This is a genomic window from Bacillus sp. CFBP9009, from assembly GCF_036541465.1.
Classification (GTDB): Bacteria; Bacillota; Bacilli; order Bacillales; family DSM-1321; genus Peribacillus.
In genome coordinates this window covers 692,056-749,726 of the sequence record NZ_JAZHFU010000003.1, presented here as the reverse complement: position 1 = coordinate 749,726, position 57,671 = coordinate 692,056, and the positions used below count along the sequence as shown (strand labels likewise).

The following is a 57,671-nucleotide window of genomic DNA, read 5'->3' as shown; positions in this document are numbered from 1 at the left end:
CCGCAGGAGTCTCGAACACCCGATCCAATCAACTTAGTTTTAAAATTTAGATAGAAACCCTTTTGTCGATAAAAGGAGGTTCGGAAGACTTAGTTATCCTTCATGTTTTTTACTTTTTTATGGGTGAAACTTCATTGGATTGAAGAAATTTGCGACACTCCTGCCGAATAACTGGCTAGCCGAGAACCCACAGTCGCTTGCTTTGATGAGGCTTTGCATACAGTCGGCGGAAAGGGCACGGTAAATTAAGCATCCAACATCGTTCGTTACTCATTGCCCCCAAGCATCTATGAAATATCGCTTGGGTGCTTTTAATATTTACTTGTTTATCACCAAAGTATCCATTCAAATTAACATTTGGTATATGACGAATTTCTCAAAAGGATTAGATTCAGTCAAGCCAGGTAACATCACTTCGTTTTTCAACTCGAAGGCGGTTTGATTTTCGAGGAAAAAAATATAATCCTGTGAAGCATAATATAATATCAGTTCGATTTGGCGCGTTTGTTTTTCAAAGGAAAGCAAAATGTTATTGATGATTTTCATGAAAATCTGAACCGAGAACGGATTAAAGAAATAAAAACGATTGTCTTTCGTATCAATATCATATTCTTCTGCCAAGCAACAGTGGAATTCTATATCGTTATTGTCGTTTTTCCTTTTCTTCATGTAGCCATTCAGATTCTCGATCGCTTCTTTATAGAAATTTTCATTCATCTCCACGCCAACTACAGATGATTGATATAAGTGATGGATCAAAAAATTCAAGCGTCCTTTACCGCATCCAAAATCCACAATGCGGTCATTTCTTTTCAGTGGATAATCTTTGAATAAATGTTCTAATGCGCTGTATGGCGTAGGTTCGTATCGATGATAATGCAAAGAATCATTGAAATTTTTTTGTTCACCTTCCGTCCTGATGTTCAGCATTTCATCATAATTCGTTACTTCCATTGTGATTTGCACCTGCTTCATGTTTTTTAAATAAAGGGCTTCCTAATTAAAAACCCCGGATAAGGTTGATCTTATCCAGGGTAAGGTTTTGTTATATGAATGTCCAGACAATTAATTGGATTTTGCTTTCGTTACATAATCATTAAAATCAGAGATGCTTGGGTTGGCTATATAATGACCGCCTTCCACTTGGATTGTCTGACCTGTAATGAATTTGGACTCGTCAGATGCAAGGAATAGTACGGTATAACCGATATCATCCGCTTCACCATGATATGGCAATGCATTGAATTTGGCAAAAATATCGAGTACGGCCTGAGGCATATTATTTTTCGCTGCAGGAGTTAAAATAAGACCTGGTGCCACTCCATTACAACGAATTTGATCTTTACCATACTGTGCAGCGATATAACGAGTCAAATTCACTACCCCCGCTTTGGACGCACCATATGCGGATCGTAAAGAGTCACCTGTAAACCCAGCCATTGAGGCCGTATTGATAATCGAACCTCCTCCCGCTTTAATCATGTGAGGAATCGCAAACCTGCTTCCCAATAGCACACTTTTTAAATTCACGTCCATAAGTCGGTCCCATTCTTCCAAATCTAAGTTCACGACATCCAGATCTTTATGCAGGTTAGTTAAACCCACATTATTAACAAGTACCGTAACGGTTCCATATTGTTCAATGGTAAAGTCAACTGCTGCCTGGATGGAATCTGCTTGTCCGGCATCCAAGAATACTCCAGCCGCTTCCCCACCTTGTTTTTTAATGTTTTCGGCCGCTTCTTTTGCTCCTGCTTCGTTAAAATCAGCAATCACGACTTTTGCGCCTTCTTTAGCCATTAGTGTGGATATGGATAACCCTATACCTGAAGCTCCACCTGTCACTAATGCTACTTTACCTTGTACTCTTCCCATAATAATCCACCTGCTCTTCAAAATATGAATATTTTTTCATGACTAACAGTACAAGAATAAAACATATATAAAGTTGTTACAAATAATTATACTCAAAGTTCATTTTCGTAAAAATGCAGATTATTAGAATGGCGTAAACCTATGAAAAAGTTTAATTTACCAAATTTAAAACAGAAAAAAGCTGAAGCATCAAAAAGAGCTTCAGCTTTTTTCATTTTTCTACTTTATCATCCCATATGATCCAATCATGAACCTCTAGAATTTCCAGGAATTTCATCAACCTCGGTAAGGCTGGTTCTGCTTCCTCACCAAAATGTTCACTCATCGCTTCAGAAATCTGATTTACATTCCTTTGGAACTCCATCTGTTTAATGGCATATGCTCCAAACTTATCAAGCTTGATTTTACGGACTGATGGCTGTTTAAAGAAACGAATGGTAATTCGTTCCACAAAATTGGTCCTTTGAATGACCAAAAAAGTTGCTTCCGAAGATTCTTGTACCATAGTGACGCGTCTTTCCAAAAGGGGAACCATGGTTAACAGGTTCCTCTTTTTTGATTGGCGTTTACGAAGCATCTTCTTTTTTCCCTTTGCTGGATACGAACCAAAGCAATCCAGCTAGAGCAAGGAATAATAAGAATGGTAGCAAATTGCTGGCTAATTTAGCCACAGCCGGAACTTGGACACCAGCTGCGATCAATATGGCAATAAGTACACCAATCAATGATTCACCCGCTATTAAACCAGAGGCAAATAATACACCTCTATCAACCCGTGCTTTAAGTGCTTCTTTTGTTTTCGAGAAAAATTCAACGAAGAAACGAATAAATCCACCGATCATGATTGGGGCACTAGTATGAACCGGCAAATAAATGCCGACAGCAACAACAAGTGAATTTAGACCGAAAAATTCTAATGTGATCGAAATAGCCGCACCGATAAAGATGAGTGTCCAAGGTAAATCTCCTCCAAGAACACCTTCAGCAAGTATTTTCATTAGTGCCGCTTTAGGTGCAGGCAGTTCTGCAGATCCCATCGTATATGCGTTATCCATTAGAACCAGGATAAAACCAATGACAGAAGCGGACGCAACAACACCGATCATCATGGCAACTTGTTGTTTCCATGGTGTTCCGCCGACGATATATCCTGTTTTTAGATCTTGAGAAACATCACCAGAAACCGCAAGTGCTGTACAAATGATCGCAGCGACGGTTAAAGCGGCTACCATTCCAGTCGTACCAGTAAAACCAGTTGCTTTATAGACAATCGCTACAATCAATAGAGTAGCTATCGTCATTCCAGAAACAGGAGAAGAAGAACTTCCGACGATTCCAACAACCCTTGAAGCCACTGTCACGAATAAAAATCCAAAAATCGCGATTGCTATCGCACCGATGATTCCTACATCTGTTATAGGTGTGAATGCGATGATTAAAATTACGATGATCGTTCCCAACCAAACGTATTTAGCCGGTATGTCTTGTTCTGTACGGATAGAACCCGATTTTAGTTGTCCTTTATTGGCTTTTACGCCTTTAAGAGTATCAATAACTGAACTGAAAAGTATTGGTAATGTTTTGATTAAAGTGATCAATCCGCCAGTTGCAACGGCACCAGCACCAATATAGCGTATATAATTATCCCAAATTCCCCATGCATCCAATTCACCGATCGGTACATCAGAAGGGAAAATGGCTGTTCCATTGTTTCCGCCAAAAAAGCTGATGGCCGGTATTAGAACAACCCAAGCTAATAAACCCCCACCTAGCATTTGTCCTGCAACACGCGGTCCAATAATATAACCTACTCCCAAAAGGGAAGGAAAGGCATCAAGACCAACCACTGCATTTTTAAAATTCGTGATTCCTGTTTCAACCTCTGTCTTGAAAAGCTTAAACCCATCACCAAGCCCTTTAACAACACCGCCGATAACCAAACCGGCTCCGATTAGCTTAGCGCTTGTACCACCCTTTTCTCCTGACTTCAGGACCTCGGCACATGCCGTACCTTCAGGATAAGGTAATGTTTCATGTTCCCTTACAATCAAAAGCTGGCGAAGGGGAACCATCATGAAGACCCCTAAAAATCCCCCAGTTAATACAACGAAAATGATGAATGCTTGACTCACGTCCATATCCCACATGAATAATGCCGGAATGGTAAATACAGCACCGGCACCAATAGCCTCACCTGCCGTGGTCATCGTTTGCACAATATTGTTTTCTAATATTGAATCCCTGCGAAAAACCCCTCTTAATATGGCCATTGAAATTACCGCCGCGGGTATTGAAGCAGAGACAGTTAAACCAATAAGTAGGCCTAAGTATGCATTTGCCGCCCCGAATACGATTGCAAGAATGATCCCTAGAATGATTGCAGTTGCAGTCAATTCCGGTAGAGATTTAGATGCAGAGACGTACGGGACGAATTTACTCTCTTTTGAATTGTTCGACAATTTAGCCACTTCCTATGTTAAACTTTAAAATCACAGAGAACATTATATCACTGTAATTTAAATTCATGCAATGGGAAAATTACGCTTATCAAATGTTTGATTATATCAAAAATTCAGTTTAGTAGATTCGGTTTTAAAATATATAAAAATAATATTGATATAATAAACACAGCTAATACGTTTCACGAAGTCACTGCCTATCATTCATTCAATGACAGTATCATCAATACTCCTTATTAGCTCCATAGGCATATAACCTACTGGGTTATTGCACATTAAAATGAGATCTAACATATCCTGAAAAATCAAGTCTTAAAAAAGGAATGATAAATTCATGGTCTCCTATATGGACTATACTTCACCATCCACACAATACTTTTTCGATATTAATAAAAGCAATTTAATGAAAAAAGACAATCAAAACTATATAAATGTATTAGGTATCAAACAATTGAACACACTCGAAAATGTTTCATTATTAGATATTTACCTTAGTACAGACAATGTCGTAGAACCGCATTATCACCAAAATGCAGCAGAGCTCGTGTATTGCATTTCTGGAGCGGCAACCGTTTCATTACTGAATCCTTTTACAAAGCAAATACAAAATTATCCCATTAAACCCGGTCAAGTAGCCAACGTCCCACAAGGTTGGTGGCATTATGAAGTGGCTAATACGGATAATACTCATTTGCTCGCCATTTTTAATGCACCAACACCTGAGGTGATCCTCGGTTCGGATATCTTGAAATTGACGCCTGCAAATATTATGGCACATACTTATTGCATGGATGAAAACCAATGGAAAAAAGCAATTGCACCGGTTCAGCCCTCAACATTCATCGGTCCGCCAGTCAACTGCCATCGAGCCGATGAAGAGATGCAGCAATATCCTCAATATATTAATCACTATGATAACCAAATATATACTGCCCCGGCATACAACTATCATTACCAGCCCAATCCCCCATATTATTATTAAAGATAACGTTGGGAAGCAGAATCAAGGCCTATACCCCCTTCATGGATGACGTCTAAGGGAGAACCTCATTACATAAGGGTTCTCCATTGCTTTTAATTACATGACCCGTTTAAAAAGTCGTATTCTTTTACTGCAAAACTTACATTATGGTGAATGTGGTTTATGGGTATTATCAATCCTATACACACTTAGATACAATTGGTCATTATACATTTTATATATATATTCTACCGAGTTTCTTCTTATAATTAATATTAGAAATTCTCAAATTGCTCCCCCTAATACAGCAACAGATTATTCACTTCAATTTTGCGGTTGGCTCAGAACTACTCCTATCTTTAAAAGAACCACCCCCTATCAAAGTGCTCATTCTAGTTCTATAAAATTTAATCATCTGTGGTTTAATAGTGCATCAAAGGTTCTATCCAAAAGGCTTATTGAAATTTTATCAATGCAAATAAATAAAAACATTTTCTTGGATAAATATGAGAAATCACCTTACAATTGAAAAAGCCTATAAATAATTGAGATTTTAATGTTGGATGATTTATTTGATAAGAATGAAACTAAGAGGAATAAAATCTTTAAATTACAGAAAGCAATTATATTAATTACTAAGTAATATGGAGAGTGTGATACTTGGAATCTATTTTTGAAGAATTCGAAGATATGGATTTTGATGAATATAAACTAAATAAATTAACAGAAGGAGATATCCTTGATGCTGAAACAAATTTAAACATTAATCTCCCAAAAGAATATATTGAACAATTAAAAATCCAAAATGGGGGATTTTTAAAATACAACGCATTACCAGTGAGTTTTAAAAATTCCTACGCTGATGATCATATTGCTGTAGACTTTCTGTTTGGAATTAAAGAGAATGACGGAATTTACAAATCCAAAATACCTTCTTAATGAATGGGGAATTAAAGAAAAAGATTTTGTAACAATCTCCGGAGATGGACACATGTGGCTTGTATTAGATTATAGAAAAAATAAAGATGAACCACAAATAACTTTTATAGACACTGAAGAGAACAGAACTTCTGTTATCTTTAAGACTTTTAAAGAAATGATTGAAAATTTATATGAACCGCCAACAGAAGATTTGTCCGAATACATTGGTGGATATGAGTATCCGTTAAACGTGCAAAAGAGTTGTGTAAAAGTATAGAAACTGAGGACATTTTAGATGGTATAAGCATATGGGTATGTAGTTATAAAGATTTGACAGAACTCGCATCTACACTGATTATGTTCCTTGAAACTAACTCAGATATATATATTCAAGAAAGCGCATCTCAAAATTTAGTTGAATTAATTACCGATGAGCTTGTAACTGATGAAATCATAATAAAAAAACCGTTATATATTTTAGGATCTGTAGAAGATAGTGAAATAAATAGTGATATAAAGTATTCACACAAGTTATTACTTGACTTTATAAACAGAAGCTAACTCAGTTACTTCGAATATGCAGGACTCTTCAGCTGAAAACGTTTCAAAAGCACTAGCAAAAAGAGCATGAACCAATAAATGTGGTCATTTTGTGGTCATTTAACTAAAAAAGCAATGGAGAACCCCATTACATAAGGGTTCTCCATTACTTTTAATTACATGATCCGCTTAAAAACCGAATTCTTTTAACCTCGTAACATCTCATAATAGATTTATTTTTTTTTAGCTTCTGTAATAATATTTTTCATTAATGATACAACAGATTGATTTTTAGCTAATCTTGGGCTCTGGCCAGACCATAGGGACATGAAATCTTGATTATTTTGTCCACTGCACGTTTTTCTAATTACTTGAGTTAATAGATTTTGAACAGGAAAATCGGGTACAACCAATTCATGCTCCAGCATATCTTCAATAAATTTGTTTTTAATACCTCTAGCCCATTTACCAGAAAAGGCACGAGTAAAGGTTGTCTGGTCTTCATCAGCATTCAAAATGGCTTCTTTATGTACCTTATGTGCTCCACTTTCGATACATGTCAAGAAAGCTGTACCCATTTGTACACCTTGTGCTCCTAAGCAGAGTGAAGCCTTTAATCCTCTTCCATCCATAATTCCTCCTGCAGCAATAACAGGTATGCTTACATTGTCAACAACCTGCGGAATTAGGGACATTAAACCTACTAGGCTCTCATGATGACCATCAATAAAGTTCCCGCGGTGCCCGCCAGCTTCACTGCCCTGCACAACAACCATATCCATTCCTGCTTTTTCATTTTCAACGGCTTCCCTAACCGTTGTGGCTGTTCCTATAAGAGTGATGTTATGTTGTTTTAACTCATCCATCACTTCCTGTGGAGGAATACCAAATGTAAAGGAACAAATAGATACATTCTCTTCAATGACAACCTTAACTTGTTCAATAAAGCTTTCAAAAATTGTTTTATATTCAGGAATGTCAAAGCTGTCTGTTGGTTCTAAATTTAATTGCTTACGAATTGTGTGTAAAAGCTGGTTAGCTGATTGGACTGCGTCAGGGTTTACGTTAAATTCGTTTGGCACGAATAGATTGATGCCAAAAGGGTTTGACGTTAACTGCTTGATTTCTCTAATCTGCTCTCTTGATTGTATTGGTGTCTGATAGCCTGCTCCAATCATTCCAAGTCCCCCAGCATTAGATACCTCGGCTACTAAATTCGAAGTGGTAATCCCTCCAGCCATAGGTGCTTGTATAATAGGGTTCTTAATCTTCAAATGCTTCATCATTTCATTATTTAACATCAATTACTCCCCCAATTTTGTATTTTAATCCTATTTAATTCTCTTCTGTTTGTTTGTATTGAATGGTTGAATGTCTTATGTTAGGGTTGTTCTCAAAATGAATCCCACTTAAAAGCAAAATTGCCCCCAAAAAGACAACACATGCTGCGCCAATAAAAGCAGCATTAAAATCATGTGTAAATGATGATAAGACTCCAGCTAGGCTTGGTCCTATCAACTGTCCAATAGCATAAATAGCAGAAAGAATGCCAATAGTCCGACTGCTATCAGATGGATTCATTTCCCGTCCCAATGTTGTAGCCAGGGTGGTGATACCCATAAACGTGGCTCCAAATAATAAAGCACTTATGACAAAACTAGTTTTTGACATCCAAAAAGCTGGCATCGCAATACCGAAGGATTGCAGAGCCATTGCAAGCACTAAAGATTTAATGAATCCCCATTTTTTAGCTAGTAAAGACCAGATGAGACAGGATGGAATCGCAGCCAATCCCACCATCATCCAAACTAAGGTGGCACCATTATGAAAGTATGAGGTCTTTTCAGCGATGGATACGATAAACGTTCCGGTAACAATGTAACCCAATCCTTCTAAACCGTACGCAATAATCAACCATATAATCCATTTAGCGGGGGGCACTTTTACAATAATATCTTGTTTATTTTTCTTCTCGACAACGTTAGGGGTTTCATCGAGCCAGATCCATACAAAGATAGCAAGAATTCCACACACAACAGCTAGTCCTATCCATGTTCCTTCCCACCGAAATAAATGGTCTAAACTCGGAATCATTAGACTGGATAAAAAGATTCCCGAACCTACTCCTCCATAAAAAATCCCCGACCAACTGGTTTTTCTTATAGTTGCAAGTTTATCTAACACGATACCGGAGGCTAAGACCAATACAAACGCACTGGCAAACCCTGATAGAAAGCGAAGTCCATTCCAAAGTAAATTAGAGTATGAGAGACCCATTAGGGCCGTGGTTAAGATACTGATGATTAGACTTATTCTTAACAAAATGGTTCTATACTTCTTAAAAGGAATGGCACCTGCTAAAATTGCTCCAAGCAAATATCCTGCGTAATTACTGGATGCTATATAACCAGCAGCAGTATTTGATACAGAAAGTTCTTTTTGCATAAGGGGAAGAATGGGAGTATATGCAAATCTTCCAATCCCCATAGCAATGATTAAAGAAAATATTCCCCCTATTAAAAAAAGACAAGTTTGATTCTTCAAAGATTCTCCTCCAATGAAATTGTATACTGTAAGCATACCTTTATAGCTATAATGAACCTGTTAGAAACTGTGCTTCCCCTCGTCCAAAACTCCAGTCAGCATCGCTGTTTTCTGTTATAGAAACCATCAAGTCCTGTGGAGAAATCCCACAGTCCGATTCAAGCTTACTAGCAAGAAGTGAGTATAAGGTTTCTTTCTGTTTTACAGTTCTTTTTTTACTTACAATACTAATAATTACTAGGTCTCTGCTTCTTTTAAACCCCAGTCCGGTATCCTCGATCATTAGCTCAAGCGGCGGGTGCTGATGAACTATTTGATAACGATCACTTTCAGGCACTTGGAAAGCTTCCACCATCGCATGGTGAGCCGAATCCAATAATTTTTTTAAAGTTTCTTCGTTTCTTCCTTCTACTAAATCAAAACGTAATAATGGCATTTTGTATCTCCCCTCAAAATAAATAATGGTTTTAGAGTGTCCAATTAAAATGTAGGATATTATAAGCATATCTTCTTTTTGCCATATGGTATAATACATAAAATCGATATTTGGTATCACTCATACTGATGGCCAAAAGATATATCAACTAAGGAGAGATTATTTTGGATTTGCACTCATTAAAAATTTTCCACAGTGTTGCTAAGATGGGAAGTATTTCTCAAGCAGCAAGAGAACTTCAATATGCACAGTCAAATATCACGATGAAAATACAGCAGTTGGAATCAGATCTTCAAACAACTCTTTTTTATAGACATAATCGTGGCACTGCATTAACTGACAAAGGAACCATATTGCTAACATATACAGAAAAAATATTCGATCTTATAGAAGAAACCAAAAATATGATGAATGATGATCAAACACCTAGAGGTCCGTTAATTATTGGTTCAATGGAAACAACCGCAGCAGTTCGCTTACCAGTCTTGTTTTCAAAGTATCATAAAGACTTTCCAGAGGTTGATTTAACTTTAAAAACAGGCTCTACTGATCAAAATATTCAAGCAGTTCTTCAAAATGAACTTGATGGTGCATTTGTGGCTGGACCCATTAATCACCCTGATCTCATTCAAAAAGAAGTATTCGAAGAGGAACTAATGCTCATTACAGATACAGTTCATCCTCCTATATTTTCTATCAAAGATATTCAAACAAGGACGCTGCTTGTATTTCATACAGGATGTGCTTATCGGCAAAAGCTTGAACAATGGCTACAACAAGAGAAGATGATACCCAATAAGATAATGGAATTTGGCACTATAGATGGGATCATCGGTTGTGTAGCAGCTGGTCTAGGTATAAGTATGCTTCCACTAAGTGTTGTTTCAAAACAGGAACAAGACGGAATCATTCGACAACACTCAATTCCGAATGGAAAAGTTAGGACAGTTTTCATTTATCGAAAAGATAAGTATGTACCTGCATCCTTAGTAAAATTTATAAATATGTTGAGTGAAGAGGAGGAACTAATTAATAAAATAGAGGGGTAACCTAGATTATATTTTCGATAAGGAAGAATAAAATAATTTCGTTTAATGTTTCATTGAGGTGTTGAAAGTTGAACATTAATATCAAAGTTTACTTACATTCGAAGGGAACAAAGTTTTTACAAAGTGGCAGCTTACCTGTTCCTAATTCAGATTTTAAAAAGGATCCAGATTGTACAGCTGCTATTGCGGCATACGAGTGGATTCAGCAGATTAAAAACCACTACGCGAGACCTAAGTCCCAACCAGCTTCAAACATGTTTCTACAAGTAGGGGGCTGAAAGTTTAGTTCACGGGATCAAGTCCCACGCACCCGTACGTCCTATCCTGGCTACTGATATAACGGTTCTATTTAAAAAAGGTCAACCAGTAAAAACTGGCTAACCTTATATTACGAACTCACCCGTTAGTTTAATAAACTGTAAATTTCCCCATAAAAAAACTGCATCTCATTTGTTAGATGGTGGTATGCTCTGTGGAAAATTAAATAAATTTTTGGGATCATATTTCGCCTTTACTTTTTGAAGCCTTGCAAAGTTTGAGCCGTAATATGCTTTTCCGAAATTCTCAATGTTTTGGTCTGGAACATTAACATATGAACCTGTTACATATGGCTTTATCAGCTTACGTACCCTTTCAACTGATGCAAGATTCATAGCTTCTTGTGAATTATTTTCCCAACTAGCAGTCCATTCCACATAAAACAATGGATTACGCCAAAAGAAGGCTGTTTTGTCGCTAGGTACTCTGCTTAAAGCACCACCCCAATTTATAAAAAAGAAATTGGATTCTGTCCCAGTGGCTTCCTCCAAAAATTTTCTCATGATTGAAATTGGTTTTTCCGGCCAAAGATTAAGTCCCCAAGCGGAGGAGAATTTAACATTCTGATCAGATCTACCAGGAATTGGTTCGTCAGGGTCTAAGAAATCTATAGCGTCTGGATAGGATAATGTTTCTATAACTATTTGCGTTGGGGTTCCAGAATTTATTAATGGTTTCAATAATTTAATAAGCTCAGTTTTTGAACCCTGGAAAATTCCCTCGGCATGACACAAACCATTTACTTTGCTGTAAATCTCAAGTATGCACCCTAATCGTTCGTCTACAAACGGCGCCCATTTTTGCCAAGCTTTAAATACTGTTTCCAATTGTTCCCACGGCCAAATGATATTGAAGACGGTTGCAGTTTTAGGGGCAGGACGAACTTTAAATGTGTATTCGGTATTATATCCAAAATTACCTCCTCCTCCGCCTCTGGAAGCCCAAAATAAATCCTTGTTTTCGTCCTTATTTGCTAGAATAATCCTGCCTTTGGCATCCACTGTTTTCAGTGCGAGGAGGTTATCACTTATAAGACCAATCGATCGTGAGAGCACTCCAAATCCACCGCCCATCGTAATTCCTCCGATGCCAACGGTTGGACTGTCTCCAAACGGAGCCATAAACCCTTTTCGAGCTAATCCCTTTACAAGCGGGCCTACGTGAATTCCTGTTTGAACGGTTGCAATTGCCTTTTTTTTATTTAAGTGCACTTTTTGCATGTCACTGACATCAATAACAATTCCTCCCTTTACTACTGAGAGGTTCTTATCAAGAGCATGACGGCCACTTCTAACACGCACGGGAACATTATTCTTACGTGCCCATTTAATGGCATTACTTACATCAAGGGTATTTTGTGCAAAAACAAAGACAAGAGGAAAAGTATCAACATAAGGGTTCCAATTCTTAATGGCTTCTTTATAGCCAGGGTCTCCTTTGAAGATTACACGTCCTGTTAACTCTCTAGATCCCATGCATTCCACTCCCATTAAATACTTTTATAGATCATTAATTGTATGAACTGAGAGTTATTACTATGAAGAAAATTTAGAGAATTGGAATTTCCTTTTTCCACTAACCTGCCCCGTTAGTTCATCAAGGAAATCAACAACATCCTTAACAGAGCCTCTTAATAAAAAGAGCAGGCATTAGCCCACTCTTAAATTTCTTTAATGACTGTTTTACCCAGCTTGTTCTCAGACGATTTCATAATTTACGACATACAAATGCAATTAAAATGTTGGAGATCGGAGAAAATCCTATAGTGATATCAGAAGATTAGGACATTCAAAAGTTTCTATAACCATAGATAAAATATAATCATGTTACTCAGAATATACAGGACTCCTCTGCAGAAAACTTTTCAAACGATTTGTTTTAAAGATTATGGACCCATTAATGTGGTCATTTTACTAAAAAAGCAATGGAGAACCCGAATACATAAGGGTTCTCCATTGCTTTTTAATTACATGATCCGCTTGAACATTTTCTCCATTTCATAAATGGAATAAGAGATGATGATCGGTCTTCCATGAGGGCATGTGAAGGGATCTGTTGTCCGCCTTAGTTCATCCAATAGTGCTTGGATTTCATCATTCCGCAGATGACGGTTTGCCTTTATGGAGGCTTTACAGCTCATCATGATAGCTGCTTCTTCGCGCAATTTTTTGATGTCGACCTTTTTCATCGATAGCAATTGTTCGATCATTTCTTCAAGGATTTCCTGTTCAATTCCTTTAGGGAACCATTGTGGATGCGATCGGACAATATAGGCGTTATAGCCAAACTCCTCTAAATAGACGCCGACTTTTTCCAATTCATGCCGATATTCATTTATCCGGATACATTGGTCTGTTGAAAATTCAAGGGTAATGGGTACAAGCATATCCTGTAGCTCGTTTTCAACACGTCCGACCTTTTCTTTAAAATATTCGTATTTGATCCGTTCCTGGGCAGCATGCTGGTCTATGATATATAAACCTTTTTCGTTTTGGGCGAAAATATATGTTCCATGCATTTGCCCAATCGGGTACATGGGAGGGATGCGGCTGTCCGGTTCATTCGCCTCGATTTCTTCCTCTTGTTCGACAGTGTAGGTTGTATACTTTTCAGCTGAATCGAAATATGGTTTGCTTTCATCATCTTGTAAGACCGGTATATAGGCATCTTCCATTTGCTGCTGTTCATTGCTATAGAATATTTCCTTTATTGGTTCAAGTTTGAAATCTTCATTATGATCCACATAACTCTTTTGTTCCTGCTTTTCCCGAATCAAGGTATCCTTCAAGAGTGAAGCTTCTTTCTTGGCTTCTTCAAGGACCCGCTTGCCGCTTTCCACAACATGGTCCAATTCCAGCGTAGTTTGCTCACTTTTCACCTGTTCCGGCTTTGCTATTGGTGTATATCCACTTGGTATTAGAGACATCTTTTTAAACGAAGATTTAATCGTTTCCGATACAAGACTGTACAATTCCTGTTCCTTGCTGAGCCTTACCTCCATTTTGGATGGATGTACATTGACATCGACAAGAATCGGATCCATTTCAATATTCAACAAAGCAATTGGAAAACGTCCAATTGGAAGAAGTGTATGATACCCATCCAGGATTGCTTTCACGAGTGCATAGTTTTTTATGAAGCGGCCGTTTATCATGGTTGAAATATAATTCCTTGAAGCCCGGGTGACCTCAGGCATAACGATATATCCGGATAATTTGAAGTCCAAGGAGCTTGCCTGAACCGGAATCATCTTTTTGGCAATATTCGTACCATAGATTGCGGCTAGCACCTGTCTGACATCACCGTTACCATTCGTATGCAGGATACGCTTCTCATTGTGAGATAACCGTATAGAAACATCAGGATGAGAAAGTGCGAGCCTGTTAGCGACATCTGTAATATTTCCTAGCTCTGTATGAATGGTTTTCATATATTTCAATCTTGCAGGCGTATTGTAAAACAAGTCGGAAACCAGGATATCCGTTCCTTTACGGCTGGATGAAGCCTCGAGTTCCTTAACCATACCGCCTTCAAGAAGTATGCGCGTTCCTACACCTTCGCCAGTGCTGCTTTTCATTTCAAAACGGGAAACTGAAGCAATACTGGGCATTGCTTCACCGCGGAAGCCAAGTGTTCGAATTCGGAAAAGATCATTTTCATCTTTTATTTTACTTGTGGCGTGGCGTTTAAATGCCGCTTCTATGTCATCAGCCAAAATCCCATCGCCATTATCCACGATCCGAATGGAACCAAGTCCAGCCTCCACCAATTCAATCTCTATAATGGTACTGTTTGCATCTATTGCGTTTTCCACAAGTTCCTTAACGACTGAGGCTGGGCGTTCAACAACTTCTCCAGCTGCGATTTTATTAGATAAAGCCTCATCAAGCTGTATGATTTTTCCCATTTTTATCGCCTCGCTTTAATTCTCATTTAAGTTTCTTTTGTAATTTATAAAGGGTATTCATTGCCTCAAGCGGCGTCATTTCAAGGATATCCAGTGATTTTATGTCATCCAGCACCTTTATTTCCTTAGGTGAAGAATTCACTCTTCCTTTAGGAGCCTCTTCCCCAAAGAAGGAAAGCTGTGCCTCATTGACGGATGTTACAGGAGCGGCTTCTTCGGCAATAGGTGCTTTTACAGCAGCAGCCGGCTGTTCAGGCAACGCCTTTGCCTGTCCATTTTCATTCTCTAGCTGCGCTAAAATAGCGGCCGCCCGATCTATTAACTGCTCCGGTAAATCAGCTAGCTTAGCCACATGAATTCCATAGCTTTTATCTGCTGGCCCTTCTTTAATTTTATGAAGGAAAACGACATTTCCATTTTGCTCGATGGCACTGACATGGATATTTTTCAATTTTGGCAGATCCGCTGCCAATACAGTCAATTCATGATAATGAGTCGAAAAGAGTGTCTTTGCCCCAATTTCCTCATGAATATATTCAATGATGGCCTGAGCAAGCGCCATTCCATCGTAAGTCGATGTTCCTCGCCCGATCTCATCAAATAATATCAAACTGTTTTCTGTCGCATTCATGATGGCATTTCTTGCTTCAAGCATCTCGACCATGAATGTACTTTGACCAGAAATCAAATCATCAGCCGCGCCAATCCTAGTAAATACCTTATCAAAAATAGGCAATTCAGCTATACTTGCGGACACGAAGCATCCAATTTGCGCTAGAATCGATGTTAGCGCAATCTGACGCATATACGTACTTTTCCCCGACATATTGGGCCCTGTGATCAAGAGTAACTCCCGGTCTCCATCCATAAAGCAGTCATTGGGGACATACTCCTGTGATTGAAGGACTTTCTCGACCACTGGATGCCGGCCTTCCTTCAGGACGATTCTTCGATCATCAGAAAAGACAGGCTTCACGTAATGGCGTTCTTCGCTAATCGTCGCAAAGCACTGCAGGACATCCAGTTCACTGACGCCTTTCGCTAAATCCTGTAAGCGTGGGATATAGCTTTTGACCTCTTCACGAAGATTGAGGAATAGGTCATATTCCAAACTGATGCTTTTTTCCTCTGCTTGTAAAATCAAAGCTTCCTTTTCTTTCAATTCAGGTGTGATATAACGTTCGGCATTCGTTAAAGTTTGCTTCCGTTCATAACGGCCTTCTTCAAGCAGATGCAAATTGGCTCGTGTGACTTCAATATAATAGCCAAAAACACGATTATATCCGATTTTTAATGATTTGATCCCTGTGCGCTCCCGCTCTTCGCGTTCAAGCTGTGCAATCCAAGTTTTCCCGTTTCTGCTGGCATCCCTGTATGTATCCAGCTCCTTATGGAAACCGTCCTGAATGATATTCCCTTCCTTCACGGACAATGGCGGGTTTTCTACAAGCGCCGTTTCAAGTAAATCCGTCACTTCTTCGCAAGGATCCAATTTATCGGCCAGAATTGAAATATCCTGATTGGAAGCCATTGACTTCACGATTTCACGAATGATTGGCACCTGTTGCAATGAACGTTTCAATTGAATCAAGTCCCGAGCATTTACATTCCCGAAGGCTACCCTTCCGGCAAGCCGCTCCAAGTCGTACACTTCCTTCAGGCGTTCACGTAAGTCCTGCCGTTCGAAGTACTGATTTTTCAGGGTTTCAACAAGGCTTTGTCTCCGCTCGATCTGTTTTTTATTAATGAGCGGTCTATCAATCCATTGTTTCAACATCCTTCCGCCCATGGCTGTTTTCGTTTCATCAAGCAGCCATAATAATGAGCCTTTTTTACCTTTGGAACGAATGGTTTCAGTTAATTCCAAATTGCGTTTACTATAATAATCAATTTTCATATATTGTGAAGTTTCATATGCAAGCACAGGCTGTAAATGATCCAGGCTGCGTTTTTGGGTACGGTATAGATAATTCAATAAACGTGAGGTCGTTGTCGCCAGTTTCTGGTCTTTTAACAGATGAAGCAATGCAACGAATGACTCGCTTTGAACCAAATTACTCTCTAGGGATAGAGCGGCAGCACCCCGTTCTTGCAGCTTTTTTTTCCATTCTTCATTGAAATCCTCGGCAATGACCACTTCACTCGCACCAAGGATGGCAAATTCATTCAGGACTTCCTCAAAACTCTCAATCAAAGTGACCTTATTTTCCCCTGTCGATAAATCATTGTATCCAAAGCCAAACTGACCATCCGTGAAATAAGTGATGGTAGCAATATAATTATTTTCCTTTTCTCGAAGACCTTTACTATCCATTTTCGTTCCCGGAGTAATCAGCTGGACAACTTCCCTGCGTACCACACCTTTGGCTTGTTTCGGATCTTCGGTCTGTTCACAAATAGCTACTTTAAAACCTTTTTCTATTAATATATCAATATAATTAGCAGCCGAGTGATACGGAATGCCGCACATCGGAATTCGCTCTTCACTACCGCCTTCTCGGCTCGTTAATGTGATTTCGAGCTCTTGTGATGCATTCAGTGCATCGTCAAAAAACATTTCATAAAAATCGCCTAAACGAAAAAATAAAAAGGCATCCTGATACTCTGCCTTAATTTTTAAATATTGCTGTATCATCGGAGTATATCCAGCCATTCCTTCAAAACCTTTCCAAACTAAAATCTATTACACATTTATGTCCTTCATTATAACATACGGGAAAGCAACATTGCCTGTATTCGAAATTGCATGGTAAATCAATTATCCTTTAAATTGTGAGCTAGCTGTATCTGCAAAGCCATACGCACGGATATAGTAACATTACACCCCTATTTTTTCTCATTGCCAGCCCTGCAAGGGACTTGTCCCGCTTCAAATTAAATAAAACCGGATGAAGGGAATGTCATCCGGTATTAATTTCTATATTCTATTCGTCTTCGAATTCATCAAGGAAATCCGGATCTAAATCTTCGAAATCCTCATCATCGAAATCAGAGCCCCAGTCATCCTCACAGCGGCCATCTGGACTTACAGCGACACAAATTTTCGTTTCGCCGACGACTTCCACAAAGAATTCCCTTTCCACATGGACAATGATTTTTTGTCCACATGGGGAGATGCAAGCTTCTAAACAATTCGGCTGTTGGACAGCTTTTGCAGCGATTTCATGGTCATCAAGATAATCGGGATCACGGTATTTCAGCGAAATAACGTCGGTATATTGCACTTTTTCAGTTACAACTTCCGTCTTCGAATTATGGTTATAAGAATACCAGACGTTGATTTCGTAGCTGCCGTGAATTTCTACCTTTTTGCCGACTTTCTTTGCATCGTATTTATGGTTGATGATCCAACAACCTAGAATGCTAGAAGGATGATGAGCCGGGCAAATGGTGTGAGAGGACTTTGTGAATTTACGTCCTTTTGCCACCACCGCTTTAGTAATTATCTCTCTATATTGTGACATGCTAGCGAACCCTCCTCATACAGTTTCCATTCATCCTATGCGTGGTAAAAGTCTATTGTGCGTAGAATTTTAATTGTTTGAAAACTGCTGTAATGTTTTAAACCTAGGTTATTTTATGCGCATGTTTTGGGATATGTGTCACGAATGGGCACTGTATAAGGATTTCCGCATAGTAAAAAGCCCTTCTGAATTCAGAAGGGCTTTTTTATATTCATGAACAGCTTCCGCCGCCTGCTTGTACTTGTGAACCTGTTTCACCGCGAAGGATGTCTCCTTCGGTCGATTCAATAATCAGGTCCGTCACCTTATTTGAAACTTGTGATGAGACCATTTGTAAAAGATCATTTACATCCACTTGGGATTGTTTGAATTCTTGTACGATCGGAAGTTCATCCAATTGTTTTTCCAGTGCATCAATTTTGGCCTGAACTTGACTGTATGCTTTCTCTTTGCCGTAATGCTGGAAGTTTACAGCCTGTTTTTGCAAGCTCTTGATGCTGGCGATCATTTCACGGATTTTTTGGTTTTCATTGATGTGAGCTTCTGCCCGTTTAAAGAAATCGACTTCTTCCGTGCTGGCGATCATTTCAGCAAGCTCGGCCGCTTTGTTCAGAATGTCATCTTTAGTATATTTAGTCATATTACTCCACCTCAATCGCCGTTGCTTCTTCAACCATATCCCCATTTAATGACCATGTTTTCGTTCCGGTGATTTTCACTTTTACGATTTGGCCAATAGCGGATTTTGGTCCTTTGAAGTTCACGAGCTTATTTTTCGTTGTATAACCTGCTAATACTTCTGCATTCTTCTTGCTTTCGCCTTCAACGAGCACTTCAACAATCTGCCCATCATACTCCTTCATTTTCAATGCGCACGTTTCATTGACAAGGGCATTCAAGCGTTGCAGACGTTCCTTTTTCACTTCCATCGGTACATTATCCTGCATTTTCGCAGCCGGTGTTCCCTCACGTGGTGAATAGATGTAAGTATATGCCGCATCGAAACCAACTTCACGGTATAAAGACATCGTTTCTTCAAAGTGCTCTTCCGTTTCATTCGGATAACCTACAATGATGTCAGTGGTTAGCGATACACTTGGGATAGCTTCCTTGATTTTTTTTACTAGCTCTAAATATTGTTCACGTGTATATTTACGGGCCATGATTTTAAGTGTGTCCGTACTTCCCGATTGAACTGGAAGATGGATATGGTCAACGAGATTACCGCCCTTAGCCAATACTTCAATCAAGTGATCATCGAAATCACGTGGATGGCTTGTCGTAAAACGAATACGGGGAATATCGATTTTGCGGATTTCATCCATCAAATCACCGAAACGGTATTCGATATCCGTAAAATCTTTACCATAAGCATTCACATTCTGTCCAAGCAGGGTTATTTCCTTGTAACCCTGTGCCGCTAAATGACGGACTTCCTGTATGATATCTCCAGGCCTGCGGCTTCTTTCTTTCCCTCTTGTGTACGGTACGATGCAGTATGTACAAAACTTATCGCAGCCATACATGATATTGACCCATGCCTTCGTTTTTCCTTTACGCACTTTCGGAAGGTTCTCGATTACATCACCTTCTTTAGACCAAACCTCAATGACCATTTCCTTGGAAAGATAAGCTTCATTAAGAATTTGCGGCAGGCGGTGGATATTATGAGTTCCGAAAATCATATCTACAAAATGGTGCTTCTCTAGAATCCGCTTTACAACTGACTCCTCTTGTGACATACAACCGCAAACCCCAAGCAATAGATCCGGCTTTTCCAATTTCAATGATTTTAAATGCCCCAATTCACCGAACACTTTATTCTCTGCGCCTTCCCGAATCGCACAAGTGTTAAGTAAAATGACGTTAGCATCATCCACCGTGTCTGTCGGCTGATAACCAAGTGCCATAAAGATGCCCGCCATGACTTCTGTATCATGTTCGTTCATTTGACAGCCGTAAGTACGAATGTAAAACTTTTTACCTTCTCCCATTCCACGGAAACCTTCAGGAATGGCAAAGTCATCATGATATTCTACTTCTTCTTTCCCTCGCTTTTTCGCATCTTTTAAGGAAGGCGGAATATAAACAGCTTGAAAGTACTTACTGAAGTCCTTATCGGATTTTTTGTCCGCTGGATTCTCAGCCTGTACTTGTTGTGATTCTAATCGTTGTTTCTCGTTCATAGTTAATCTCCTTTCAAAATAGTTAGTTTATTTCTTTCACCAACTATTTCAAGACCTATCTTCAAATGGATTTATTCGGATTCCTTTTTAAGAATTACCAGTAAATATTAGCTATTAAGTGTGATATATCCACATTATCATAGTATAAAGCTTTTAACAGCAAGAAACAATCATTCTGTCGTGGCTTCCTCAATTGTAAGAAATTTTTCACAAATACAGAAAATAAGAACATGAAATAAGAGGCTATGACGAAATTAGCCTCTTCTTATCATTTTTGGATGACGCCTTCCCCCTTCAAGATTTTCCAAATGCAGATATTGCAATTTCCACCTTTTCTGATGTTTAAGGTATAAGGAGAACCTTACCACACTGACCTTTGATCATCAGTTCAAATCCCTTTTCAAAATCGCTAAGTGAATACCGGTGGGTAATCATTGGTTTTACATCAACCTTGCCACTTTCAAGCAGACTTGAAACCTGTTGCCAGGTTGAAAACATCTTCCTTCCAGTTATCCCTTGGACAGTAAGACCCTTGAATACTATATCCTCTGTTATATTAAGCGTGACGGGCTTAGAAGGCAGACTTAGAATTGATATTCTTCCACCATTCGTCGCCATCTTAAACCCTTGTTGGATAGCTGCAGGATTACCGCTCATTTCGCAAACAACATCCACCCCATCCGCACTTGTGAGGCTTTTCGTAATTTCCAATGGATCCTGTTTAATTGAATGAATGAGGTCTGTAGCACCCATCTTTTTGGCAAGCTGAAGTCGATAATCATTAATATCAAGAGCGATTACTTTATCAGCACCTGCGGCCTTTGCTACAGCAATCGCCATAAGCCCAATTGGACCACAGCCGATTATTGCCACCGTTTTACCCAGCACCTCGCCAGCTAGCACTGAATGGACTGCATTACCCATCGGTTCTTGTATGGTAGCTATATCGAGTGGCATATCACTTGGATTTTTCCATAAATTTTTGGCTGGCAAAGCTATATACTCTGCAAAGCACCCTTGTTTATCAACACCGATAATGTTAGTTTTTTTACAAATATGGAATTGACCGGTTAAGCACTGCCTGCATGTACCGCAAACTATATGTGTCTCGGCAGATACACAATCACCAACCGAAACATTGCTGACACTTGCTCCTATCTCGATTACTTCCCCAGCAAATTCGTGCCCAAATACGTATGGTGGACTCACTCTTCCCTGTGACCATTCATCCCAGGTGAAAATATGAATATCCGTTCCGCAGATCGAGGTCATTTTCACTCGAATCAAGACCTCGTCATCACGAATATCCGGTATATCGACAACTTGTAATTGTGCCCCATAACCTCGGTGGTGTTTGACTACGGCTTTCATTTTTCCTCTCAACATGTACACTCCCCCTGAACTAGGGCCGCTACTTCCATCTTCCTTAATATGTAAAGATATGAAAAACTAAATAAAAAAATACCATAAACGCTTTTGTACCGGCTGGGGAATTCGTACATTTTTGTTAAATGGGTCATGTTTCTATAGCATCTTGTCCGCTCTCGAATAAGATATCTTGTAAAACAAAATTATGAAGGAGTGACTTATATGTCATGTGGATGCAATAATCATGATCATCATGATCGGGACCGCGATCGGGACAGAGATAACGATAGAATCGCAGACGATTTTTGTCGTGCTGTGAGGGGCTGTAATAGGCGCGACAACGATCGGGATCGGGATCGGGACCGCGATCGGGACAGAGATCGGGACAGAGATAACGATAGAATCGCAGACAATTTTTGTCGTGCTGTGAGGGGCTGTAATAGGCGCGATCGGGACCGTGACCGTGATCGTGATCGTGATCGTGACCGCGACCGCCATTGTTGCAGAAGGAATCGTTGCAATTTCTTCGGATTCTAATTTAGAGAGTATAGTGATTCTCTCTACTTGAGCTTTCCAATTAATTACAAAAAAAAGGTTCACCCCATCATTAGGGGTGAACCTTTTAACTTTTTACATAAATTCAGCAACAAGCTTATCAAAGTGCGCTTGATCCAGTGTCAGATCTGATTTATTTAACGCTTTTTCAGCATACCCTGGCACTAATTCCTGGTACGAAGGGCGTGAAGAGTCTTGATAAATAATCCCTGTTACAAGGCTGTCATGTTGCATCAAAGTCTGCATGGCCTGTTCTTTATTTGATGAATCATAGCCTTCAATCGTGTTCAATTTAGTCAAGTTTTGTTTAAACCAATCATACGTATTGATTTTATTGTATGTTACGCAAGGAGAGAAAACATTGATAAAGGAGAACCCTTTATGGTTTATCCCTGCTTCAATGATCGCCGTCAGGTCTTTCAAGTCTGTGGAAAAGCTTTGGGCGACAAACGTAGCGCCAGCTGATAATGCTAATTCCATAGGTGAAACAGCCTGTTCTATTGATCCTTCCGGAGTAGATTTCGTTTTAAATCCAGCAGCGGACCTAGGAGAAGTCTGGCCTTTTGTCAATCCATATATTTGGTTATCCATGACAATATACGTAATGTCGATATTACGGCGGATCGCATGGATGGTGTGTCCCATCCCGATTGCAAAACCATCTCCGTCACCGCCTGAAGCTATAACGGTCAATTCACGATTGGCCATTTTTACTCCTTGGGCAATTGGCAGTGAGCGGCCATGGATGCCGTGGAAACCATATGACTTGATGTAACCGGAAATACGCCCTGAACAGCCGATACCGGAAACAACAGCCAAATTCTCCGGCTCCAATCCCACATTGGCTGCCGCACGCTGCATGGCAGCCTGAACGGAGAAATCTCCGCAGCCAGGACACCAGTTAGGTTTTACATCATTCCGAAACTCTTTAAACGTTGCCATATTCGAACATCTCCTTGCATTGTGTGTGAATTTCATGCGGGAGGAATGGGTTGCCATCATATTTTAGGATGCTTTTAATTTTATTAACATGTCCGACATTCATCTTGATGATATTAGCCAATTGTCCAGTCGCATTATTTTCAATAACTACTACTTTCTTAGCACTTTGCACCAATGATAGGACTTCATCAGCTGGGAAAGGATGAATCAAACGGATTTGCGCATGATTCACTTTCATTCCATCCGTTTCTAACCGGCCGATCGCTTCATCAATCGTCCCGCGTGTTGAGTTAAAGCCAAGAATTAATAAATCCGCTTCTTCATGCGGTGTGTTTTTGTATACTGGTGTTTGGAATGTGTTAGTTAAATTATTCAGCTTACGCATCCGTTTATCCATTTGCAATTTACGATTCAAAGCCGTCTCGGAAGGTCTGCCCGTTTCATCATGTTCAACACCAGTAACATGGTGAATTCCATTTTTCATACCAGGCACTACACGCGGTGAGACTCCATCATCCGTTACTTCATAACGCTTGAAGTAAGATTTGTCTTCAGCCTCTTCAATTTCAAAGTCCACCAATTTCCCGCGTCTTATCTCCACTTTGCCGTAATCAAGCGGCTGAACCGTTTGTTTACCTAATGATAGCTGTAAGTCGGATAGAACGATAACTGGACATTGATATTCCTCTGCAAGGTTGAATGCTTCCGCCGTATCATAAAAAGCTTCCTCAACAGTACTCGGAGCCATGACGATTTTAGGTATTTCACCATGTGTACCATAAATCATGGCCATTAAATCGGATTGCTCCTGTTTTGTAGGAAGTCCCGTAGATGGACCGCCACGCTGGGTATCGACGATGACAATTGGCGTCTCGGTAATGCCGGCTAAACCAATCGCTTCCATTTTCAAGGAAAGTCCAGGTCCAGCTGAAGCTGTGATGGCACGTACACCGCCATAGTTTGCACCGATTGCCATTGTAGCCGCCGCGATTTCATCTTCAGTCTGGATGACCGTTCCTCCAAATTGAGGAAGTTTTTTAATTAAGTATTCCATAATTTCCGAGGCAGGAGTAATCGGGTAAGCTGCCATAAAGCGGCAACCGCCTGCAACTGCACCTAAAGCGATAGCATCGTTTCCAATCATGAACATGCGTTTTTGGCCGTCTGCCTTTTCTAGCTCCATTGCGCCCAGTTTTTCTCCAAGCAACACTTCCATTGCCTTATAGCCAGCAGTAATGGCATCCATATTCTTCTTAACGATTTCTTCACCCTTACGGCCGAATATTTCATCAACCACATCGTTGAATACGGAAATTTCCATGCCTAGAACAGCACATGTCGCACCGATGGCGACCATATTTTTCATTAATGATGTTCCTAATTCGGCTGCTATTTCCGTAAAGGGAACAATATATAATTCTGCCTTTGTATCTTCTGGGCAGACAGGTTTGAATTTTGCATCTGCAATTATGATGCCACCCTCATGTAATTCTTTATAATTGACGTCAATTGTTTCTTGGTCAAAAGCAACTAAGATGTCTAAATCATCAGAGATAGCACGAGTTTCCGTAGTACTTACACGAATTTTGTTATTCGTGTGTCCACCCTTGATTCGGGATGAGAAATGACGGTAGCCATACAAGTAATAACCTAAGCGATTGAGGGCAATACAGAATATTTCTCCTGTACTTTCAATACCTTCACCTTGTTGTCCGCCAACTTTCCATGAAAGTTGATTGATCATGTCTTACACTCCTTTAGGACGTTCGTATATAAATGCATTTAACCGCACCTCTCTTCAGAACATTAAACTATGTATAATTAATCGTTCTAATTTAGGAAAGGTGTACTAAACGCTTTCAATTCTATCGGTTAAATCATTAAATTGCAACCCTTTTGCTTTTATTTTTTATATTTTCAGAATATTTATTCATATCTATATAGTAAGAATTGAAAATCACTTAAGATATTTCCTTTTCAAGCGGAAAATTACGAGTGAAATTATCAAAAAGTAGACCTTTTACAAACTCACTGGGATAAAGCCTGTTCAGTTCATTGATTAGGTTATGATAATCCTTATATGACATTAAATTTTCTACCATATGATCGATTCCATCGAAGTCAGACCCTAATCCAATTTGTCTTTCCCCGCCCAAACTGCATATATGCTCTATATGTTTCAAGATATCCTTTATCGTAGCCGAATCACCATTTGCTAGAAATTGCGGGACAAAAGTTACGCCGATCACCCCATTTTTCTGCAAAAGGGCTTTTATCTGGGTGTCTTTTAAATTTCGCGGATGAGGACAAAGATGATAAGCATTCGAATGAGAGGCAATTGGGAACTTCGCCAACTTTAGGGTGTCCCAAAATCCAGCTTCGGACAAATGGGATAAATCACACCAAATCGACTTCTCATTCAATAGAGCGACCACCTCCGTTCCAAATCCTGTCAAGCCGCCCCCTCTTGTTTCTAATGCCCCATCCGCTACCAAGTTAGCGTAATTCCAAGTTAGACCTACCGAGGACACTCCAAGATGAATAAGGGTTTTCAGTTTCAACAAATCATTCCCAATGCAATCGCACCCCTCCAAAGTTAGCATTGCACCGATTTCCTTTTCTTTTAAAGATTCGATGTCTGCCTTGGTCTTTATAAATTTCATTTCCGGCTCTGATAAAATCTTTTCATGAAAAATATCCACCATCGCCAAAGCCGCTTGAAATCTCATATCAGGGTGGACTTTTTCAGGAATATATATTGCAAAACATTGGACTTTTCCCCTTTCATCCAATAACCCCTGCTTTGTTATATGTAATTTATCACTATTCGTAAAAGAAATATCCGGATCGATGAACATCTTCATCAGCACATCACAATGTGCATCAAAAATCTCCAACGTAATCCCCCTTCCTGTACCTTTTTTATGATTATATATTCCATTATAAAGGGACACTGGTCTTTCGTCATTTGGATTTCACGACAAAAAAGAGCCTGCTCGCCATCCGACAAACAGGACACCCAAACATGAAATTATCTTGGTTCAATGATTAGTTTTATTGCCGTTCTCTCTTCGCCATCAATAAGTATATCTGTAAAGGCAGGAATACAAATCAAGTCAACTCCACTAGGTGCGACAAACCCTCTTGCGATTGCTACTGCCTTGACGGCTTGATTTAACGCACCTGCACCGATTGCTTGAATTTCGGCTGCTCCTCTTTCCCTGAGCACTCCCGCTAGTGCGCCTGCTACAGAATTAGGATTAGATTTTGCTGAAACTTTTAATATTTCCATTCCTAGTCCTCCTTGTTTTCCCTGCCGATTCTAACTTGGCTCAATAGTTATAACACTTTCCACTGCTACTATATTCATCAAGTAAAACTTGTATGACAAAGAAAACCGGGATTGTACACCATTTATTAATTAATGGAAAAACGGATGGCCAGTTTTACTGTCCATCCGTTCGAATCAATGATAAAAGGGATGATCTTCGTTAATCAGTATCCTTTCTATTTTTTTTGCCTTGCCAGTTTTATCATCAATTTCAAGGAGAACCCCACTTAATAGGGTCCGCCCCTCTTTTGGCACTTCGAAACGAACAGGAAGGCTAGTTAGGAACCGATGGATGACTGCCTCTCTTTCCATACCAAGGATGCCATCATATGGTCCTGTCATGCCTACATCTGATATGTAAGCGGTGCCTGCAGGTAATATACGGTTATCGGCTGTCTGGACGTGTGTGTGTGTACCGACAACGGCTGTAACCTTCCCATCCAGGAACCACCCCATAGCTTGCTTTTCACTTGTAGCTTCTCCATGAAAATCGACAAAGATGATTGGTGTTCTTTCTTGAGCCTCCGCTACGAGTGCTTCCGCCTTTTTGAACGGACAATCCAAAGCCGGCATGAACGTTCTCGCTTGCAAATTGATGACCGCTATTTCATACTGGTTCAATTTTAAAAATTTCATTCCTTCTCCAGGTGCCCCGTCTGGAAAGTTCGCAGGACGGACGAGATATTTCGCTTCATCAATAAAATTGAAGATATCACGATTATCCCATGTATGGTTTCCCATGGTCACCGCCTGCGCTCCCCATTCTAAAAAACTGCGGTAAATCTTTTCAGTAATTCCCCGGCCACTTGCTGCATTCTCGCCATTGATGACCGTGATATGCGGACGATACTTTTCTTTTAACTTAGGAAGGTATTCTTGGATCATGTCACGACCAGGAGACCCCACTACATCTCCAATAAATAGCAATTTCATTGTAAAATCCTTTCTAGATTCACCTAATATATGAATTATTCAAGTATGTATTGTAACATAATTTGGAGTAATTATAGGAATTACGCTTAACGACTAATATCGGAAATAGAAAAAACGAAGTGGTTTGCACCACTTCGTCTTTCATTAACAATTATTTGGCGTATTCGACTGCTCTTGTTTCACGGATGACCGTGACTTTTATATGACCTGGGTAATCGAGCTCTTCTTCAATCCTTTTCCGGATATCACGTGCGAGTCGATGGGCCGAAAGATCATCGATCTGTTCTGGTTTCACTAGAATCCGCACTTCTCGTCCGGCTTGAATCGCAAAGGATTTTTCCACTCCATCATAGGATTCGGAAATTTCCTCAAGTTTTTCAAGTCTTCTAATGTAATTTTCAAGCGTTTCACTTCTAGCTCCCGGTCTTGCAGCTGATAATGCATCAGCGGCAGCCACAAGCACTGAAATGATGGAAGTTGGTTCCGTATCGCCATGATGTGAAGCGATGCTGTTAATGACAGTTGGATGCTCTTTATATTTGGTGGCTAATTCAACGCCAATTTCGACGTGACTGCCTTCCACTTCATGATCAATCGCTTTCCCAATATCATGCAGTAAACCTGCACGGCGGGCAAGAACTTCATCCTCACCAAGCTCAGCGGCCAGTAAACCTGAAAGCTGTGCCACTTCAATTGAATGTTTAAGTACGTTTTGCCCATAACTGGTACGGAACTTCAAACGTCCTAGTATTTTGATGAGATCTGGATGGAGACCGTGAACTCCAACTTCAAAAGTTGTTTGTTCACCAATTTCACGAATATGTTCATCTACCTCACGTCTTGCTTTGTCAACCATTTCTTCAATACGAGCCGGATGGATCCGTCCGTCCTGAACAAGTTTCTCAAGAGCCAAGCGTGCCGTTTCCCGTCTAATTGGATCGAATCCAGATAAAATGACAGCTTCAGGAGTATCATCAATAATAAGGTCAATACCTGTTAGCGTTTCTAACGTCCGGATATTTCGTCCTTCACGTCCGATTATCCGTCCTTTCATTTCATCGTTTGGAAGATTTACTACAGAAACGGTGGTTTCTGCAACATGATCAGCCGCACAACGCTGAATGGCAAGAGAAAGGACTTCTTTTGCTTTTTTATCAGCTTCTTCTTTGGCACGGGTATCACTTTCTTTAATCATAAGCGCTACATCGTGAGCCAGCTCGTTTTCCATTCGGTCTATAATGATTGCTTTAGCTTCTTCACGAGTTAAACCGGAAACACGTTCAAGCTCTGTTTGCTGCTTACGAACCGTCTCGTCCACTTTGCTTTCCATCTCTTCAATATGCTGTTGTCTTTGGTTTAGAGAATCTTCTTTTTTCTCCAAAAGGCTTTCACGTTTGTCTAACGTTTCATCCTTGCGGTCCAGATTCTCTTCTCTTTGCAATAACCGATTTTCTTGTTTTTGTAATTCGTTCCTTCTTTCACGGGCTTCCCGATCCGAATCGGCACGAACTTTATGAATTTCATCTTTTGCTTCCAACAAGGCTTCTTTCTTAAGTGCTTCCGCTTCACGTTTTGCATCCTCAAGGATGTGTTCTGCAGAGCCCTTTGCCCCTGCTATTTTACTCTCAAATTTTGATTTGTGAATAAAATAACCAACAACTGCACCGACGATTAGGCCAAGCAAAGTGAAGATGATTGTCATGGGTTCCATCGTTTCACCTCCCCTTGCTATGAACTTTTTACATAAAATGTTGAACTGTCGGCAAGTACATTGCACATAAATTCAATATACAGCACTTAATTTTCAAAATTTTAGTTTGAAAAATTGTAAAATATACATATTAATTGTATAGTTGAGAATTTTTATTGTCAAGCGTTTGTCCCTTATGTATCAATGATTATTCAAGTTTTCTTAATATTAACCATCATAATGTACAGCATTCATTATGGAAGAAGTCTGTAAATCTGATTTCAATGCCATTTAATCCTCTTAAAATTTCGCACTTTTCTCAAAATATATAGAAAAGGCCTAAGCGAACAAGCTTAGGCCTTTTCCAAATACCATTAATCAAGCAATTCAAAATGCTCTTCTGGTTCATTTTCTTCTGGTGGTAATTCATGCTCTCCATCGAGATTATAGTGATCTCTGATTTTCTGAGAAATTTCCTTAGCAATATCCTGATTTTCTTTCAAGAACAGCTTCGCATTTTCGCGGCCTTGTCCGACACGCTCTTCATTGTATGAATACCACGAGCCGCTTTTAAGGACGATATCAAGATCTGCACCCATATCGATGATTTCACCTTCCTGGGAAATCCCTTGACCATACATAATGTCAACTTCCGCTTGACGGAATGGTGGAGCAACCTTGTTTTTTACAACTTTGATTTTGGTTTTATTACCGACAATTTCATTTCCTTGTTTTAGTTGTTCCGCACGGCGCACTTCCAGACGAACAGTTGAATAGAACTTCAATGCCCGGCCTCCCGGAGTCGTTTCAGGATTCCCAAACATAACACCGATTTTTTCACGGACTTGGTTAATGAAAATGGCAATGGTATTTGATTTATTAATGGCACCAGACAGTTTTCTTAGTGCCTGAGACATCATCCGGGCTTGAAGACCCATATGGGAATCTCCCATTTCGCCTTCGATTTCAGCTTTAGGAACAAGTGCTGCCACCGAGTCAATAACAATGATATCTACCGCACCACTTCGAACTAACGCTTCAGCGATCTCTAAGGCTTGTTCACCCGTATCAGGCTGTGAAAGCAGTAACTCATCGATATTCACACCAAGTTTTTCTGAATATGCTGGATCTAAGGCATGTTCGGCATCAATGAATGCAGCCGTGCCGCCAGTCTTTTGTACTTCTGCAATAGCATGTAATGCAACAGTAGTTTTACCGGAGCTTTCAGGTCCATATATCTCAATGACCCGGCCTCTTGGATATCCGCCCACTCCCAATGCTACGTCCAATGCTAAAGAACCGCTTGAAATCGTTGAAATCCTACGATCAGACTGTTCCCCAAGTTTCATAATGGAACCTTTACCAAATTGTTTTTCAATTTGTTTTAACGCCATATCTAAAGCCGCTTGACGATCACTCACTCAATTTCCTCCTCTATATTCAAATAATCGGCTGTCCGATTAAAGTTGTACTTACGTTAGCAATTATTTGAGATCAAGGTTTGTATCCTGTCTCAAAACCTATCTTTACTATATACTCTTTTTACTATTTTGCCAAGCAAAAAGTCGAACATTCATTCGTTTTTTTCTTTCGGGATATTCTTTGTAAAAAAGCGTTTTATCTTAAGGAAATCTCCATTTCCTTTCACTTACTCCCTAAAAAAAACATTTTCATTGAATTAACTTTTTCTTTTTTCCCTATTTTTCAAGAAACAAACTTCTCAAACCAAATAAAAAGCAGAGCTGTAAAAAGCTCTGCTTTTAGCGTTTATAAATCCCTTAATAGGTAGTGACAGCCGTACTTCACACTCCGAATACGGTTTTGCGCCCTGCTTCCGGAAAGATTCAACTCCTTGAAATGAGTGTTCCCATCCCGATAGGAAATGCCAATGAATACTGTCCCTACAGGCTTGCCTTCTTGTTCATCCGGCCCTGCAACACCCGTAAAGCTTATGCCTACATCCGCATCGAGCTTGCTCCGGACATTAGAGGCCATTTCCATTGCACACTCACCGCTGACCACCCCATGCTCAGATATCGTATCATCACTGACGCCGAGGACATTCGACTTCGCATCATTCGTATAGCAGACAATTCCGCCTTTGAAGACTTTACCGGCACCCGGGATGGTTGTCAGCTGTTCTTGGAACATCCCTCCGGTCAAGCTTTCAGCTGCCGCGATTGAAAGCTTGCGGACCGTTAATTCTTTTACAAGTTCCTTTATTAGCGAAGTATTGTCACTTCCATAATGGAACTTGCCGACCCTGCTGAGAATTTCTTTTTCCGCTTCTAAAATAAGCTCCTCGCATTTTTCTTTAGAAGAGTCTTTAGCAGTGATCCTTAACGTCACTTCCCCTTCAGCTGCCAGCGGAGCAATTGTCGGATTCGTTTGATTGACAAGGAGATCTTCAATCACCGTTTCCAGTTCGGCTTCACCTATACCGTAGAACCGAAGAACCTTGGAATCGATCCGTTCATGCTTTTCCAATTTATTCATGATCTTTTCATAACCATAACTTAAAAACATCGGCTCCATTTCACTTGGTGGACCAGGTAGAAGCATATATGTAATGCCAGATTTGGACAAGACCATTCCCGGTGCCATGCCATGATCGTTTGCCAACACTTCACTGCCTTCTAAGACAAGGGCCTGCTTTTTGTTGTTTTCCGTCATCGGCCGTTCCCGTTTTTGGAAGTAAGCTTCAATGGATTGCAAAGCTTCATCATTAAAAACGAGCTTTTTCCCTATATGGCGAGCAATCGTTTCTTTCGTTAAATCATCTTTGGTAGGACCAAGTCCACCGGTAAAGACAATCAAGTTTGCCCTCGATTCAGCGATTTCTATAGCTTGTTGTAAACGGCGGTCGTTATCCCCGACCACAGTATGGTAAAAAACGTTGATCCCCATTTCCGCAAACTGCTGCGATAAGAATCTTCCATTAGTGTTATTGATTTGTCCTAAAAGAAGCTCTGAGCCCACTGCAATGATTTCTGCATCCATCTTTTCAAAACCACCATTCGTTTTACTTTGAATTAACAAATACTTCTTTGTTTTTTATAAAATAATCCAAACCTGACCAGATTGTAAAGATTAATGCAATCCATAACGCGATATTAGCAAATGGAAGTGAAATCAGGGCAAAAGGAAGGTTATGCAGCAATAATGCCGAAATAGAAACAATTTGTGCCCATGTTTTAATTTTACCAAGCTGGTTCGCTGCAACCACTTCCCCTGTACCCGCTAACACCAGACGCAATCCGGTGACTGCAAACTCGCGACTTATGATTACGATGGCAATCCAAGATTGGCCGTACATTAAATCTAGATCAACCAAAACGATCAAGGCAGCCGAAACCAGAAGTTTATCAGCCAATGGATCTAAAAATTTCCCTAAATCAGTAATCATATTATATTTTCTGGCAAAATGGCCATCGATCCAATCCGTAGTGGAAGCGATAATAAAGAGGATGGCTCCAGCTAAGTGCGCCACTGGCAAACTGTATTCTCCCCAAGTCAGCGTTCCCCATGAAAAAGGAACGAGCATGATGATTAAAAATACGGGTATTAAACAGATTCTTGCTACTGTAATCTTATTAGGCAGATTCAAAACTTTTACCTCCAAAATTTACGCCTGCCATTTGGGCAATGCGTCTTAGATCTGAAATAATGCTTATATGTATAATTTAACTCAAAATCCAATCTTATATGCCGGGTAAACCATTTCCCGTCGCCTTACTATTATATAGAGCAAAAATAGTCATCTAAAAGATGACTATTCGGCTTTCGTAAATTGTATCGTAACCAATTGCGTATTCACTTCAGTCGGTGAAATGGAATACTCCAGCTTCTCATCATTCACATAAATCTCAGTTTCATAAGCTCTGCCTATATTGATGACAGCTTCTTTTTCATTGGTGAAATCAATTACCTGGCTTTTGTCCTTGTCGATAGTGCCCTGGAAAAGTAATTTACCTTCACCATTTTTTATGCCGACCCATGGTGAGCCTTTGGAGGTCACCTTTAATTTAAAGGTATCGGTATTTTTTAATTCATACGTACTATTTTTACCGCTGGAACTGGTGACTGCAAGTTTTTGCTCTTTCTTTTCATCTTTGACAACTGCATCATCTTCATTCTTCTCATCAGATGAATCAGATTTTTCTTCATTCTGTTTTTGGTCTGCATTCTCTTTTTCTTCGTTAAACCCATCACTTTTATTGTAGCCCACGGCTTCATTCTCTTTAGCGTTCTTTTTATCATCATTATCCGGGTTACTCATATAGTTCGATACCAGCACCCAAATCAAAACGGCCGCACCAATTACTAAAACGACTGCCAAGATCTTCGGTAACATTTCTACAACCTTCGAATCCCCTGCCGGTATCGTTTTTCTGGATTGGACCCTTGAAAGCTGTTCTGGCAATTCCTCGCTATAGACCGATGGTATTTCACTCTTATATTGTTCGAAAATCTCTTCTGAATCCAGTCCGACCGCTTCACAATATTGCTTTATGAATGCCCGTACATAAAACTTTCCAGGCATCATACTGTAATTTCCCTCTTCAATGCCAATGAGGTAACGCTTTTGAATCTTTGTTAATTCCTGCAAATCTTCTAAGCTAAGACCTTTGGCTTCCCTAGCTTCCTTTAATCGATTACCTAACTCAGTCAAATAAAACACCTGCCATTTTAAAAGTCAAAGGAACCAAAATCGGACCCTGAAAACTGGTCTTTTTGGTCGACAACTTCATATGTTATTTCTTCTTCAGGATTGTTTCGCAATTCAATAATATAATCAAAGTCTTCGAGGGTATACTCCGTATTTTGGACAAAAACATCCGGATGTTCGATTACTTTGACAGCATCAAGCCTCATTATTTCGCGAATCAACTGCCAATGACGCTCATTTGCACGGCGAGTGGAAACAATTCCATCTAAAATGAACAAATTATCATTATTATATTCATCCTCAATAAGCTGACTGCGGATAGTCTGCTTTAAAAGGGTCGATGACACAAACAACCATCTCTTATTAGCACATACACTCGAGGCTACGATGGATTCAGTTTTCCCGACACGAGGCATCCCTCGTATCCCGATCAATTTATGCCCTTCCTGTTTAAACAGCTCGGCCAGGAAATCGACAAGCAAGCCCAGTTCATCACGGACAAACCTAAAGGTGTTTTTCTCATCGGCATCGCGCTGAATATAACGTCCATGCCTGACTGCGAGGCGATCACGCAATTTAGGTTCCCTCAGCTTAATGACCTTTATCGTATCCATCGTACGGAGAATTGACTCGAATCTTTCTATATTACGGCTGTCTTTCGCCAACAAAAGTAAACCACGCCTGCCTTCATCGACCCCGTTAATGGTGATGATATTAATGGAAAGCATACCCAGAAGGGATGAAATATCCCCTAACAAACCAGGACGGTTGACTTGGATTTCATATTCAAAATACCATTCTTTATTATCCACGATAACACTCCTTAAGCCTAAAAGCTTTTACCCTACTCAGGGGCAAAAAACTTATCCATCGTAAATTTCAAGGTCTGAACACTTTATATTAATTGTCTAGCTTCTATAATATAGCATTTCTTGATAAGTTAAAAGGAAAAACCCTAGAAAAATATTCATTTTTATATAAGAGGATAAATAATCATCCACTTAAATCCAAAAGGCCCTGTTATTTAATAACAGGGCCTTTGGAGGGATATTTTACTTCGTTCCATTGTTCTCGACTAACTTGACCATGACACTTGCCATGGCGTGTTTTTCTTGATCGCTTGCAACAGACCAAAGATCAGCAAGCACTTTCTCTTGATCATTCTGGGGCTCAACCTGATTAGCCAGGTAATCACCGATTTCGAAAGCCAAGTTGTTAACAGCGCCTTCTGACAAGCCTTGTTGTTCACCTTGATGTAATCTGTCGCCTAAAAAGTTTTTCCATTGATCCCAATTGTCCAGTACAGACATGAATGGTCACCCTTTCCTTCAAAATAGTACATAGATATTTTGTGAAGGAACCGAGGAAATTATACATGTCTTTAAAAAAATCATGTGTACCATCCGCCATTTACGCCTAAAATTTGCCCGGTTATATAGGATGACTTGTCGGAAAGCAAATAGTATACGGCCTCCGCGACTTCTTTGGAATGCCCCATCCTGCCCATCGGGATATCGCCTTTGATGATCTCCAGATCTTCTGCACTGAAAGATTCGAGCATGGAAGTGGAAATCGCACCGGGGGCAACGGCATTCACCCGGATTCCATTAAGCGAGACTTCTTTGCTAAGCGCCTTGATAAAAGCATTTTGACTGCCCTTGACCATTGAATATAATACTTCACAGGATGCACCTGTCTGCCCCCAAATCGATGTGACCGCAACGATGGCAGCCTGTTCTTGGTACATAAGCTTTGGAAGCAGTTCCTTTGTTAATTGGAAAGGGCTCGTTACATGCAGCTGCACCATTTCATTAACGATTTTCTCATCCATGTCTGATATTAGCCCATAATAGCTATTGCCACTATTGAGGACGATTGCATGGAGGGCAAAGATATTTTCCGCCAATTTCTTGTATCCATCCGGTGCAGCCAAATCCGCTTGAACCGGAATAAGTTCAACTTGATGGGGCTTCAGTTCTTCAATCAGTTCAAGTATCGCTTCTTCATTGCTGTTATAATGTAAATAAAGTGAATAATTCTCCTCGGCGAGCTTTATAGCGATTTCCCGGCCGATTCCTCCACTGGCTCCAGTAATAAGGGCAAAACGTTTCCCCACATTCGAGCCCCCTTTATATTATTTAGGAAGTACCTGACAGACTGTCATCCGTTCATCGGATATTAAGTCCTTGGCGACCTCCCTGATATCTTCGATCGTTAGTTTTTCCAATACTGATACAACATCGAACAAGTTCATATCATTGAATGCATATCTGGTGAATTGATTCGCTATATATTCCGGTGAATTCAGAGAACGAAGGAAAGAACCGATTTTTTTCTTGATTGTCCTTTGCAAGCTTTCTTCATTCAGGCCGGTTCCGGCTTTTGATTTTTGCAGGATACCAAATAAAGACTCCGTCAACTCATCAGGTTTGGCACTGTCCCCGCCAATTAACGCAAACCCAAAACCTTGTTCCTGTGTATAATCATATGAGAAGCCTTGATCGATCAACCCTTCCTCATATAGTTCCTCATGCAAAGGTGAACTTTTGCCGAACAGCATTTCCAGATAAATATTGGTTGCCAATTCCCTTTTCAAAAGCTGTAAACCGGATTGATGGACATTAATCGCCTTGATTCCCAGCATCACTTTTGGTGTCTGGACATTCATTCTTAAGACTTCCTTGTCCTTGGCAACGATTTCCGGCTCTTGGTCAAACTTACGTTCCACCTCAGGTTGTTCGTTGTACCCTTTATTATTTTGATTATCCCGGATCAGCTTCATGGTGCTTTCGACATCAACCGGTCCTACAACGAATAGGAGCATGTTGCTAGGATGATAAAACGTATTATAACATTCGTAAAGCATATCCTTCGTAATATCTGCAATGGATTCCACAGTACCGGCAATATCGATTTTCACGGGATGCTGATGATACATATTGGCTATCGTTCCGAAATATAATCGCCAGTCCGAATTATCATCATACATATTGATTTCCTGCCCAATGATTCCTTTTTCCTTCTCTACCGTCTTTTCCGAAAAGTAAGGATCCTGGACAAAGTCGATTAAGGTAGTTAGATTCCTATCGAAATCGGACGTGCTGGAAAATAAATAAGCTGTACGAGTGAAAGAAGTAAAGGCATTTGCAGATGCTCCCTGCTTTGAAAATTGCTGAAAAACATCTCCATCTTCCTTTTCAAAAAGCTTATGTTCAAGAAAATGGGCAATTCCATCAGGTACTTTAGTGAATTCCGTTTCATTCAAAGGTTTGAAATGGTTGTCGATCGAACCATAATTCGTCGTGAAAGTGGCAAATGATTTATTGAAGCCACTTTTCGGAAGAATATACACTTCTAGGCCATTATCCATTTTTTCATGGAAAAGTTCTTCTTTCAATTGAGTGAATGCTATTTTTTCCATTACCCTTGCACCTCCTCTTCCGTTAGGAAATAAATCGTATCAAGCTGAATCTTTTGACCAACTGCAATGATTTCTTCCTTTGTCGTCCGCTCTGTGTTTGCAAACCACTCGTCGAGTGATATATCCTGCCCGGAAACCACATTATGATATAAAATTTCCACAAGTCCTCTCGAAACATCAATGGTTTCAAGTAGTTGATTCTTAACGACCGCCTTTGTCTGTGCAAGCTCTTCTTCGGAAAAGTTCCCTTGCTTCATTTCCTTCATTTGTGCATGAATGATATCCAATGCCTGCTTGTAGTTGGCATTTTCAATGCCGGCCATGACCATTAATAGACCTTTATGACTTTCGAGCCTCGAAGCTGCATAATAAGCAAGGCTGGCTTTCTCCCGGACATTGATGAAAAGTTTTGAATGTGAAAAACCACCAAAAATCCCATTGAAAAGCTGAAGTGCATAATAATCCGGATCACCGTAGGCAACTTGGGTTCGATAACCGATATTCAATTTCCCTTGCTTCACATCAGAATTCTCAATGATTTCTTTTTCCTTCTCCACTACCTTGCCCATCTTCCCTGGCAGTCTCACAGGCACTCGTTCTTGCAATGAAACATACTTGTCAGCCAGAGCCTGCACTTCCGATTCATCGATGTCACCGATTACATATAAATCGATTTCATCCTCCGCCAGCACTTTTTTATAATAGGCGAAAAGGGACTCAGGAGTTATCGTTTCCAAGTCTTGTAGATTACCGCTCGCATCTAAAGCATATGGTTCGTTTTTGCACATTTCCTCTACAAGGCGTATAGCTGAATATCGCATTTTGTCATCGGAAATGGATTGAATCCGTTGTTTTAATGAACGGATTTCATTGGAAACCGTTTTAGAGTCAAAGGCTTCGCCATTCTTCTTCGGATTAAAGATCACCTCTGATAATAACCCAAAAGCCTTTTCGAGAAGCGGGGTTGAATCACTAAGGAATTTTTCATTGACGATATCGATCGTAAAACTTAAGATTTGATATTCGCCTTTTTTAGCTACATCGACATAAAACCCTGCTCCATATAAATCATCAAGATAAGATCGAAGCTCAGGTGTTGTAGGATATTTACTTGTATTGCTTTGTAACACATATGGCAGCAATGCACGATATGTAACGTCCTCTTTTGTCAACGGTGCTTTCATCTTCAGCACGAGAGTATTCGTTTTATATTTATCCGTCCGGACCACATGAAGCTTGTAGCCGCTTTTTTCCGTAATTGTATCGGAAGCAATAGACATGAATAATCCTCCTCATTATATAGATCACCTTTATTAGCTTATTGTTTGTATATTGGAACCCTTTTAAACATCTACTTAAAATATACATGTGAAAGGAAAAATCATGCAAGTTACAGCTACTTTTTTTGGTTTTTCACCAGCTCACCATCACTTACGGCTCAATCTCAAAAGAAAAAACCGGCCAGCATAGTTTGCTGACCGGTTAAAACCTTATCTTTTTCCTTTGATGTATGGCTGTCCGGATGCTTTAGGAGCATCTGCACGTCCAATGAAACCAGTTAATGCAATGATTGTCAGAACATAAGGAGCGATCAATAGGTAAACCGATGGAATATCCTTGAAGAAGGGAAGGCTCGAGCCAACGATACTCAAACTTTGAGCCAAACCAAAGAATAACGCTGCACCCATTGCCCCGACCGGGTGCCATTTACCAAAAATCATGGCGGCAATGGCCATGAAACCTTGCCCATTAATTGTCGCATGATTGAATTCATTCGAAAAGATGGTAGCATATATCGCTCCGCCGATACCTCCAAAAGCACCTGATAATAAAACGGCGGCATATCGGATTTTCGTAACATTGACACCCATCGTATCAGCAGCCATGGGATGCTCACCCACTGCACGGATCCTTAACCCGAATGGTGTTTTATAAAGTACATACCAAACGACAAAAGATATTAGAATCGCTATATATACGATATAATAACCATTTGCGAAAAAGATGGGTCCTATAAATGGAATATCACTTAGTAACGGAACATCAATCCTTGGGAATGTTTCTGTGATTCTATCAGTTTGACCTTTGTCAAAAATCAGCTTCACCAAAAACATGGTCAGACCTACTGCCAACAAGTTGATGGCTACCCCACTAACCGTTTGGTCCGCCCTGAACGTAATACATGCCACAGCGTGCAGAATGGAAAACAGCAAGCCGGCAATCATTGCCGCTAGCACAGCAAGCCAAGGAGTCCATTCCCCAAAAACATCAGCAAACATTAAGTTAAAAACGATCCCTGTAAAGGCACCGATGACCATCAATCCTTCTAAACCGATGTTTATGACACCTGCCCGTTCAGAAAACACTCCTCCGAGTGAAGTAAAAATAAGTGGTGCAGCTAGAGCAATCATAGATGGAATAATAATTTGTAATACTTGGTAAAAATCCACTTATTTCACCCCTTTCTTAAATCGAGCGGCAATCCAACGAATAAAATAACTGGATGCGACGAAGAAAATAATCAATGCTATGACAATATCTACAATTTCACTAGGTATGCCGGTTTCTAGCGGCATATTTAACGCCCCTGCTTTCAGTCCCCCAAATAATAAGGCTGCCAGCACTACACCAATAGCCGTATTCGCTCCTAGTAAGGCTACTGCAATCCCATCAAAGCCCATACCTGTGAAACCGCCTTTGACTGCGGCATAACCGAAAGTTCCAAGGCCTTCCATCGCACCCGCAAGCCCTGCAAACGCACCTGAAATAACCATGGAAAGTATGATGTTCTTATTTACACTCATCCCTGCATATTCGGACGCGTGCTGATTGAAACCTACCGCTTTCAGTTCAAAGCCGGTTTTTGTCCTTTCAAGAAGGAACCACATGATGATCACGCAAATAATCGCTACCACTATTCCCCAATGCATCCGGGAAAAATCCGTAATGCTTTCAAAAAAAGGAGACCGCAGTGATGCTGTATCAGCAACTCTTTCTGTTTTATCCAGCTTGTCAGTCATTACATTCCGAATTAAATAATTCGTCACATATAAAGCTGTATAATTCAACATGATCGAAACGATTACTTCATGTACACGGAACTTAGCTTTTAAATAACCAGGGATAAACGCCCACAAGGCACCTGCAGCTGCACCAGCTAATATGGCAAACGGCAAATGGATGATCCTTGGTAGATCAAAAGCGATTCCGACCCAAACTGCCGCCAGCCAGCCTACAATTAATTGCCCTTCTACACCGATATTGAATAGGCCCGTACGGAAAGCAAAAGCCACTGCCAACCCAGCAAGGATATAAGGGATGATTGTCCTGACTGATTCCCCTACATAATAAGAATCCCCAATAATTCCATTTATCATGGAGCCATAGCCGGCAACAGGGTCATAGCCGCTTACTAACATGATTATGGCCCCAACGACTAAGCCGAGGATAACTGCTATTAACGGACTCGTTAATTTAGATAAATACTTAGACATTTTGTTTTCCCCCTGCTTCCGTCCGTTTACTGCCAGCCATAAGAAGGCCAAGCTCCTGTTCAGTCGTTTCTTTCGGATCGACTATTGCGACGATTTCCCCTTCGTATATAACGGCAATTCTATCACTCACATTCATGATTTCTTCCAATTCAAATGATATGAGGAGTACCGCTTTTCCTGCATCACGCTGTTCAATCAGACGTTTATGGATAAACTCGATCGCCCCGACATCAAGCCCGCGTGTCGGCTGTGCGGCTATCAATAAATCCGGGTTCCTATCAACTTCCCGTCCGATGATCGCTTTTTGCTGATTCCCTCCAGAAAGCGCCCTTGCCGGGGTATATTCACTCGGAGTGCGAACATCGTAACTTTTGATCAGTGAACGGGCCTTTTCAAATATTTTCTTTGAGTTCAAGATACCAGCTTTTGAAAAAGGCTTTTGATAATAGGTTTGCAAGACAATATTTTCCCCAATGCTGTAATCGAGAACCAAACCATGCTTATGTCTGTCTTCTGGAATATGGCCGACACCTGCTTCAGTGATTTTACGCGGCTTCAGATTCCTGATTTCTTTTCCATTTAGCTTTATCGAACCTGCGGTTGTCTTCCTTAGGCCAGCCAATGCTTCAATTAGTTCGGATTGTCCATTTCCATCTACACCGGCGATACCGACAATTTCTCCTGCACGGACAGTTAAATCCAAGTTCCGAACAGCTGAAACGCCCCGGGAATCCTTGACTTCCAGTTCCCGGACCTCGAGAACTACATCCGAAGGAATAGCTGCCGTTTTTTCCGTCTTGAACAGAACTTCCCTACCGACCATTAAGCTGGCCAATTCGTTAGGATTCGTTTCGTTGACATTCACTGTTCCAATTCCTTGCCCTTTGCGTATTACCGTTACCCGGTCACAAACCTCCATGATTTCCTTAAGTTTGTGTGTAATTAAAATGATGGATTTCCCCTCTTTGATAAGGGCTTTCATAATATAAATCAATTCCTTGATTTCTTGAGGAGTCAATACAGCGGTCGGCTCATCAAAAATCAATATCTCCGCACCACGGTATAGCGTTTTAAGAATCTCGACACGCTGCTGCATCCCTATTGATATATCGGCAATTTTCGCATAGGGGTCAACACGAAGCTGATATTGTTCCGATAGTTTCCTAACTTCCTCGCTCGCTTCTTTTAAATCGATTTTACCCGCTTTTGATGGTTCTTTTCCTAAAATGATATTTTCTGTTACTGTAAAAGGGTCTACGAGCATAAAATGCTGATGGACCATCCCAATCCCTAAATCATTGGCAATGTTAGGACTGGTAATCTTGACTGGCTTGCCATTCACACGGATTTCTCCCTGTTCAGGCTGGTATAAGCCGAATAAGACATTCATCAAAGTGGATTTGCCCGCGCCATTTTCACCTAATAATGCGTGAATCTCCCCTTTTTTAACCTGAAGGGTAACGTTATCATTTGCGACGATGCCGGGGAATTCCTTACGGATATTAAGCATCTCAATTACATATTCCACGTATTATCAACTCCTAAAATGAGTGTAAATATTCTTAAATCATATAATTGCTTCTACTAGCTTATTGATTTTTTTAAAAAAACCAAATGAAAAACTACGATTCTATCATAGTTTTTCATTCGATATTTTTCAGTTGCAAAGAGCAATTGGGAAAAGAAAGAATAGAGGGCAATTCGCCTCCCTATTCTTTCTGGCATTACAGCTTATAAACCAAGTTTTTTGAACTCTTCATCCGTGCCCGGAACTACGAATTCACCTGATTTAATTTTTTCTGTCCACTCTTCGACCGCTTTTAAAGATTCTTCTGTTACGTTATCTTTTGTATCGGAAATGCCTACACCATTTTCTTCGATACCGTACTCAATTACTTTTCCGCCTGGGAAGTTTCCTTCTTTCGCTTTCTCGGAAAGGTCTTTAACTGCCACGTCAACACGTTTTAGCATGGAAGTAAGTGTGATGTTGTCGTCAGTTCCAGGAACTGCCCCTAATTTAGCTTGGTCGCTATCTACACCGATAACATAAATTTCTCTCTTAGGATCTTTTTGCTTTTGCTCGACTGCTTCAGTGAATACACCTTTTCCAGTTCCGCCAGCAGCATGATAAATGATATCGATACCTGAAGAATACATGGAGCCTGCTGTGGATTTACCGATATCAGCTTTATTGAAATCTCCGGCATATTTAACTTCAACTTTCGCATCAGGATTTACAGATAAAACCCCAGCCTTAAAGCCAACTTCGAATTTCTTGATTAATTCAGATTCAACTCCGCCGATAAAACCGACCTTGTTTGTTTTCGTTTGCAGACCGGCAATTACACCTACAAGGAATGAACCTTGCTGCTCTTTAAAATTGATGCTGGCTACATTCTTTTTATCTACAACTGTATCAACGATAGCAAAATGTGAATCCGGACGTTGGTCGGCCACTTCACCAACAGCTTCGGCTAAAAGAAAACCGATACCATAGATTAGTTGGTAATCTTCACGTACAAGCGTATTCAGGTTTTTAGCGTAATCTGCATCAGATTTAGATTGCAGGTAGTTGTAGCCATCCTTACCTTTTTCCAGACCATTATCCTTACCGAATTCCTGAATGCCCTTCCAAGCGGATTGGTTGAACGACTCGTCATCCACGCCGCCAGTATCAGTTACCATTGCAACAGTGAAGTTATCTTTGTTTTTCCCATTTGAAGATTCTTTATCATCATTCTCTGAATTACCACATGCTCCTAGTAGCGTACCGGCTGCAAGAACAAGTGAAAGAGCTAGTCCTAATTTGCGCTTTTTCAATTTTTATCCCCCTAGTTTTACATAGTTTTTTGAGCAGGAATGTTCTGAAAAGTCATTTATGTTTGCGTTTTCACTTCTCGTTAATTTTTTTTGCATCCGTTTGATCGACTTTTTCGGAATCGAAACAAACGCTTGCATTCACCCGTATGCAGAGTCAAGAACTACACACGTTTACGAAGAACATGAAAGCTGAACATATTGGCTTTAAAGTAGTTTACAGAATACAGGATAGGCTGGTCCCAATCATCCAGATGCATCTGCTTTAGAACGAGTAGTGCGGCTTCTGGCGAGCATTTAAGGATAGGAGAAACTTTCTCATGATATCCAATAGGCTCAATCTCTGCTACGGCATGCGTAATTTTTCGATGCGCATCTCTTTCCAAAATATCTAAAAGAGACTCATCATTACGGTCAAAATTTTCTGATAGTATAGATTCAGGAATTTTGTCAATACAGTAGACAACTGGCTCCCCATTCGCAGTCCTTACTCGTTCGATGATGACGATGCGTTCATCTGTCGAACACGAAAACCTGCGTATATCCTCTTCTGTAGGTTCTTGGGCCGTCGAGCTTAAGAAAATCGTACCCGGTTTCATTCCTGCCTCTTCAATCATGTTCGTGACACTTTTTAATTGCTCGATACCTGAAGTGAACCGAGGTTTCGGATTGACGAAAGTCCCAACTCCATGGCGGCGAATGATGATGTTTTCTTCTTCTAAAATTCGCAGCGCTTCTCGAAGTGTCGCCCTACTAACTCCCAATTTTTTTGCAAGATCGAATTCTGAAGGGAATTTTTCATTTTCCTGATAGACTCCAGCTTCAATATCCTGCTTCAGGTAATCAATGACCTGCAAATATAAATGTCGACTATCTGATTTTATTGACATACAGTTTCCCCCAGCTAATTTCTTAAGACATCAGACCTCTGATGTTGAATCATTCCTACTAATCGAAAATAATATAACATTTTTTTTGACATAAATAAATAGTGTTTTACTATTTACTTTAAAAGAATTTAGGAGAAATTACCCTTCCCTGTGTCTTTTAATCTAGAAAAGACCGCGGAATTTGCACGATTATTCTCCTAAATCAGATAAATTTTTATTTGAAAATGCAAAATGAATGCAGCTCTGTTCAAGATGCTGTTTTCCTGTATAATAGGATTTATCTTCTTTGAAGGGATGTACACAAGATGTTAAAGATTACAGAATACACGATCGAAAAATTGAATGATCCATTTGGTATTTTGTCCGGGGAACGTTACGAGTTGTTCTTGGATATTGAAGTGCCTGAAGAGGATGAGCTCTTTTCAGAAAATGGTTTATATATCCGGGTGCTTTTTGCAGTGGAAGAGCAAGTAGGAAAATTGATTAAATATGATATTTTTGAAAAAGGTAATGAGGGCGCACTCGAATTCGATTTAGAAGAAGATGAAGAAGCGATGATTACCGACTTCTGCCTTAAACATTTAGACGAGGCGATGAATAATTAAAAAACCGGGCTGCTGCCCGGTTTTTTTTACTATGATGAATGCGCTTCATCCTGTTCATCTTTAGTGACCAACACATTTCGTGGTTTACTGCCTTCATATGGACCGACAATTCCCCTCGCTTCCATTTCATCAATCAATCTCGCTGCCCGCGTATAGCCAATCCGGAAACGGCGCTGCAGCATGGAAACCGATGCAGTCTGCATTTCTACGATCAAGGACACGGCATCCCCATATAAATCATCTTCGACTTCACCATTTGAAGTTTCTGCAATTTCATCGGGTATCATCTCTTCGTTGTATTGTGCTTTTTGCTGTGAAATGACATATGTGACAACTTCCTCGACTTCATTGTCGGATAAAAAGGCACCTTGGACACGAACCGGTTTTGAAGCTCCTGCAGGCAGGAAGAGCATGTCACCCCGGCCTAACAGTTTTTCAGCTCCGCCCATGTCGAGGATCGTTCTTGAATCGGTCATTGATGAGACACTAAAAGCAATCCGAGATGGGATGTTCGCTTTAATGACCCCTGTAATTACATCTACGGATGGCCGCTGAGTGGCAATTATCAAGTGGATGCCAGCGGCACGTGCCATTTGCGCAAGCCTTGTGATGGCATCCTCTACATCATTTGAGGCGACCATCATCAAATCCGCCAGCTCATCGACAATGACTACGATATAAGGCAAGAGCGGTTGTTTGGCATCTTCTTCGATGTTATACCGGTTAATATAATCATTGTAGCCTTCAATATTACGCGTACCGGAATGAGAAAATAGCTCATAGCGCCTTTCCATTTCACTGACCACTTTTTGCAAAGCCTGTGCAGCTTTCTTTGGATTTGTCACTACAGGTGCTAGTAAGTGGGGAATTCCATTATAGACATTCAGCTCCACCATTTTTGGATCGATCATCATCATTTTCACTTCATGCGGTTTTGCCCGCATCAGGATACTCGTGATAATCCCGTTGATACAAACGGATTTCCCGCTGCCAGTAGCACCAGCCACTAGTAAATGCGGCATTTTATTGAGCTCCGCCTTAACCGCTTCACCGGAAATATTCCGACCTAGGCCTATTTGCAGTTTTGCGTCAGGCTTGTCAACTTCCTTGGCCTCTAAAACTTCCCTTAATGACACCATCGCCACTTCGGAGTTGGGCACTTCTATTCCGATAGCCGATTTTCCGGGAATCGGAGCTTCGATTCTAATATCCTTTGCGGCCAGTGCAAGGGCCAAGTCATCGGATAGGCTGACAATTTTACTTACCTTCACCCCTACGTCCGGATGAACTTCGTATTTAGTTACGGCTGGGCCTAAATGAACTTGAGTGACCCTCGCTTTCACTCCAAAGCTATGAAAGGTGCGCTCAAGCTTAGCCGCATTTTCATGGATCAATTGGTATTCTCCGCTTTGGTCCGTTTTTTTGGGCTGCAATAATAAAGAAAGAGGCGGTAAAAGATATTCTTTATTCTCCACTTCCGTAAAATTCATAGGCGGAACGGCATCATCCTGGTCCTCTTTATTATCAGCTGCAGGTTCCGTCACGACCGGAATTATTTCGTCTTCGTCGCTATAGGCTTTATCAGCAAAGCTGGAAATGATCCGCTCCGTCGCCATTTGCTGTGTATCCTCTTCTTGAAGAAGGGGCTGATCCTTTTCTTCCACCGGTTCTTTTTCCCGTTTCTTCTTTTTAACCGGATTCTTTTTCTTTTCTTTTTTGTCTTCATTCCACGTTCTCATATCATCTCTGAATGCAGACCATTGCTTTTTGAAAAAGCCGCCAAGACCCATGAAAAACTTCCCAAGGGTTTCACCTAACGTTTTCCCTGTCAATAGGACGGCACCTACAATGACAAAAAGGAATGAAACGATTTTCGATCCAGCTTCGTCGAATAAAAAGTATGAGGCTGCAAATAATATTGCTCCAATCATACCGCCCCCAAGGTCCTTTGTGCTGGCCTTGCCGGTCACTTCCATCCAGAATAGTTCCCATGTATTCGAAATGACGCTGGGCTTCGTGAACGGTCCTCCATCTGCAAGCATGTTGAACAGCGTCACATGACTTAGTAGGAGCATGCTCGCAACAAGGAAATACATCCCGACGAATTGCCGTTTTAACAGGTAAGGGACCTCCCTCTTTATCATCAAATAGAACCCAGCTGCGATTGCTCCCAACAAAAAGAGGATATACCATTCCCCCATGAAGAAGCGGATTAAAAAGACCGTCCCATTTCCAACTGCTCCAAGCTTGGCAATGGCAATGATGGCCAAGCCTATTAAAGTTAGGCCAATCAATTCATATTTAAGGGTTACTTTTAACTTCTCTGTACTATTCTTTTTTCTGCGTTTCTTCTTTGCCATAATATCACCTGATTCTTCATGAAACTATTCTAACTTTCCTATTCAACACCACTACATGATTTCCCTTCAGGAAACAAACGTTCGCTCACTGATTATACCAAATAAATTTGACCCTGTCCTTGATATATGTACCATTTATTCTTAATGCGGACAATTTGCCCATATAATGAATAAAGCAGCCAAGCGGCTGCTGATTTTCATTCCAGTATATCATAATTTACCTCAGTTAGTCTTTTTTACTAAGGATTCATCTGTTCGAACACATTTATGACAGCTCCTGGCTGAATGTGTACATTCATATAATCTTCAGGATCCGTGCTCACAATTCGATCAATGCGAAACGTGCGGCCCCCGTCATGTTCAACCATCACATGTACACCATTATAGATCATTTCTATTAAATTTGCCGTCTTCTCATGGTGATGAGGGAAAATTATTTCTTCAGGAACGATCGTATAAAGCGTCATTGCAGAAGCCCCTCCTCTTCCCCGGCAATTTTTGGCCTTCTTTCTTCCATGAAGCTATTCAGTTTTCTCATTGCCTGGCCTACTCCTCCTACATCATCAATCATTCCGATTTCAACTGCCTCGGCCCCAATTACATTCGTACCGATATCACGAGTTAAATTTCCTTTAGCAAACATTAAATCCTTAAAACTTTCTTCCGTAACGTTGGAGTGCCGCGTAACAAACTTGATGACTCTTTCCTGCATTTTATCCAAGTATTCAAAGGTTTGAGGCACGCCAATGACCAGACCTGTCAAACGAATGGGATGAATCGTCATCGTTGCTGTTTCAGCAATATAGCTATGGTCACACGAAACCGCAATCGGCACACCGATCGAGTGACCTCCCCCAAGTACAATCGAGACGGATGGCTTTGAAAGCGAAGCCAGCATTTCTGCGATGGCTAGTCCCGCTTCGACATCTCCTCCGACTGTATTTAAAATAACAAGCAGCCCCTCTATATTGGGATTTTGTTCAATTGCCACAATTTGCGGAATAACATGTTCATATTTGGTCGTTTTATTTTGAGGCGGCAGCTGCATATGTCCTTCAATTTGTCCAATGATCGTCAAACAATGGATTTTTGAGTCCTGAGATAGTTGCGGAACATTGGTAGCTCCCAGCTGCTGAATTTTCTCGATTAAAGTTGAATTCTTACCTTCCTGCTTGCCTTCATTTTCATTTGGTAATGGTGCATTATCCACTATGCCAACCCCTTTCTCTTATAGCCTATAGCTTTATTATGTCTCGAGACTCGGACTTCATTCTTCAAGATATAAGAGGTTTGAAACAGAAAAAGAACCCCTGACTGTTAAATCAGGGGTTCCTTACTTAATATTCCATGATGATCGGTAAAATCATTGGACGGCGTTTCGTTTTTTCATAGAAGAATTGGTTTAACGCATCACGCATTTCCTGCTTCAGCGTGGACCAATCAAATGGTTGGCGCGACCCATTTTTCTTTACGATTTCACTTACTATTTCAGTTGCTTCGCCAATCATTTTCTCTGATTCGCGAACATATACGAAGCCCCTTGAAATGATTTCAGGGCCTGCTGCAATGCTTTTATCCTGACGGTTCAACGTGACCACTACAATCAAAATCCCATCCTGGGATAACAAGCGCCGATCACGAAGAACGATATTACCCACATCTCCAACACCGCTGCCATCTATCAAGATATTTCCTGCAGAGACTTTGCCGGAAAGACCCATTTTATTGCCCTTAAGTTCGATGACATCACCTTTTTCGGCAATGATGATGTTTTCACGCTTAATCCCCGCTGCAAGCCCAACTTTTTGATGGGCATATAAATGGCGGTATTCCCCATGTACAGGGATGAGGAATTTAGGATTCATCAAATTGATCATCATTTTCAGTTCTTCCTGGCTGCCATGACCCGTTACGTGCACTTTATATTTATTTGCAGATACCACTTCCGCACCTACCCTGTATAGCAAATCGACGGTTTTGGATAAAATAAGTTCGCCGCCCTGTAAGGGTGATGCACTGATCAAAACTGTGTCTCCCTTTTTGATCGTCACCTGCTTGTGGGTCTGTTTTGCCATTTTTTGAAGTGCCGCAATGGGCTCCCCCTGATGACCAGTCGATAACACGACGATTTCACGGTCGTCATACTGGCTAATTTCATTAATTGGGATTATCAGCTCTTCTTCGACCTTTAAGTAACCAAGGTTCAAGGCTGTTTCATAAACGCGTTGCAGGCTTTTCCCTACAACTGCCACTTTTCTGCGACTTGCTGCCGCTGCATTGAAAACATGTTGAATTCGGTTGATATTCGAAGCGAAGCACGCAACGATGATCCTTCCGGAGGCAGCATGAAATACCTCTGTAATATCTTTGGCCACAACTGCTTCTGATGTCGTATAACCTGGCCTCTCGGCTCCGGTACTATCCGAAAGCAAGCATAGGACACCTTCTTCACCGATACTGGCCATTTTACCGATTTCCGGTTTATATAGATCTGTTGCTGCTTGATCGAATTTGAAATCCCCTGTATAAACGATTGCACCTTCACGAGTGTGGATCACGACTCCGACGGAATCTGGAATACTATGGTTTGTCCGGAAAAAAGACACGGCTGCTTGAGGGAAACTTAAAAGAGAATCCGAATCGATTTCAGTGAATGTCGCCCTGCCGTTAAAGCCATCTTCCTTTAATTTCGTTTTGATTAAAGCAAGAGTAAGCTTTGTTCCATAAACAGGGACCGGTAAATATTTCAAGACATAAGCAAGCGCTCCCATATGGTCTTCATGACCATGGGAAATGAATATCCCCTGCACCCGTTCCTTATTATCCATCAAATACGTAATATCTGGGATAACCGCATCGATTCCGAGCATTTCGTCTTCTGGCAGCATTAACCCTGCATCAAGAAGATAGATGTCCTCGTTCACCTCAACGACGTACATATTTTTACCAAGTTCCCCTTGTCCTCCAAGAGAAATCACTCTTATTCCATTATTTTTATCTTTACCCAATCGAATATCCTCCTTAAAAAATCCCGTTCATAATTTCCCAATGATTTCATTATAACCGATGTTCAAAAAACATGACAACACTTACCATTTTCAGAGGGACTTTTTCATTTAATCCAATAAAACAACCTATTATGTAAGAGATCCTTTGTACTTTTATCCAGTTTCGATTGAACATAAAAAAATTCAAATATTTCCATCCGAAATCGGAAGTATATCCCATTCATATACATCATTATGTAAAAACAAGCCAATCTTCAACGATCAGCTTGTTCCGTGTCTTTTTATTTTTTTAATACCTTGGTTAATGCAAGGCGCTCCTGCTCAGTCAATGGCACGATTGGAAGTCTCACCGATCCAACGTCAATTCCATATAACTGAAGCGCTGTTTTGACAGGTGCAGGGCTTGGCGCTGCAAACAAACCTTTTATAAGCGGTAACAGTTCCTGATGCAGCCTGGCTGCCTCTTTCAAGTTCCCGCTGATGAAGGCCTCCACTATTTTCTGCAACTCATTACCTGCAATATGTGAAGCAACCGAAACTACACCCACACCACCAATCGCCAATACTGGGAGTGTTAAAGCGTCGTCCCCACTATATAATGCAAAATCTTCATCAGTGCCGGCTATGATTTGGGTCATAGCGTTTAAATCCCCGCTCGCTTCCTTAACGGCTACGATATTAGGAACTTTTGAAAGGCGGATGATCGTTTCCGGTTCAATGTTAACCGAAGCGCGCCCAGGGATATTATATACCATGACAGGGAGAGTCGTACTAGCTGCAATAGCCTTAAAATGCTGGTACAGACCTTCTTGATTCGATTTACTATAATACGGGGCAACCAGCATTATCGCATCGGCGCCATTTTGTTCCGCTTTTTTTGTCAACTCGATGGACGCATACGTATTGTTGCTTCCTGTACCCATGATGATGGGCACACGTTTTTCAACAACCTTTGAAACATGACGCAATAATGCAATTTTCTCCTCCGAAGATAAAGTTGGAGATTCCCCTGTCGTTCCCGAAAGCACAAGCGAATCGGTTCCATTCGCTAATAAGTAATTAACCAATGAAGTCGTCTTTTGAAAATCAACATTTCCCTTGCTATCGAAAGGGGTGACCATTGCGGTTGATACTCTACCAAATATCATTATCTAACACCTCTTTAATTTTTAAAACCTTTATTTATTAAATAACCTGATTATTGGACTTCCCTTTCATGCAATTGAAACGCATAGTGCAGGGAATTAACAGCTTCTATTAAATCTTCCTCTTTTACGAGTACCCAAATTGTCGTATGGCTGTCCGCTGACTGGAGAATGGCAATTTCCTTTTCGGAAAGCGCTGTGACAATCTTCGCTGCAACGCCTGGCACACCATTGATGCCTGCACCGACTACAGAAACCTTGGCACAATTCCGTTCAATGACCGGTTCATGACCAAGCTCGGCCAAAATCGAGAGGGCAAGTTCTGTCATCTCCTCGGAAACGGTATAAACTACGCCACTTGGATATATATTTATAAAGTCCACTGAAATGGAGGCATTGGCCATTGCTTTGAAAACTTCTGCCTGTAGATTATATTGATCTTTTTTCGCACGGACCTTGATTTGAGTGATCTTTGGTACATGGGCAATCCCGGTCACGAGCCTTTCACGTATGTCACTGCCCTGGCTTCCCTTGTTCATGCTAGTAACAAGTGTTCCCAAGCCTTCGCTGTATGTTGACCTTATCCGAATCGGGACTTTCGCCTGCATCGCAATTTCAACAGCTCTCGGATGAATGACCTTTGCCCCTTGATATGCCATATTGCAAACTTCCGTATATGAAACGATTGATAATGGACGAGCTTGATCGGCAATACGTGGATCTGCCGTCATGATTCCTTCCACATCCGTAAAAATATCGACCCGTTCAGCTTGCAATGCCGCACCTAATGCTGCGGCTGAAGTATCACTTCCACCACGCCCGATGGTCGTGATGTCCCCGTTTTTAGCCGCTCCCTGGAAACCTGCTACAACGACAACATCCTTCACCTCAAGTTCTTTCATGAGACGGTCGCATTTCATTTCGATAATTTTCGCACTTGAATAGTCGGTATTCGTCAAGAATCCCGCTTGAGCTCCAGTATATGCAACCGCATCAATACCATGTTCCAAGAGCATGTTCGTAAATACGACAGATGATATCGTTTCCCCTACTGACATAAGTAAATCCTGTTCCCGTTTTGAAAGGCAGGCTTTCGCTCCATTTACCAGGGAAAGTAAGGTATCCGTTGCATAAGGATCGCCTTTTCTTCCCATTGCTGAAACCACAACCACCACTTTATAGCCTTCTTTAATCGCATTTTCAATATGCCCCTTGGCGAATGAACGGCTTTCCTCATCACGAACGGATGTCCCACCGTATTTCTGGACGATAATTTTCATAATATGCACCCCAAATATAAGCCAGCTTCCCAATCCGGGAAGCTGACAAAAACTCTCTATCCTATTGGAATTTAATTTTCTGTCGAGTTCATTAAGAATAAAATTTTTACTTAACGGTAACCAAACCTAATTTCAAAAGGCTCTCAGCAATTTGAACGGAATTCCAAGCTGCTCCTTTTAATAGATTATCGGAAACCACCCATAAATGGAAGCCTTTATCTTCATCCAAATCTTTGCGAATCCGACCGACGAATACATCATTCTTGCCGACGGATGAAGCAGGCGTAGGGTAAACTTGTTGTTCCGGTTCATCTTCTAACACTATTCCAGGTGCCGTTTTCATTAAATCTTTGATTTGAGAAGCCGCTATGCCTTCTTTTTCAACTTCAATGTATACAGATTCCGAATGACCTGTTACAACAGGAAGCCTCACGCAAGTTGCAGCCACTGGAAGGTTTTGCATATGCATGATTTTCTTTGTTTCATTAATCATTTTCATCTCTTCGAATGTGTACCCGTTATCTTGGAATTTATCGATTTGGGGAATGACGTTAAATGCGATTTGATAATGCTTTTCGTCCCCTTTTACCGGTAAAATTTTCGGATCTATTTCTTTTTCATCAAGCAAGTCGCGAGCTTGTTCCTTTAATTCATTTATCGCAGCTGCACCTGCACCCGAAACAGCCTGATAGGTAGAAACAACAATTTTTGATAAGCCGTATGTCTTGCGAATAGGTTCCAATGCCACAACCATTTGGATAGTTGAACAATTCGGATTTGCAATGATCCCATTATGCTGTTTCAAGTCTTCCTCATTTACTTCAGGAACGACTAGCGGCACATTTTCATCCATGCGGAATGCGCTTGTATTATCCACTACTATCGCACCGCGTTTAACTGCTTCTGGAGCCAATTCCTTAGACACGCTTCCTCCAGCACTGAATAAAGCGATATCGATGCCTTCAAAGCTTTCAGGTTTTGCTTCCTGCACTTCGATTTCTTCGCCCTTAAACGTAAGTTTGATTCCTGCGGAACGAGCCGATGATAAAAAGATGATTTTCTTAATCGGTAAGTCCCTTTGTTCGAGTGTTGAAATCATTTGTTGTCCTACTGCTCCAGTTGCTCCCACAACTGCAATACGCAATCCCTGTGTCTCAGTCATTTATACATACTCCTTTTCTATCTCTTAAATTAGTTATTTATTGGATTTACTGCTTCTTTTTCAGAATATCATTTATTTTAACACATTAACATTCCAAAGGGTCGCACTTTAACAAAATATTCTGGTAGTGGAGTGGTTTTTTATAACTTCAACCTACAAATTTATGCATATATGTCAGTCGTTAGAAAGCTGGTTTGAGGCAGAAATACTTGTTCAGACTAAATCATCCTTGAACCTTTCGACGATGACAGGTTGAATCTGTTCCCTTTCCAGTGCCGCTATGATCGTATCCCTTATCATGCTCATCCTTGCAACCATGGAACTTGGTTTGCCTATGGGATTATCCTGGCCATATGGAACGAAATAAATATCTTTAGCTGCCATCAGCCTCATTAGATTGACACCATTTAACCCAAGTGCATCATTTGTTGATATCGCGACCACGACTGGGCGGTGATTTCTCATCGTCGCTTTTGCAGCCATAAGTACTGGCGAATCGGTAAGTGCATTTGCCATTTTACTCATTGAGTTACCCGTTAAAGGAGCGATCACCATGCAATCAAGTGGCAATTTAGGTCCTAAAGGCTCTGCTTTGACGATTGTATCAACGACATGGTTCCCCGTCAATTTTTCTATTCTTTCAACCCAGTCCTCTCCCTTTCCAAAACGGGTTTCCGTGTTTTGGACAGTGGATGTTACGATTGGAATGACTTCCGCACCTTCATTTACAAGTTTTTCTATTTCCGGAAACACTTCATCATATGTGCAATGTGATCCTGTTAATCCGAAACCAATACGCTTCCCTTTGAGACTCATATCATTTTCTCCTTTCTTTTCAAGAACTCGCCTTGAATCAATAGTCCCAGTGCATTCGCTAATATCTGACCAGCTGTTTTCGGGGCAACTATACCCGGTAGGCTCGGTGCCAACAGCGCCTTAATTCCCCTTTTTTCAGCGTAACGAAAATCCGTCCCCCCCGGTTTTGAAGCAAGGTCGATGATTAATGTATGAACGGGCATATTGGCTATAACTTTTGCGGTAATTATCGGAAAAGGAATCGTATTGATACATATATCAACATCTTTCATTTCTGCAGCGAGTTCATTTAAATGAAAAGGGGCTAATGCCATTTCACTGATCCTCGCAATATCTTCGCTTTTTCTTGCCCCCACCTTCACTTTTGCTCCAAGTGCATGGAATGACCGGGCTACACTCATTCCGACCCTTCCCAGACCGAGAACGGCTACATTCGATCCATGGATAGTAAAATCCGTATGTTGAATGGCCATCATGATTGCACCCTCAACAGTGGGAATCGAATTATAAATAGCCACATCATCACGTTCGAACAATAGAACGAGTTTGCGATCCACTTTCTTGAATATCTCATTAAGGTAGTCGTTACTGATTCCTGCATAAAAAATGCAATGTTCCGGGGTATTTTTTATCATTTCTTCAGTCAAAACAACCTCTTCACTGGAAAAGATCGTTTCTACTTTCCCATCTGAATCCGTGCCCCGGACAGGTAAAATAACTGAATCTAATTCCTTGAAGTTTATATCTTCCATTTTTTCTTTAACCGCTCCGGTAAAAGCATGGTCGAGCTGTTCAAAACCTACCAATAATAGCTTTGCATCAAGCTCCGTCAGTTTACGGACAACTTCAAGCTGACGCGCATCTCCACCAATTACAGCGATTTGCATGCCTGTGAGCATTAAAACCGTCACCTTCTTTATATAAAGATCCTAAACATTCCTTGCCTCATGATATACAATTCCTTCAGGAAGCAATTCGGTTTTTGCTACATTCTCTAGTTACCCTGCCATCTTATGTTTTCACTTAAAAAACGGTGATAAGAAAAGAAAAAACGCCATAGCTAATACCAGCTAAGGCGTTTTCGAGCTTGCATTCCGAGAAGTTCAAGGAGCCTGGCGCGAGCGTAATCATCCGTCCATATGCTCTCCGTCTTTAAGTGAAAGTCCTTCCTGAAAATCAATGATGACCATATCCGCACCGATTTTTTTTATATGTTCCCAAGGAACTCTTATTTCACTGCCATTCCTTAAAAGGCCGAACCATTTGACAGATGGGATTATCAACGAGGTAATTTGTCCAGTTTCATCTATTTCCAAATCGGTCTGACCAAGGATCCCTAATCTTTCCGCCCTATTCACATCGACTATTTCCTTACCGCTCAATTCGCTCAACCTCAAATTTGGTTCCCCCTTTTTCGCCTTCTATTCAATCTATATCCGAAAAAGGTAAACTTAGAAGGCATTTATCCAAATATTGTCCATAACATTGGACCCTCCCGCTTTCAAAGAAAAAAAGCCTGACCTCCCATTAATTAAAAGAAGGTGCAGACTTGTTCGTCATTATTTATCCCAGTTTTCCAGCGGGCTCACTAATGACAAGGAATGTTCCGTAAAGATCTGGTTTGCCAATTCATTGACGGTATCCTCCGTCACCTCGTCAATCTTGATGATGATATCATCAAGGGAACGGTGCTCACCCAACATCAGCTCATTTTTTCCGTTCCGGCTCATGCGGCTATTCGTGCTTTCAAGGCTAAGCATCAAGCTGCCTTTAAGTTGCTCTTTACTATTCCGTAATTCCTTTTCCGTAATGCCATCCCTTTTTAAAGTATCCAGTGTTTCCTGAATGGTTTCATACAGGCTGTCAAGCTGATTTGTGCCTGTCCCCCCATATACTGTCACCATACCGCTATCTTGATAGCTGGAATGATAGGAATAAACGGAATAGGCAAGGCCTCGTTGCTCCCTGACGTCTTGGAATAGGCGGCTGCTCATGCTTCCTCCAAGAATATTATTCAAGGTAATCAGGCTGTATGTTTTATCATTGCCGATTTCCAGCCCTTTGTAACCAAGGCATAAGTGGGCTTGTTCCGTATCTTTTTTACGGGTGATCCTATTTTCATGGAAGGAAGGCTTGACCAATTCAAGACGATCTTCCCCTCCTTGATACGAGCCAAAGTAGCTTTCGACTTCCTTAATCATTTTTTCATCTACATTCCCAGCAATGGATACAACTACTTTATCGGGTGTATACATGTCATGGACGTATTTTTTTAATGTATCACTATTGAACGTTTCAAGCGTATTTTCCGTGCCAAGTATCGGATAGCCAAGGGGATGATTTTCATATACCGCCTTGCTTAAGAGGTCATGGACAATGTCATCTGGTGTATCTTCGTACATTTTGATTTCTTCGTAGACGACATTTTTTTCTTTTTTCAATTCTTCCCCATCAAATGTTGAGTTGAAGAACATATCAGCAAGGATTTCAAGCGCATAGCTTGCATGGTTATCCATTACTTTAGC

The 57,671-nt window shown here is 40.7% G+C and carries 53 protein-coding genes (1 of these 53 running past the window's edge); 6 read left to right on the top strand and 47 right to left on the bottom strand.

Annotated elements, in window-relative coordinates; all coding sequences use genetic code 11:
- Positions 1-345: 345 nt before the first annotated feature.
- From V3595_RS13015 to V3595_RS12995, 5 genes are all read right to left on the bottom strand, one after another.
- Positions 346-954, bottom strand: coding sequence for a methyltransferase domain-containing protein (locus V3595_RS13015; protein WP_485907559.1), 609 nt, complete (start codon positions 952-954; stop codon positions 346-348).
- Positions 955-1,065: 111 nt separating this feature from the next.
- Positions 1,066-1,875 (bottom strand): SDR family NAD(P)-dependent oxidoreductase, encoded by an 810-nt coding sequence (locus V3595_RS13010; RefSeq protein WP_485907557.1) that lies wholly within the window; start codon positions 1,873-1,875, stop codon positions 1,066-1,068.
- A 92-nt stretch (positions 1,876-1,967) separates the two neighbouring features.
- Complete coding sequence (locus V3595_RS13005) at positions 1,968-2,090, bottom strand: hypothetical protein (protein WP_485907555.1); 123 nt, start codon at positions 2,088-2,090, stop codon at positions 1,968-1,970.
- The gene (locus V3595_RS13000; RefSeq protein WP_485907553.1) at positions 2,087-2,398 is read right to left on the bottom strand and encodes a PqqD family protein; all 312 of its coding nucleotides are present in this window, start codon (positions 2,396-2,398) and stop codon (positions 2,087-2,089) included. Before V3595_RS13000 ends, V3595_RS13005 begins: the two co-directional genes overlap by 4 nt.
- 43 nt (positions 2,399-2,441) lie before the next feature.
- Positions 2,442-4,334 (bottom strand): OPT family oligopeptide transporter, encoded by a 1,893-nt coding sequence (locus V3595_RS12995; protein ID WP_485907552.1) that lies wholly within the window; start codon positions 4,332-4,334, stop codon positions 2,442-2,444.
- A gap of 334 nt (positions 4,335-4,668) precedes the next feature.
- Between V3595_RS12995 and V3595_RS12990 the strand changes: the two genes are divergently transcribed.
- The 4 genes from V3595_RS12990 to V3595_RS12975 all read left to right on the top strand — a co-directional run bounded on the left by V3595_RS12990 (position 4,669) and on the right by V3595_RS12975 (position 6,777).
- Positions 4,669-5,316: a cupin domain-containing protein gene (locus V3595_RS12990; RefSeq protein ID WP_485907551.1), complete on the top strand. Its 648-nt coding sequence runs from the start codon at positions 4,669-4,671 to the stop codon at positions 5,314-5,316.
- Between the two features lie 639 nt (positions 5,317-5,955).
- Positions 5,956-6,234 (top strand): SMI1/KNR4 family protein, encoded by a 279-nt coding sequence (locus tag V3595_RS12985; RefSeq protein ID WP_485907549.1) that lies wholly within the window; start codon positions 5,956-5,958, stop codon positions 6,232-6,234.
- Positions 6,200-6,493, top strand: a complete 294-nt coding sequence (locus V3595_RS12980) for an SMI1/KNR4 family protein (protein WP_485907547.1) — start codon at positions 6,200-6,202, stop codon at positions 6,491-6,493. Before V3595_RS12985 ends, V3595_RS12980 begins: the two co-directional genes overlap by 35 nt.
- 53 nt (positions 6,494-6,546) lie before the next feature.
- Positions 6,547-6,777 carry a hypothetical protein gene (locus V3595_RS12975; RefSeq protein WP_485907545.1) on the top strand — a complete coding sequence of 77 codons (231 nt, stop codon included), beginning with the start codon at positions 6,547-6,549 and terminating at the stop codon, positions 6,775-6,777.
- A gap of 212 nt (positions 6,778-6,989) precedes the next feature.
- Here the strand turns inward: V3595_RS12975 and V3595_RS12970 are convergent, their stop codons facing one another.
- The 3 genes from V3595_RS12970 to V3595_RS12960 are packed head-to-tail and all read right to left on the bottom strand — an operon-like array spanning position 6,990 to position 9,736.
- Entirely contained in the window at positions 6,990-8,057 is a 1,068-nt protein-coding gene (locus V3595_RS12970) for an NAD(P)H-dependent flavin oxidoreductase (RefSeq protein WP_485907543.1), read from the bottom strand.
- Positions 8,058-8,091: 34 nt separating this feature from the next.
- Positions 8,092-9,300, bottom strand: a complete 1,209-nt coding sequence (locus tag V3595_RS12965) for a YbfB/YjiJ family MFS transporter (protein ID WP_485907541.1) — start codon at positions 9,298-9,300, stop codon at positions 8,092-8,094.
- A 46-nt stretch (positions 9,301-9,346) separates the two neighbouring features.
- Positions 9,347-9,736: a tautomerase family protein gene (locus tag V3595_RS12960; protein ID WP_485907539.1), complete on the bottom strand. Its 390-nt coding sequence runs from the start codon at positions 9,734-9,736 to the stop codon at positions 9,347-9,349.
- 164 nt (positions 9,737-9,900) lie between these two features.
- Here V3595_RS12960 and V3595_RS12955 point away from each other — a divergent pair, with 164 nt between their 5' ends.
- A complete protein-coding gene (locus V3595_RS12955) occupies positions 9,901-10,785 on the top strand; it encodes a LysR family transcriptional regulator (RefSeq protein WP_485907537.1) in 885 nt (294 codons plus the stop codon).
- Between the two features lie 446 nt (positions 10,786-11,231).
- Here the strand turns inward: V3595_RS12955 and V3595_RS12950 are convergent, their stop codons facing one another.
- The 28 genes from V3595_RS12950 to V3595_RS12815 all read right to left on the bottom strand — a co-directional run bounded on the left by V3595_RS12950 (position 11,232) and on the right by V3595_RS12815 (position 44,770).
- On the bottom strand, positions 11,232-12,578 hold the full coding sequence (locus V3595_RS12950; protein ID WP_485907536.1) for an FAD-binding oxidoreductase: 1,347 nt from the start codon (positions 12,576-12,578) through the stop codon (positions 11,232-11,234).
- Between the two features lie 491 nt (positions 12,579-13,069).
- Positions 13,070-15,010 (bottom strand): DNA mismatch repair endonuclease MutL, encoded by a 1,941-nt coding sequence (mutL, locus tag V3595_RS12945; protein WP_485907534.1) that lies wholly within the window; start codon positions 15,008-15,010, stop codon positions 13,070-13,072.
- A gap of 22 nt (positions 15,011-15,032) precedes the next feature.
- Complete coding sequence (mutS, locus tag V3595_RS12940) at positions 15,033-17,663, bottom strand: DNA mismatch repair protein MutS (protein WP_485907532.1); 2,631 nt, start codon at positions 17,661-17,663, stop codon at positions 15,033-15,035.
- A 271-nt stretch (positions 17,664-17,934) separates the two neighbouring features.
- Entirely contained in the window at positions 17,935-18,474 is a 540-nt protein-coding gene (locus tag V3595_RS12935) for an outer spore coat protein CotE (protein WP_057278378.1), read from the bottom strand.
- A gap of 211 nt (positions 18,475-18,685) precedes the next feature.
- The gene (locus V3595_RS12930; RefSeq protein ID WP_063231802.1) at positions 18,686-19,114 is read right to left on the bottom strand and encodes a YlbF/YmcA family competence regulator; all 429 of its coding nucleotides are present in this window, start codon (positions 19,112-19,114) and stop codon (positions 18,686-18,688) included.
- Between the two features lies 1 nt (position 19,115).
- Positions 19,116-20,660 carry a tRNA (N6-isopentenyl adenosine(37)-C2)-methylthiotransferase MiaB gene (miaB, locus tag V3595_RS12925; protein ID WP_485907530.1) on the bottom strand — a complete coding sequence of 515 codons (1,545 nt, stop codon included), beginning with the start codon at positions 20,658-20,660 and terminating at the stop codon, positions 19,116-19,118.
- A 342-nt stretch (positions 20,661-21,002) separates the two neighbouring features.
- Complete coding sequence (gene tdh, locus V3595_RS12920; RefSeq protein WP_485907594.1) at positions 21,003-22,043, bottom strand: L-threonine 3-dehydrogenase; 1,041 nt, start codon at positions 22,041-22,043, stop codon at positions 21,003-21,005.
- 210 nt (positions 22,044-22,253) lie between these two features.
- Positions 22,254-22,628, bottom strand: coding sequence for a hypothetical protein (locus V3595_RS12915; protein WP_485907528.1), 375 nt, complete (start codon positions 22,626-22,628; stop codon positions 22,254-22,256).
- A gap of 30 nt (positions 22,629-22,658) precedes the next feature.
- Positions 22,659-23,525 (bottom strand): 2-oxoacid:ferredoxin oxidoreductase subunit beta, encoded by an 867-nt coding sequence (locus tag V3595_RS12910; RefSeq protein WP_057278380.1) that lies wholly within the window; start codon positions 23,523-23,525, stop codon positions 22,659-22,661.
- A complete protein-coding gene (locus V3595_RS12905) occupies positions 23,512-25,269 on the bottom strand; it encodes a 2-oxoacid:acceptor oxidoreductase subunit alpha (RefSeq protein ID WP_485907526.1) in 1,758 nt (585 codons plus the stop codon). Before V3595_RS12905 ends, V3595_RS12910 begins: the two co-directional genes overlap by 14 nt.
- A 217-nt stretch (positions 25,270-25,486) precedes the next feature.
- The gene (locus tag V3595_RS12900) at positions 25,487-26,422 is read right to left on the bottom strand and encodes a dipeptidase (RefSeq protein ID WP_485907524.1); all 936 of its coding nucleotides are present in this window, start codon (positions 26,420-26,422) and stop codon (positions 25,487-25,489) included.
- 134 nt (positions 26,423-26,556) lie between these two features.
- Positions 26,557-26,817 (bottom strand): stage V sporulation protein SpoVS, encoded by a 261-nt coding sequence (gene spoVS / locus V3595_RS12895; protein ID WP_029281188.1) that lies wholly within the window; start codon positions 26,815-26,817, stop codon positions 26,557-26,559.
- 174 nt (positions 26,818-26,991) lie between these two features.
- Positions 26,992-27,789, bottom strand: a complete 798-nt coding sequence (locus tag V3595_RS12890; protein WP_485907522.1) for a TIGR00282 family metallophosphoesterase — start codon at positions 27,787-27,789, stop codon at positions 26,992-26,994.
- 151 nt (positions 27,790-27,940) lie between these two features.
- On the bottom strand, positions 27,941-29,500 hold the full coding sequence (gene rny, locus V3595_RS12885) for a ribonuclease Y (protein ID WP_063231807.1): 1,560 nt from the start codon (positions 29,498-29,500) through the stop codon (positions 27,941-27,943).
- Between the two features lie 353 nt (positions 29,501-29,853).
- Complete coding sequence (gene recA / locus V3595_RS12880; protein WP_063231808.1) at positions 29,854-30,900, bottom strand: recombinase RecA; 1,047 nt, start codon at positions 30,898-30,900, stop codon at positions 29,854-29,856.
- Between the two features lie 346 nt (positions 30,901-31,246).
- Positions 31,247-32,479 (bottom strand): competence/damage-inducible protein A, encoded by a 1,233-nt coding sequence (locus V3595_RS12875; protein ID WP_307262640.1) that lies wholly within the window; start codon positions 32,477-32,479, stop codon positions 31,247-31,249.
- Between the two features lie 22 nt (positions 32,480-32,501).
- A complete protein-coding gene (gene pgsA / locus V3595_RS12870) occupies positions 32,502-33,086 on the bottom strand; it encodes a CDP-diacylglycerol--glycerol-3-phosphate 3-phosphatidyltransferase (RefSeq protein WP_034313524.1) in 585 nt (194 codons plus the stop codon).
- A 165-nt stretch (positions 33,087-33,251) separates the two neighbouring features.
- Positions 33,252-34,151, bottom strand: coding sequence for a helix-turn-helix domain-containing protein (locus V3595_RS12865; RefSeq protein ID WP_098370968.1), 900 nt, complete (start codon positions 34,149-34,151; stop codon positions 33,252-33,254).
- A gap of 17 nt (positions 34,152-34,168) precedes the next feature.
- Positions 34,169-34,960 (bottom strand): DUF3388 domain-containing protein, encoded by a 792-nt coding sequence (locus tag V3595_RS12860; RefSeq protein WP_034313530.1) that lies wholly within the window; start codon positions 34,958-34,960, stop codon positions 34,169-34,171.
- A 240-nt stretch (positions 34,961-35,200) separates the two neighbouring features.
- The gene (locus tag V3595_RS12855; protein ID WP_101224701.1) at positions 35,201-35,458 is read right to left on the bottom strand and encodes a DUF3243 domain-containing protein; all 258 of its coding nucleotides are present in this window, start codon (positions 35,456-35,458) and stop codon (positions 35,201-35,203) included.
- 80 nt (positions 35,459-35,538) lie between these two features.
- Complete coding sequence (gene ymfI, locus V3595_RS12850; RefSeq protein WP_241591249.1) at positions 35,539-36,264, bottom strand: elongation factor P 5-aminopentanone reductase; 726 nt, start codon at positions 36,262-36,264, stop codon at positions 35,539-35,541.
- A gap of 18 nt (positions 36,265-36,282) precedes the next feature.
- Positions 36,283-37,569, bottom strand: a complete 1,287-nt coding sequence (gene yfmH, locus V3595_RS12845; protein ID WP_485907519.1) for an EF-P 5-aminopentanol modification-associated protein YfmH — start codon at positions 37,567-37,569, stop codon at positions 36,283-36,285.
- Positions 37,569-38,849 (bottom strand): EF-P 5-aminopentanol modification-associated protein YfmF, encoded by a 1,281-nt coding sequence (gene yfmF / locus V3595_RS12840; RefSeq protein WP_485907517.1) that lies wholly within the window; start codon positions 38,847-38,849, stop codon positions 37,569-37,571. The genes yfmH and yfmF overlap by 1 nt, the downstream gene beginning before the upstream one ends.
- A 210-nt stretch (positions 38,850-39,059) precedes the next feature.
- Positions 39,060-40,019, bottom strand: a complete 960-nt coding sequence (locus V3595_RS12835) for an ABC transporter permease (protein ID WP_214750719.1) — start codon at positions 40,017-40,019, stop codon at positions 39,060-39,062.
- Positions 40,020-41,063 (bottom strand): ABC transporter permease, encoded by a 1,044-nt coding sequence (locus tag V3595_RS12830; RefSeq protein WP_101224696.1) that lies wholly within the window; start codon positions 41,061-41,063, stop codon positions 40,020-40,022.
- On the bottom strand, positions 41,056-42,591 hold the full coding sequence (locus tag V3595_RS12825) for an ABC transporter ATP-binding protein (RefSeq protein WP_101224695.1): 1,536 nt from the start codon (positions 42,589-42,591) through the stop codon (positions 41,056-41,058). The genes V3595_RS12830 and V3595_RS12825 overlap by 8 nt, the downstream gene beginning before the upstream one ends.
- A 203-nt stretch (positions 42,592-42,794) precedes the next feature.
- On the bottom strand, positions 42,795-43,883 hold the full coding sequence (locus V3595_RS12820; protein WP_350302039.1) for a BMP family lipoprotein: 1,089 nt from the start codon (positions 43,881-43,883) through the stop codon (positions 42,795-42,797).
- 161 nt (positions 43,884-44,044) lie between these two features.
- The gene (locus V3595_RS12815; RefSeq protein ID WP_101224693.1) at positions 44,045-44,770 is read right to left on the bottom strand and encodes a GntR family transcriptional regulator; all 726 of its coding nucleotides are present in this window, start codon (positions 44,768-44,770) and stop codon (positions 44,045-44,047) included.
- Positions 44,771-45,075: 305 nt separating this feature from the next.
- Between V3595_RS12815 and V3595_RS12810 the strand changes: the two genes are divergently transcribed.
- Complete coding sequence (locus tag V3595_RS12810; protein ID WP_350302038.1) at positions 45,076-45,375, top strand: DUF6509 family protein; 300 nt, start codon at positions 45,076-45,078, stop codon at positions 45,373-45,375.
- 29 nt (positions 45,376-45,404) lie between these two features.
- On the opposite strand, the gene V3595_RS12805 is transcribed toward V3595_RS12810, so the two are convergent.
- The 11 genes from V3595_RS12805 to V3595_RS12755 all read right to left on the bottom strand — a co-directional run.
- Positions 45,405-47,735 carry a DNA translocase FtsK gene (locus tag V3595_RS12805; RefSeq protein WP_485907514.1) on the bottom strand — a complete coding sequence of 777 codons (2,331 nt, stop codon included), beginning with the start codon at positions 47,733-47,735 and terminating at the stop codon, positions 45,405-45,407.
- Between the two features lie 239 nt (positions 47,736-47,974).
- Complete coding sequence (locus tag V3595_RS12800; protein WP_063231821.1) at positions 47,975-48,202, bottom strand: YlzJ-like family protein; 228 nt, start codon at positions 48,200-48,202, stop codon at positions 47,975-47,977.
- Complete coding sequence (locus tag V3595_RS12795; RefSeq protein WP_396020081.1) at positions 48,199-48,882, bottom strand: ClpP family protease; 684 nt, start codon at positions 48,880-48,882, stop codon at positions 48,199-48,201. The genes V3595_RS12800 and V3595_RS12795 overlap by 4 nt, the downstream gene beginning before the upstream one ends.
- Before the next feature lie 190 nt (positions 48,883-49,072).
- On the bottom strand, positions 49,073-50,743 hold the full coding sequence (locus V3595_RS12790; RefSeq protein ID WP_485907512.1) for a ribonuclease J: 1,671 nt from the start codon (positions 50,741-50,743) through the stop codon (positions 49,073-49,075).
- 281 nt (positions 50,744-51,024) lie between these two features.
- Positions 51,025-51,891 (bottom strand): 4-hydroxy-tetrahydrodipicolinate synthase, encoded by an 867-nt coding sequence (gene dapA / locus V3595_RS12785; RefSeq protein ID WP_485907510.1) that lies wholly within the window; start codon positions 51,889-51,891, stop codon positions 51,025-51,027.
- A gap of 50 nt (positions 51,892-51,941) precedes the next feature.
- A complete protein-coding gene (gene dapG / locus V3595_RS12780; protein ID WP_137019708.1) occupies positions 51,942-53,168 on the bottom strand; it encodes an aspartate kinase in 1,227 nt (408 codons plus the stop codon).
- A gap of 106 nt (positions 53,169-53,274) precedes the next feature.
- Entirely contained in the window at positions 53,275-54,330 is a 1,056-nt protein-coding gene (asd, locus tag V3595_RS12775; RefSeq protein WP_350302034.1) for an aspartate-semialdehyde dehydrogenase, read from the bottom strand.
- A 213-nt stretch (positions 54,331-54,543) separates the two neighbouring features.
- Positions 54,544-55,146: a dipicolinate synthase subunit B gene (locus V3595_RS12770; protein ID WP_137019710.1), complete on the bottom strand. Its 603-nt coding sequence runs from the start codon at positions 55,144-55,146 to the stop codon at positions 54,544-54,546.
- Positions 55,143-56,045: a dipicolinic acid synthetase subunit A gene (gene dpaA, locus V3595_RS12765; protein ID WP_485907508.1), complete on the bottom strand. Its 903-nt coding sequence runs from the start codon at positions 56,043-56,045 to the stop codon at positions 55,143-55,145. The genes V3595_RS12770 and dpaA overlap by 4 nt, the downstream gene beginning before the upstream one ends.
- A gap of 228 nt (positions 56,046-56,273) precedes the next feature.
- Positions 56,274-56,543, bottom strand: coding sequence for a YlmC/YmxH family sporulation protein (locus tag V3595_RS12760; RefSeq protein ID WP_048684753.1), 270 nt, complete (start codon positions 56,541-56,543; stop codon positions 56,274-56,276).
- 162 nt (positions 56,544-56,705) lie between these two features.
- A protein-coding gene (locus V3595_RS12755) for a M16 family metallopeptidase (RefSeq protein WP_485907506.1) crosses the window boundary here: on the bottom strand, positions 56,706-57,671 show its 3' portion. 261 nt of this gene lie beyond the right edge of the window; 966 of the gene's 1,227 nt are visible here — the last part of the coding sequence; the start codon falls outside the window, past its right edge — the gene reads right to left on this strand; its stop codon occupies positions 56,706-56,708.

Bases quoted from the DNA above. Each gene is read 5' to 3' on its own strand.
- V3595_RS13015 (WP_485907559.1), bottom strand. From the start codon at position 954: ATGGAAGTAACGAATTATGATGAAATGCTGAACATCAGGACGGAAGGT.
- V3595_RS13010 (WP_485907557.1), bottom strand. From the start codon at position 1,875: ATGGGAAGAGTACAAGGTAAAGTAGCATTAGTGACAGGTGGAGCTTCA.
- V3595_RS13005 (WP_485907555.1), bottom strand. From the start codon at position 2,090: ATGAAAAAAGCTGAAGCTCTTTTTGATGCTTCAGCTTTTTTCTGTTTT.
- V3595_RS12990 (WP_485907551.1), top strand. From the start codon at position 4,669: ATGGTCTCCTATATGGACTATACTTCACCATCCACACAATACTTTTTC.
- V3595_RS12980 (WP_485907547.1), top strand. From the start codon at position 6,200: ATGACGGAATTTACAAATCCAAAATACCTTCTTAATGAATGGGGAATT.
- V3595_RS12970 (WP_485907543.1), bottom strand. From the start codon at position 8,057: ATGTTAAATAATGAAATGATGAAGCATTTGAAGATTAAGAACCCTATT.
- V3595_RS12960 (WP_485907539.1), bottom strand. From the start codon at position 9,736: ATGCCATTATTACGTTTTGATTTAGTAGAAGGAAGAAACGAAGAAACT.
- V3595_RS12950 (WP_485907536.1), bottom strand. From the start codon at position 12,578: ATGGGATCTAGAGAGTTAACAGGACGTGTAATCTTCAAAGGAGACCCT.
- mutL (WP_485907534.1), bottom strand. From the start codon at position 15,010: ATGGGAAAAATCATACAGCTTGATGAGGCTTTATCTAATAAAATCGCA.
- mutS (WP_485907532.1), bottom strand. From the start codon at position 17,663: ATGGCTGGATATACTCCGATGATACAGCAATATTTAAAAATTAAGGCA.
- V3595_RS12935 (WP_057278378.1), bottom strand. From the start codon at position 18,474: ATGTCACAATATAGAGAGATAATTACTAAAGCGGTGGTGGCAAAAGGA.
- V3595_RS12930 (WP_063231802.1), bottom strand. From the start codon at position 19,114: ATGACTAAATATACTAAAGATGACATTCTGAACAAAGCGGCCGAGCTT.
- miaB (WP_485907530.1), bottom strand. From the start codon at position 20,660: ATGAACGAGAAACAACGATTAGAATCACAACAAGTACAGGCTGAGAAT.
- V3595_RS12910 (WP_057278380.1), bottom strand. From the start codon at position 23,525: ATGGCAACGTTTAAAGAGTTTCGGAATGATGTAAAACCTAACTGGTGT.
- V3595_RS12905 (WP_485907526.1), bottom strand. From the start codon at position 25,269: ATGATCAATCAACTTTCATGGAAAGTTGGCGGACAACAAGGTGAAGGT.
- spoVS (WP_029281188.1), bottom strand. From the start codon at position 26,817: ATGGAAATATTAAAAGTTTCAGCAAAATCTAATCCTAATTCTGTAGCA.
- V3595_RS12890 (WP_485907522.1), bottom strand. From the start codon at position 27,789: ATGAAATTGCTATTTATTGGAGATGTAGTGGGGTCTCCTGGTCGTGAC.
- rny (WP_063231807.1), bottom strand. From the start codon at position 29,500: ATGGAACCCATGACAATCATCTTCACTTTGCTTGGCCTAATCGTCGGT.
- V3595_RS12875 (WP_307262640.1), bottom strand. From the start codon at position 32,479: ATGGATGCAGAAATCATTGCAGTGGGCTCAGAGCTTCTTTTAGGACAA.
- V3595_RS12855 (WP_101224701.1), bottom strand. From the start codon at position 35,458: ATGTCTGTACTGGACAATTGGGATCAATGGAAAAACTTTTTAGGCGAC.
- yfmH (WP_485907519.1), bottom strand. From the start codon at position 37,569: ATGGAAAAAATAGCATTCACTCAATTGAAAGAAGAACTTTTCCATGAA.
- yfmF (WP_485907517.1), bottom strand. From the start codon at position 38,849: ATGTCTATTGCTTCCGATACAATTACGGAAAAAAGCGGCTACAAGCTT.
- V3595_RS12830 (WP_101224696.1), bottom strand. From the start codon at position 41,063: ATGTCTAAGTATTTATCTAAATTAACGAGTCCGTTAATAGCAGTTATC.
- V3595_RS12815 (WP_101224693.1), bottom strand. From the start codon at position 44,770: ATGTCAATAAAATCAGATAGTCGACATTTATATTTGCAGGTCATTGAT.
- V3595_RS12810 (WP_350302038.1), top strand. From the start codon at position 45,076: ATGTTAAAGATTACAGAATACACGATCGAAAAATTGAATGATCCATTT.
- V3595_RS12805 (WP_485907514.1), bottom strand. From the start codon at position 47,735: ATGGCAAAGAAGAAACGCAGAAAAAAGAATAGTACAGAGAAGTTAAAA.
- V3595_RS12800 (WP_063231821.1), bottom strand. From the start codon at position 48,202: ATGACGCTTTATACGATCGTTCCTGAAGAAATAATTTTCCCTCATCAC.
- dapA (WP_485907510.1), bottom strand. From the start codon at position 51,891: ATGATATTTGGTAGAGTATCAACCGCAATGGTCACCCCTTTCGATAGC.
- dapG (WP_137019708.1), bottom strand. From the start codon at position 53,168: ATGAAAATTATCGTCCAGAAATACGGTGGGACATCCGTTCGTGATGAG.
- asd (WP_350302034.1), bottom strand. From the start codon at position 54,330: ATGACTGAGACACAGGGATTGCGTATTGCAGTTGTGGGAGCAACTGGA.
- V3595_RS12770 (WP_137019710.1), bottom strand. From the start codon at position 55,146: ATGAGTCTCAAAGGGAAGCGTATTGGTTTCGGATTAACAGGATCACAT.
- dpaA (WP_485907508.1), bottom strand. From the start codon at position 56,045: ATGCTCACAGGCATGCAAATCGCTGTAATTGGTGGAGATGCGCGTCAG.